At 66.8% G+C, this 56,030-nt stretch carries 57 protein-coding genes and 1 riboswitch (1 of these 58 running past the window's edge); of the genes, 24 read left to right on the forward strand and 33 right to left on the reverse strand.

Features of this window, described 5'->3' with window-relative positions; translation table 11 throughout:
* The 4 genes from coxB to HUU99_RS10520 form a co-directional block, all read left to right on the forward strand.
* On the forward strand, positions 1-1,036 hold a 1,036-nt coding region (gene coxB / locus HUU99_RS10505), incomplete at its 5' end, for a cytochrome c oxidase subunit II (protein ID WP_174286535.1).
* 4 nt (positions 1,037-1,040) lie between these two features.
* Positions 1,041-2,717 (forward strand): cytochrome c oxidase subunit I, encoded by a 1,677-nt coding sequence (gene ctaD / locus HUU99_RS10510; protein WP_174286536.1) that lies wholly within the window; start codon positions 1,041-1,043, stop codon positions 2,715-2,717.
* 189 nt (positions 2,718-2,906) lie between these two features.
* The gene (locus tag HUU99_RS10515; protein ID WP_174286537.1) at positions 2,907-3,428 is read left to right on the forward strand and encodes a YciE/YciF ferroxidase family protein; all 522 of its coding nucleotides are present in this window, start codon (positions 2,907-2,909) and stop codon (positions 3,426-3,428) included.
* Between the two features lie 84 nt (positions 3,429-3,512).
* Complete coding sequence (locus HUU99_RS10520; protein ID WP_174286538.1) at positions 3,513-4,493, forward strand: YihY/virulence factor BrkB family protein; 981 nt, start codon at positions 3,513-3,515, stop codon at positions 4,491-4,493.
* Between the two features lie 46 nt (positions 4,494-4,539).
* Here HUU99_RS10520 and HUU99_RS10525 read toward each other — a convergent pair whose 3' ends face one another.
* Entirely contained in the window at positions 4,540-5,139 is a 600-nt protein-coding gene (locus tag HUU99_RS10525; protein ID WP_174286539.1) for an ankyrin repeat domain-containing protein, read from the reverse strand.
* 88 nt (positions 5,140-5,227) lie between these two features.
* Between HUU99_RS10525 and HUU99_RS10530 the strand changes: the two genes are divergently transcribed.
* The 3 genes from HUU99_RS10530 to HUU99_RS10540 are packed head-to-tail and all read left to right on the forward strand — an operon-like array spanning position 5,228 to position 6,929.
* On the forward strand, positions 5,228-5,812 hold the full coding sequence (locus tag HUU99_RS10530) for an SCO family protein (RefSeq protein ID WP_174286540.1): 585 nt from the start codon (positions 5,228-5,230) through the stop codon (positions 5,810-5,812).
* Positions 5,809-6,243 carry a YcgN family cysteine cluster protein gene (locus HUU99_RS10535; RefSeq protein ID WP_174286541.1) on the forward strand — a complete coding sequence of 145 codons (435 nt, stop codon included), beginning with the start codon at positions 5,809-5,811 and terminating at the stop codon, positions 6,241-6,243. The genes HUU99_RS10530 and HUU99_RS10535 overlap by 4 nt, the downstream gene beginning before the upstream one ends.
* 14 nt (positions 6,244-6,257) lie before the next feature.
* The gene (locus HUU99_RS10540; RefSeq protein ID WP_174286589.1) at positions 6,258-6,929 is read left to right on the forward strand and encodes a M48 family metallopeptidase; all 672 of its coding nucleotides are present in this window, start codon (positions 6,258-6,260) and stop codon (positions 6,927-6,929) included.
* Here the strand turns inward: HUU99_RS10540 and HUU99_RS10545 are convergent.
* Genes HUU99_RS10545 through HUU99_RS10565 form a run of 5 tightly spaced genes read right to left on the reverse strand, consistent with a single transcriptional unit; the run spans position 6,905 to position 12,211 of the window.
* Entirely contained in the window at positions 6,905-9,025 is a 2,121-nt protein-coding gene (locus tag HUU99_RS10545; RefSeq protein WP_174286542.1) for a transglycosylase domain-containing protein, read from the reverse strand. The two genes, HUU99_RS10540 and HUU99_RS10545, sit on opposite strands and share 25 nt — an antisense overlap.
* Before the next feature lie 54 nt (positions 9,026-9,079).
* Positions 9,080-9,472, reverse strand: a complete 393-nt coding sequence (gene msrB, locus HUU99_RS10550; RefSeq protein WP_174286590.1) for a peptide-methionine (R)-S-oxide reductase MsrB — start codon at positions 9,470-9,472, stop codon at positions 9,080-9,082.
* A 38-nt stretch (positions 9,473-9,510) separates the two neighbouring features.
* Positions 9,511-10,584: an NAD(P)/FAD-dependent oxidoreductase gene (locus tag HUU99_RS10555; protein ID WP_368039947.1), complete on the reverse strand. Its 1,074-nt coding sequence runs from the start codon at positions 10,582-10,584 to the stop codon at positions 9,511-9,513.
* Positions 10,581-11,267: a methyltransferase domain-containing protein gene (locus HUU99_RS10560; RefSeq protein ID WP_217430816.1), complete on the reverse strand. Its 687-nt coding sequence runs from the start codon at positions 11,265-11,267 to the stop codon at positions 10,581-10,583. Before HUU99_RS10560 ends, HUU99_RS10555 begins: the two co-directional genes overlap by 4 nt.
* Entirely contained in the window at positions 11,264-12,211 is a 948-nt protein-coding gene (locus HUU99_RS10565; protein ID WP_254603127.1) for a type III polyketide synthase, read from the reverse strand. Before HUU99_RS10565 ends, HUU99_RS10560 begins: the two co-directional genes overlap by 4 nt.
* Positions 12,212-12,505: 294 nt before the next feature.
* On the opposite strand from HUU99_RS10565, the gene HUU99_RS10570 reads away from it, so the two are divergent.
* The 7 genes from HUU99_RS10570 (at position 12,506) to HUU99_RS10600 (ending at position 22,005) form a co-directional block, all read left to right on the forward strand.
* Positions 12,506-13,003 (forward strand): hypothetical protein, encoded by a 498-nt coding sequence (locus tag HUU99_RS10570; RefSeq protein ID WP_174286545.1) that lies wholly within the window; start codon positions 12,506-12,508, stop codon positions 13,001-13,003.
* A 295-nt stretch (positions 13,004-13,298) separates the two neighbouring features.
* Complete coding sequence (locus HUU99_RS10575; protein ID WP_174286546.1) at positions 13,299-14,273, forward strand: hypothetical protein; 975 nt, start codon at positions 13,299-13,301, stop codon at positions 14,271-14,273.
* Between the two features lie 11 nt (positions 14,274-14,284).
* Positions 14,285-14,773 (forward strand): DUF11 domain-containing protein, encoded by a 489-nt coding sequence (locus HUU99_RS10580; protein ID WP_174286547.1) that lies wholly within the window; start codon positions 14,285-14,287, stop codon positions 14,771-14,773.
* A 41-nt stretch (positions 14,774-14,814) separates the two neighbouring features.
* Positions 14,815-15,927 (forward strand): hypothetical protein, encoded by a 1,113-nt coding sequence (locus HUU99_RS10585; protein WP_254603122.1) that lies wholly within the window; start codon positions 14,815-14,817, stop codon positions 15,925-15,927.
* A gap of 100 nt (positions 15,928-16,027) precedes the next feature.
* Positions 16,028-21,043, forward strand: a complete 5,016-nt coding sequence (locus HUU99_RS10590) for a DUF11 domain-containing protein (protein ID WP_174286548.1) — start codon at positions 16,028-16,030, stop codon at positions 21,041-21,043.
* A gap of 40 nt (positions 21,044-21,083) precedes the next feature.
* Positions 21,084-21,389: a hypothetical protein gene (locus HUU99_RS10595; RefSeq protein WP_174286549.1), complete on the forward strand. Its 306-nt coding sequence runs from the start codon at positions 21,084-21,086 to the stop codon at positions 21,387-21,389.
* Positions 21,370-22,005 (forward strand): PilZ domain-containing protein, encoded by a 636-nt coding sequence (locus tag HUU99_RS10600; protein ID WP_174286550.1) that lies wholly within the window; start codon positions 21,370-21,372, stop codon positions 22,003-22,005. The genes HUU99_RS10595 and HUU99_RS10600 overlap by 20 nt, the downstream gene beginning before the upstream one ends.
* 17 nt (positions 22,006-22,022) lie before the next feature.
* Here the strand turns inward: HUU99_RS10600 and HUU99_RS10605 are convergent, their stop codons facing one another.
* The 5 genes from HUU99_RS10605 to rpmF form a co-directional block, all read right to left on the reverse strand.
* Complete coding sequence (locus tag HUU99_RS10605) at positions 22,023-22,400, reverse strand: MerR family transcriptional regulator (RefSeq protein WP_254603123.1); 378 nt, start codon at positions 22,398-22,400, stop codon at positions 22,023-22,025.
* Positions 22,401-22,408: 8 nt separating this feature from the next.
* Entirely contained in the window at positions 22,409-22,714 is a 306-nt protein-coding gene (locus tag HUU99_RS10610; protein WP_174286594.1) for an integration host factor subunit alpha, read from the reverse strand.
* Positions 22,715-22,829: 115 nt separating this feature from the next.
* The gene (locus tag HUU99_RS10615) at positions 22,830-23,798 is read right to left on the reverse strand and encodes a beta-ketoacyl-ACP synthase III (RefSeq protein ID WP_302479985.1); all 969 of its coding nucleotides are present in this window, start codon (positions 23,796-23,798) and stop codon (positions 22,830-22,832) included.
* Positions 23,795-24,838, reverse strand: a complete 1,044-nt coding sequence (gene plsX, locus HUU99_RS10620) for a phosphate acyltransferase PlsX (protein WP_174286551.1) — start codon at positions 24,836-24,838, stop codon at positions 23,795-23,797. Before plsX ends, HUU99_RS10615 begins: the two co-directional genes overlap by 4 nt.
* Positions 24,839-24,862: 24 nt before the next feature.
* Entirely contained in the window at positions 24,863-25,042 is a 180-nt protein-coding gene (gene rpmF / locus HUU99_RS10625; protein ID WP_174286552.1) for a 50S ribosomal protein L32, read from the reverse strand.
* A gap of 191 nt (positions 25,043-25,233) precedes the next feature.
* On the opposite strand from rpmF, the gene HUU99_RS10630 reads away from it, so the two are divergent.
* Positions 25,234-25,674: an MAPEG family protein gene (locus tag HUU99_RS10630; protein WP_174286553.1), complete on the forward strand. Its 441-nt coding sequence runs from the start codon at positions 25,234-25,236 to the stop codon at positions 25,672-25,674.
* Positions 25,674-27,305, forward strand: coding sequence for a M28 family metallopeptidase (locus HUU99_RS10635; RefSeq protein WP_174286554.1), 1,632 nt, complete (start codon positions 25,674-25,676; stop codon positions 27,303-27,305). The genes HUU99_RS10630 and HUU99_RS10635 overlap by 1 nt, the downstream gene beginning before the upstream one ends.
* A 3-nt stretch (positions 27,306-27,308) precedes the next feature.
* Here the strand turns inward: HUU99_RS10635 and HUU99_RS10640 are convergent, their stop codons facing one another.
* On the reverse strand, positions 27,309-27,977 hold the full coding sequence (locus HUU99_RS10640; RefSeq protein WP_174286555.1) for an MBL fold metallo-hydrolase: 669 nt from the start codon (positions 27,975-27,977) through the stop codon (positions 27,309-27,311).
* 80 nt (positions 27,978-28,057) lie between these two features.
* Between HUU99_RS10640 and HUU99_RS10645 the strand changes: the two genes are divergently transcribed.
* Complete coding sequence (locus HUU99_RS10645) at positions 28,058-29,455, forward strand: phospholipase D-like domain-containing protein (RefSeq protein ID WP_174286556.1); 1,398 nt, start codon at positions 28,058-28,060, stop codon at positions 29,453-29,455.
* A 3-nt stretch (positions 29,456-29,458) separates the two neighbouring features.
* Here HUU99_RS10645 and HUU99_RS10650 read toward each other — a convergent pair whose 3' ends face one another.
* The 10 genes from HUU99_RS10650 to rpmI all read right to left on the reverse strand — a co-directional run bounded on the left by HUU99_RS10650 (position 29,459) and on the right by rpmI (position 40,272).
* Positions 29,459-29,605, reverse strand: coding sequence for a hypothetical protein (locus HUU99_RS10650; RefSeq protein WP_174286557.1), 147 nt, complete (start codon positions 29,603-29,605; stop codon positions 29,459-29,461).
* Between the two features lie 138 nt (positions 29,606-29,743).
* Positions 29,744-30,943, reverse strand: a complete 1,200-nt coding sequence (locus HUU99_RS10655; protein ID WP_174286558.1) for a pyridoxal phosphate-dependent aminotransferase — start codon at positions 30,941-30,943, stop codon at positions 29,744-29,746.
* 46 nt (positions 30,944-30,989) lie between these two features.
* Positions 30,990-32,813, reverse strand: a complete 1,824-nt coding sequence (pabB, locus tag HUU99_RS10660) for an aminodeoxychorismate synthase component I (protein ID WP_254603124.1) — start codon at positions 32,811-32,813, stop codon at positions 30,990-30,992.
* Positions 32,810-34,336 (reverse strand): peptide chain release factor 3, encoded by a 1,527-nt coding sequence (locus HUU99_RS10665; protein WP_174286560.1) that lies wholly within the window; start codon positions 34,334-34,336, stop codon positions 32,810-32,812. Before HUU99_RS10665 ends, pabB begins: the two co-directional genes overlap by 4 nt.
* A gap of 161 nt (positions 34,337-34,497) precedes the next feature.
* Positions 34,498-35,373, reverse strand: coding sequence for an aldose 1-epimerase family protein (locus HUU99_RS10670; protein ID WP_174286561.1), 876 nt, complete (start codon positions 35,371-35,373; stop codon positions 34,498-34,500).
* A gap of 100 nt (positions 35,374-35,473) precedes the next feature.
* Positions 35,474-37,852 (reverse strand): phenylalanine--tRNA ligase subunit beta, encoded by a 2,379-nt coding sequence (gene pheT, locus HUU99_RS10675; protein ID WP_174286562.1) that lies wholly within the window; start codon positions 37,850-37,852, stop codon positions 35,474-35,476.
* The gene (gene pheS, locus HUU99_RS10680; RefSeq protein WP_174286563.1) at positions 37,849-38,961 is read right to left on the reverse strand and encodes a phenylalanine--tRNA ligase subunit alpha; all 1,113 of its coding nucleotides are present in this window, start codon (positions 38,959-38,961) and stop codon (positions 37,849-37,851) included. Before pheS ends, pheT begins: the two co-directional genes overlap by 4 nt.
* Positions 38,962-38,965: 4 nt before the next feature.
* Complete coding sequence (locus tag HUU99_RS10685) at positions 38,966-39,463, reverse strand: GNAT family N-acetyltransferase (protein WP_174286564.1); 498 nt, start codon at positions 39,461-39,463, stop codon at positions 38,966-38,968.
* A gap of 222 nt (positions 39,464-39,685) precedes the next feature.
* On the reverse strand, positions 39,686-40,051 hold the full coding sequence (gene rplT, locus HUU99_RS10690; protein ID WP_174286565.1) for a 50S ribosomal protein L20: 366 nt from the start codon (positions 40,049-40,051) through the stop codon (positions 39,686-39,688).
* A 17-nt stretch (positions 40,052-40,068) separates the two neighbouring features.
* Positions 40,069-40,272 (reverse strand): 50S ribosomal protein L35, encoded by a 204-nt coding sequence (rpmI, locus tag HUU99_RS10695; RefSeq protein WP_174286566.1) that lies wholly within the window; start codon positions 40,270-40,272, stop codon positions 40,069-40,071.
* 172 nt (positions 40,273-40,444) lie between these two features.
* Here rpmI and HUU99_RS10700 point away from each other — a divergent pair, with 172 nt between their 5' ends.
* Complete coding sequence (locus HUU99_RS10700; protein WP_174286567.1) at positions 40,445-42,550, forward strand: AsmA family protein; 2,106 nt, start codon at positions 40,445-40,447, stop codon at positions 42,548-42,550.
* 121 nt (positions 42,551-42,671) lie between these two features.
* Here HUU99_RS10700 and HUU99_RS10705 read toward each other — a convergent pair whose 3' ends face one another.
* On the reverse strand, positions 42,672-43,487 hold the full coding sequence (locus HUU99_RS10705) for an inositol monophosphatase family protein (protein WP_174286568.1): 816 nt from the start codon (positions 43,485-43,487) through the stop codon (positions 42,672-42,674).
* Between the two features lie 71 nt (positions 43,488-43,558).
* On the opposite strand from HUU99_RS10705, the gene HUU99_RS10710 reads away from it, so the two are divergent.
* Complete coding sequence (locus HUU99_RS10710; RefSeq protein WP_174286569.1) at positions 43,559-44,095, forward strand: peroxiredoxin; 537 nt, start codon at positions 43,559-43,561, stop codon at positions 44,093-44,095.
* 99 nt (positions 44,096-44,194) lie between these two features.
* Positions 44,195-45,229: a GGDEF domain-containing protein gene (locus tag HUU99_RS10715; protein ID WP_174286570.1), complete on the forward strand. Its 1,035-nt coding sequence runs from the start codon at positions 44,195-44,197 to the stop codon at positions 45,227-45,229.
* A 355-nt stretch (positions 45,230-45,584) separates the two neighbouring features.
* On the opposite strand, the gene HUU99_RS10720 is transcribed toward HUU99_RS10715, so the two are convergent.
* Positions 45,585-46,208 (reverse strand): YbhB/YbcL family Raf kinase inhibitor-like protein, encoded by a 624-nt coding sequence (locus tag HUU99_RS10720; RefSeq protein ID WP_174286571.1) that lies wholly within the window; start codon positions 46,206-46,208, stop codon positions 45,585-45,587.
* A complete protein-coding gene (locus HUU99_RS10725; RefSeq protein WP_174286572.1) occupies positions 46,208-46,831 on the reverse strand; it encodes a hypothetical protein in 624 nt (207 codons plus the stop codon). Before HUU99_RS10725 ends, HUU99_RS10720 begins: the two co-directional genes overlap by 1 nt.
* A gap of 109 nt (positions 46,832-46,940) precedes the next feature.
* Here HUU99_RS10725 and HUU99_RS10730 point away from each other — a divergent pair, with 109 nt between their 5' ends.
* Positions 46,941-47,360, forward strand: a complete 420-nt coding sequence (locus HUU99_RS10730; protein ID WP_174286573.1) for a DUF1810 domain-containing protein — start codon at positions 46,941-46,943, stop codon at positions 47,358-47,360.
* On the opposite strand, the gene HUU99_RS10735 is transcribed toward HUU99_RS10730, so the two are convergent.
* Positions 47,303-48,112 carry a hypothetical protein gene (locus HUU99_RS10735; RefSeq protein WP_174286574.1) on the reverse strand — a complete coding sequence of 270 codons (810 nt, stop codon included), beginning with the start codon at positions 48,110-48,112 and terminating at the stop codon, positions 47,303-47,305. The genes HUU99_RS10730 and HUU99_RS10735 overlap by 58 nt on opposite strands.
* A gap of 290 nt (positions 48,113-48,402) precedes the next feature.
* Between HUU99_RS10735 and HUU99_RS10740 the strand changes: the two genes are divergently transcribed.
* From HUU99_RS10740 to HUU99_RS10750, 3 genes are read left to right on the forward strand one after another with little or no spacing between them, the layout of a single operon-like run.
* A complete protein-coding gene (locus HUU99_RS10740) occupies positions 48,403-48,657 on the forward strand; it encodes a DUF3253 domain-containing protein (protein ID WP_254603125.1) in 255 nt (84 codons plus the stop codon).
* A gap of 59 nt (positions 48,658-48,716) precedes the next feature.
* A complete protein-coding gene (locus HUU99_RS10745) occupies positions 48,717-48,971 on the forward strand; it encodes a type II toxin-antitoxin system Phd/YefM family antitoxin (protein WP_174286575.1) in 255 nt (84 codons plus the stop codon).
* Positions 48,968-49,234 (forward strand): Txe/YoeB family addiction module toxin, encoded by a 267-nt coding sequence (locus tag HUU99_RS10750; RefSeq protein WP_174286576.1) that lies wholly within the window; start codon positions 48,968-48,970, stop codon positions 49,232-49,234. The genes HUU99_RS10745 and HUU99_RS10750 overlap by 4 nt, the downstream gene beginning before the upstream one ends.
* A gap of 100 nt (positions 49,235-49,334) precedes the next feature.
* On the opposite strand, the gene HUU99_RS10755 is transcribed toward HUU99_RS10750, so the two are convergent.
* From HUU99_RS10755 to HUU99_RS10785, 7 genes are all read right to left on the reverse strand, one after another.
* A complete protein-coding gene (locus HUU99_RS10755) occupies positions 49,335-49,931 on the reverse strand; it encodes a Fic family protein (RefSeq protein WP_174286577.1) in 597 nt (198 codons plus the stop codon).
* A 30-nt stretch (positions 49,932-49,961) separates the two neighbouring features.
* On the reverse strand, positions 49,962-50,168 hold the full coding sequence (locus tag HUU99_RS10760) for a hypothetical protein (protein ID WP_174286578.1): 207 nt from the start codon (positions 50,166-50,168) through the stop codon (positions 49,962-49,964).
* Between the two features lie 151 nt (positions 50,169-50,319).
* Positions 50,320-52,206 (reverse strand): phosphomethylpyrimidine synthase ThiC, encoded by a 1,887-nt coding sequence (gene thiC, locus HUU99_RS10765; protein WP_174286579.1) that lies wholly within the window; start codon positions 52,204-52,206, stop codon positions 50,320-50,322.
* Between the two features lie 32 nt (positions 52,207-52,238).
* Positions 52,239-52,343: riboswitch (TPP riboswitch) on the reverse strand.
* An 87-nt stretch (positions 52,344-52,430) separates the two neighbouring features.
* Entirely contained in the window at positions 52,431-53,465 is a 1,035-nt protein-coding gene (locus HUU99_RS10770) for a ferritin-like domain-containing protein (protein WP_174286580.1), read from the reverse strand.
* Between the two features lie 32 nt (positions 53,466-53,497).
* On the reverse strand, positions 53,498-54,610 hold the full coding sequence (locus HUU99_RS10775) for a ferritin-like domain-containing protein (protein WP_174286581.1): 1,113 nt from the start codon (positions 54,608-54,610) through the stop codon (positions 53,498-53,500).
* Between the two features lie 246 nt (positions 54,611-54,856).
* Complete coding sequence (locus HUU99_RS10780; protein ID WP_368039949.1) at positions 54,857-55,723, reverse strand: MipA/OmpV family protein; 867 nt, start codon at positions 55,721-55,723, stop codon at positions 54,857-54,859.
* A 124-nt stretch (positions 55,724-55,847) separates the two neighbouring features.
* Positions 55,848-56,030 carry the 3' end of a sterol desaturase family protein gene (locus HUU99_RS10785; protein ID WP_254603126.1) on the reverse strand. The gene runs 582 nt beyond the window's last position, so the window shows 183 of its 765 coding nt (coding positions 583-765); its start codon lies off the right edge, out of view; it ends in the stop codon at positions 55,848-55,850.

Raw genomic sequence — 56,030 nt, forward strand, 5'->3', positions numbered from 1 at the left:
CACCGCCACCGCGCCGACGACCGCCGCCGCGCCCAAGACCGCGCAGCCCGCCAGCCCGCTGCTCGCGATGGACGGTGCCCCGGCGATGACGGTGCAGCCCGGCATCGGACAGCCGACCGCCAGGCTGTTCGGCCTCCAGCCGCAGGTGACCAGCAACGGCCGCTTCGCGCACTGGATGCACGATACCATCCTGGTGCCGACGATCACGATCATCTCGCTGTTCGTGCTGCTGCTGCTGGTCTGGGTGGTCTTCCGCTTCCGCAAGTCGGCGAACCCCACGCCGTCGCGCACCTCGCACAACACCGTGCTCGAGGTGGCGTGGACGCTGATCCCGGTCCTCATCCTCGTCCTGATCGCGGTGCCGTCGATCGGGCTGCTCCAGGCGCAGTACAAGCCTGCGCCTGCGGGTGCGATCACGCTGAAGGCGACGGGCAACCAATGGTATTGGACTTACAGCTATCCCGATAACGGCGGGTTCGAGATCACCGCCAACATGCTGAAGGAAAAGACCGATGTGACGGCGGGCGAGCGCTATCGCACCGACGCCGACGGTCCCAAGCTGCTGGCGACGGACAACCGCGTGGTCCTGCCGGTCGGCGTGCCGATCCGCCTCATCACCACGGGCGCGGATGTCATTCACAGCTGGGCGGTGCCGGCCTTCTGGATCAAGCTGGACGCGGTGCCGGGTCGCCTGAACGAGACGAGCTTCACGATCGAGAAGCCGGGCCTGTATTTCGGGCAATGTTCCGAACTGTGCGGCGCGCGCCACGGCTTCATGCCGATCGCGGTCGAGGCGGTGCCCCCGGCGCAGTTCGCCGCCTGGGTGAAGGCCAAGGGCGGCACGATGCCGACCCCCGGCAAGCCCTCGTCGGCGCTGATCCCGCAGGCAGGTGCCGCCGAATCCGCGCCAAAGGCGACCGAAGGCAATGCCGCCGCCGCGGTCTCCGGGCCCACGGTTCCCGCGACCACGACCGCCCCCGTCATCACTCAAGGCGCGACCGGCAATCCGGCCGGCGCCGGCCAAGCCGGACACTGACATCATGACCGATACCGCGCTCCATCCGTCGGGTTCCTTCGCGCCGTTCCAGGCCTATCGGCCGGACGAGCACGCGCACGACGCCGATCACAAGCCGGGCTTCTTCGCCCGCTGGTTCATGTCGACCAACCACAAGGATATCGGCACGCTGTACCTGATCTTCGCGATCTGCGCGGGGATCATCGGCGGCGGCATCTCGGGTTTGATGCGCGCCGAGCTGGCGCATCCCGGGATCCAATATCTGGGCACCTGGGCGTCGATGCTGCACGGCGGGCCGCAGAGCCTGGACCAGTCGCTCCATCTCTGGAACGTCCTCATCACCGCGCACGGCCTCATCATGGTGTTCTTCATGGTGATGCCCGCGATGATCGGCGGGTTCGGCAACTGGTTCGTGCCGATCATGATCGGCGCGCCCGACATGGCGTTTCCGCGGATGAACAACGTGTCGTTCTGGCTGCTCATCCCCGCCTTCACGCTGCTGCTGGCATCGCCCTTCTTCGGCGGCGCGGGTAACGGCTGGACGCTGTACGCGCCGCTGTCGACCTATGGCGAACCGGGGCCGTCGACCGACATGGCGATCCTCGCGCTGCACCTCGCGGGCGCATCCTCGATCCTTGGCGCGATCAATTTCATCACGACGATCTTCAACATGCGCGCGCCGGGCATGACGCTGCACAAGATGCCGCTGTTCGTATGGTCGGTGCTGGTGACCGCATTCCTGCTGCTGCTGGCACTCCCCGTGCTGGCCGCGGCGATTACGATGCTGCTGACCGACCGTAATTTCGGGACGACCTTCTTCGATCCGGCGGGCGGTGGCGATCCGATCCTGTACCAGCATCTGTTCTGGTTCTTCGGCCATCCCGAAGTGTACATCATGATCCTGCCCGGCTTCGGCATCGTCAGCCAGGTGATCGCGACGTTCAGCCGCAAGCCCGTCTTCGGCTATCTCGGCATGGCCTATGCCATGGTCGCGATCGGCGTGGTCGGCTTCGTAGTGTGGGCGCACCACATGTTCACGACCGGGCTCAGCGTCGATACCAAGATGTATTTCACCGCCGCGACGATGGTGATCGCGGTGCCGACGGGTATCAAGATCTTCAGCTGGATCGCGACGATGTGGGGCGGTTCGCTCACGTTCGAGACGCCGATGCTGTGGGCGATCGGGTTCATCTTCATGTTTACGGTCGGCGGCGTGACCGGGGTCGTGCTGGCGAACGGCGGCATCGACGATTACATGCAGGACACCTATTACGTCGTCGCGCATTTCCATTACGTGCTGTCGCTGGGTGCGGTATTCTCGCTGTTCGCGGGTTTTTATTACTGGTTCCCGAAAATGTCGGGGCGGATGTACAACGAGCTGCTCGGCAAGGCGCATTTCTATGTGTTCTTCGTCGGCGTGAACGTGATGTTCTTCCCGATGCACTTCCTCGGGCTGCAGGGCATGCCGCGGCGCATTCCGGACTATAACGGGGCGTACGAATACTGGAACAGCATCGCGACCCACGGGTACGAGATCATGGCGGTCGGCATGGCGATCTTCTTCGTCAATCTCGTCTATTCGCTGCTCGCCGGACCCAAGGCACCGGATAACCCCTGGGGCGACGGCGCGACGACGCTGGAATGGACGCTGTCCTCGCCGCCGCCGTACCACCAGTTCGAGACCCTGCCCGTCATCGAGTAGACGGGAGCGAAGACGGATCGCGCGAGCGATCCGCCGATGCGGCGCAGCCGCACGCGAACGGCCCCGGTGGAAACACCGGGGTTTTTTGTTCTGATCTTTATCAATCCATGGACCGCGGCAACGAGAGGCGCGTTGACCATGGTGCTGCCTCTGGCGCGCATTCTTAACGCAGATCGATAGGAACCAATCATGGGATTGTTCACGAAAGACATCGCGACGTTCGAAGACCTGTTCCTGCATCAGCTTCAGGACGTCTATTACGCCGAAAACCAGATCACCAAGGCGCTGCCGAAGATGATAGACAAGGCCACTGCTCCCGCGCTGAAGGCCGGGTTCCAGACCCATCTTACCGAGACGGAAGGTCAGATCGCACGGCTTGAGCGCATCTTCGAACTGCTCGGCGAGAATGTGAAGGCCGCGACCTGCCCGGCGATCGACGGCATCATCAAGGAAGCGAACGAAGTGGCGGGCGAGATTGCGGACAAGTCCGTCCTCGACGCAGCGCTGATCGCCGCCGCCCAGGCGGTCGAGCATTACGAGATCGCGCGTTACGGCACGTTGATCGCCTGGTCGGAACAGCTGGGCCGCAACGAGATCGCCGCGATCTTCAAGGAAACGCTCGACGAGGAATATGCGACCGACGACAAGCTGACGACCATGGCGAAATCCTCCGTCAACGCAAAGGCGGGTGCGGTCGTCGAACCGGCCTGACGCGCCTGTCTGACAGGCGGCCGAACGACCCGTCCGCCGATCGCGGTATCGGCGGACGGGCAAGGATCAAATTGGGGGGCGGCGATGGGCGGCGATATCAGCGAAGCGGACCGTGCGATCCGGCGTGCCGACAATCCCTGGACCATCCTGCGACATGACGGCTGGTCGGTCTTGAAGGCGACATGGGCGGATGCGGGAACCAACAACCTCAGTCTGATCGCGGCGGGTACCGCATTTTGGGGATTCGCCGCGATCGTTCCGCTGCTCGCCGCGACCGTGCTGACCTATGGGCTGATCGCGACGCCGACGAGCGTCGCCGCCAATATCCATGGGCTGTTCGGCGTCCTGCCGCGCGATGCCGCGACCTTGATCGGCGATCAGCTGACCAATATCGTCAAGACATCGGGCAACAAGAAAGGCTGGGGTCTCGCACTGGCGTTGCTGCTGGCGGTCTATGGCGGCACGCAGGGAGCGACCGCGCTCATCACCGCGCTCAATGTCGCCTATCAGGAACGTGAAACGCGCGGTTTCATCAAATTATATCTGGTGGCATTCGCGATCACCGGCGCGGCCGTGATCCTCGCGCTCGGCGCGGCGGCCTCGACGACCGCGACGGCGTTCCTCGACAGCCTGATGCCATGGGCCCCCGACATCGCCCTGACCGCGATCCGCATCCTCAGCTATGCGGTGCTCGGCGCTATGGCGGTGACCGCGGCCGGGATGCTGTACCGGTTCGGACCCGACCGATCGCACGCGCGCTGGATCTGGCTGACCCCGGGATCGCTGATCGCCACGCTGCTGTGGCTCGCGGTGACCGGGGCCTTCGCCTTCTACGCCGCGCATCTGGGGAATTACAGCGCGACCTACGGATCGCTCGGCGCGGTCATCGTCCTGCAATTCTGGCTCTGGCTGTCGGGTTTTGTCTTCCTCCTGGGTGCCGAACTGAATTCGCAGTTGGAACGACGGACCGCGAAGGACACGACGACCGGTCCGCCGGCACCGCCGGGCGAGCGCGGCGCGGCGGTCGCGGATGCGGTCGGCCGCGACGTACCGCCGCCACGATAATCCGGGATAGCGGTGACCAGATTAGGCGGACGGATCGCGACGTCGATCAGAATTTCGGCCCGGCGACCGCCCGCTTCGCCTTTTTCGGTGTGTCCGCCAAAATCCGCGCGACCGCGGTGTTGCGCGGATCGCGCGTCGCATAATCGCGCGCGGACTGGCCGGCGATGACGTCGGTCTGATCGGGATCGGCTCCCACCGAAAGCAGCGCGCGCACCATCGTCACGTCGCGGCGCTGTACCGCGCGGATCAGCGGAGTCTCGCCGGCGCTGTTGCCGATATTGGGGTTGGCCCTGGCATCGGTCAGGATCGGGATCAGATCGACCTCGCCCTGCGTCACCGCCAACAATAGCGGCGTCGTTCCCTTGTCGTCGCGCAGATTAGGGTCGGCCCCCATCTGCAGCAGGTACCGGAGGTAGGTGGCGTCGCCACGCTTCACGACGATGTGAAGCGCGCCCTCCCCAGTGGTGCCGTCGCGCGTGTTGATGATCGTCGCGCCGGGTTTGGCGAGCGTCGCGATCACCTCGTCGCCCTTCGCGCCGCGCACCGCCTCGAGGAATTTATACCCCGGCGATCCTGATAGCTGCGCCAGCGCTGGCGTGGCGGCGACGAGAAAGGCGGCGATCAGGAGCGGGCGGCGAAGCGACATGATAAGGCGTCTTCCTCAGTATCTGACCGGCGCGCCGGGCGCGCGATGCTTGCGCTGCACGCGCTAACAGATCAAGGCTGGCGACGTTATGAACATGTTTCGGCTCATACCCCTGACGGCGGTCGCACTGGCCGCCTGTCATGCCGCGCCGCCACCGCACAGGCCGCCGCTGGCGGGGGCACGGATCGGCGGCCCCTTCGCGTTGACCGATCAGGACGGCCGGCCCTTCACCGACCGGAACCTCGCCGGTCGCTACCGGATCATGTATTTCGGCTATACCAATTGCCCCGATGTCTGCCCGATCGACATGCAGAATGTCGGTGGCGCGATGCGGTTGCTCGACGCGAGCGATCCGGGACTGTCGGCGCGAATCGTGCCGGTGTTCGTGACCGTCGATCCCGCGCGCGACACGCCTGCGGTGCTGAAGCAGTTCGTCTCCGCCTTCTATCCGCGCATGATCGGGCTGACCGGCGGTACGGACGCCATCGCGCGGACGGCGAAGGACTATGCGGTCTATTTCCAGAAGGGCGCGGCATCGGCAGGGGGCGGCTATCTCTTGAGTCACAGCCGTCAGGCCTATCTGATGGACCCTGCGGGAAAGCCGCTGGCGCTGCTGCCGTCCGACGAATCGCCGCAGGCGGTCGCCGACGAGATCAAGCGTTGGGCGTCATGAGCACGCCGTTCTGGGAAGCGCCGATCGAGACGCTGGACCGCGGCCAGTGGGAGGCGCTGTGCGACGGCTGCGGCAAATGCTGCATCCACAAGCTGGAGGACGAGGATACGGGCGAGCTGGTTCCGACCAACGTCGCCTGCCGCCTGCTCGACCGGCGCAGCGGACAATGTTCGGATTATCGCAACCGCCGCGCCTATGTGGCCGAATGCGTACGGCTGACGATCCGCAACGTCCGCGACATCGACTGGCTGCCATCGACCTGCGCCTACCGCCTGCGCGCGGCGGATCAGCCGTTGCTGTCATGGCATTATCTGGTTTGCGGCGACCGCGAGGCGGTCCACCGCGCGGGTCAGTCGGTGCGCGGCTGGACGATCAGCGAGGACGATGTCGGCGACGATCTCGAGGATTTCGTCGTCGATCGCATTCTGTGAACGGTCCCGACGCGATGGGGGACCTGGAGATCGTCCGCCACCCGCGTGCGCGACGTTCGCGACTTTCGATCGATCCCGCCACCGGCCGCGCCCGCCTAGTGGTGCCGACCCGCGCCGCGCTGAAACCCGCGCTCGCCTGGGCGGCGGGCAAGGCGGAATGGCTGGCCGCACAGCGCGCCGCACTGCCGCAGCCGCGGCCGTTCGTACCCGGCGCCGTGCTGCCCGTGGCGGACGAGAGCCTGACGATCGCCTGGCGCGAAGGTCCGCGCCGCGCGGTGCAGCGCGAAGGCGACCGGATCGATTGCGAAGGTCCGGTCGAAACGCTGCCGCGGCGAATCGAGGCCTGGCTGAAGCGACGCGCGCTCGATTTGCTGACGCACGAGACCGGCGAATTCGCTGCCAAGGCTGGCGTCGCGGTGGCGAAGGTGGCGATCGGCGATGCCAAGGGGCGTTGGGGCAGCTGCGCGTCCACCGGCGTCATCCGCTATAGCTGGCGGCTGATCCTCGCCCCCGGCTTCGTCCGCCGCGCGACCGTCGCGCACGAGGTCGCGCACCGCGTCCATATGAACCACGGCGCGGCGTTCCATGCGCTCGTCGCCCGGTTGCTGGGCGACGATCCGGCACCGGCGCACGCCTGGCTGCGCACCCACGGCGCGGCGCTTCACTGGTTCGGGCGATCGTCCTGATCGGGTCGCGACGGCGGCAGGCTTCGCGCAGGCGCATCGGACCGCGGCTGGCCGTCGCGGCCGGTCACGTGATCGATCCAGGCCTGGTTGAGTTCTTGGCCCGCGCGCGGCGGCGGTGCGGGATCGGGTGCCCGATCGATCAGCGACTGGACCTGATCGCCGCCGTCGCCCGTCCCCGGCTGGCTGCGCGGCGCAGGCGTCACGGGATTGCCGTCGGGATCGACCTGCATCCCCTCGTCGGGTTGCCCGAAATACGCGTCCTCCTGATTGCCCATCTGCCAGTCGGGCAGGACGACCTGCGTATCGAACTGCTCGATCGGGCGGTCCGCGGTCGCCGGTTTCATCATCGCCGCAAACGCCTGCGCCGGCGCGGCACCACCGTGCAGCCCGCCGACCGGCCGCGCATCGTCGCGTCCCATCCACACACCCGTCGTCAGCCCGCTGGAAAAGCCAAGGAACCAGCCGTCCTTGGTCGAGGTGGTCGTGCCCGTCTTGCCGGCGACCGGGCGCCCGATCTGCGCGGCGCGACCGGTGCCGGTGTTGACCGCGGTCTGCAGAAGGTCGGTCATCTCGGCCGCGACATAGGGCGCGACCAGGACATGGCTTCGGTCGACCTCATGCGTGTAGATCACCTGCCCATTGGTAGTGACGCGGGTGATGCCGTAGGGCGTGACCGCGATCCCCTTCGATCCGACGCTGGCGAACGCGCGAGTCATGTCGATCAGGCGGACGTCGGAACTGCCGAGCACCATCGACGGATGCGTATTTACGGGGGTGGTGATCCCGAAGCGCCGCGCCATGTCGGCGACGGTCGAAAATCCCACCTCTTGTCCCAGCTTCGCCGCCACGGTGTTGATCGAAAAGGCGAAGGCGGTACGCAAGGTCACCTGTCCGTTGAAGCGCCGGGAATCGTTGCGCGGGCTCCAGCCGTCGATCGTCACGGGTTCGTCGACGATCATGTCCTCGGGCTTCTTTCCCGCCTCGAGCGCCGCCAGATAGACGAACAGCTTGAATGCCGATCCCGGCTGCCGAATGGCCTGAGTCGCGCGGTTGTAGTTGGATGTGACGTAATCGGTCCCGCCGACCATCGCGCGCACCCCGCCATCGCGGTCGAGGGTAACCAGTGCGCCCTGCGTGCCGGGCGGCACGTTCTGCCGGATCGCGGCGTCGGCCACGCGCTGCATGTTGAGATCGAGCGTCGTCCAGACCTCGAGCGGGGCCTGCGTTTCGTCGATCAGCGTATCGAGCTGCGGCAGCGCCCAGTCGGTGAAATACCGCGCGCTGTTCTGCTTGGATTCGGGCGCGAGCTTAAGCCCGGCGACATCGGCGTCCGCGCCCTGTTCCGGCGTGATGACGCCCGTTTCCTCCATCGTCTTGATGACGACGCCGGCACGGCCGATCGCGGCCTGGACGTCCGCGGTCGGCGAATAATTGGACGGCGCCTTGACCAGGCCGGCGATCACCGCCGCCTCCGCCAGGCTCAGATGGTCCGCGCCATGCCCGAAGAATTTGCGCGATGCCGCGTCGATGCCGTAGGCGCCGCCGCCATAATAGACCTTGTTCAGGTACAGCTCGAGGATCTCGTCCTTCGAGAATTTACGCTCGATCGCGAGCGCCAGGACCCATTCGCGGACCTTGCGCCCGAATTTCTTCTGGCTCGACAGGAATACGTTGCGCGCCAGCTGCTGCGTGATCGTCGAGCCGCCCTGCACCCAGCGCCCGCGTTGCAGCCGAACCTCGACCGAGCGCGCGACGCCGATCGGATCGACGCCGGGATGCGAGCGGAAGCGGCGGTCCTCGACCGAGATCGTCGCGGCGCGCATGATGTCGGGAATCTGGCCATAGGACAGCCATTCGCCGTAACTCGGTCCGAGCGAAACGATGACGGTGCCGTCGGCGGCATGAACACGGATCATCTGGCCGTTCGGCGAGGACTTCAGCTGCTCGAAACTCGGCAGCTGATCCTCCGCGATATAGACCGCGACGCCGAGCGCGATCGCTCCTACGACCGCGAGCCCGAGCAGCACCTGCAAAAGGATGACGAACCGGCGACGCCAGGGCGAACGGGGTTTACGGGGGGAACGCGCACGAGCCATCTGGACGCCCGCGGATACGCGTTAAAAAGGGGCCCTACAAGCCGTTCGACCCGCCTATCGCGGCTCGAACGCAAGCGCGATCGAGTTCATGCAGTAACGAAGCCCCGTGGGCGGCGGGCCGTCGGGAAAGACGTGCCCCATATGGCTGTCGCAGCGGGCGCAGCGCGTCTCGACCCGGGTCATGCCGTGGCTGCGGTCCTTGTGATCGGCGACGCGGTGGGGCGCGATCGGCTGGGTGAAGCTGGGCCAGCCCGATCCGGAATCATATTTGTCCGCGCTGTCGAACAATTCGTTGCCGCAGGCTGCGCATCGGTAGAGGCCGTCCGCCTTGTTGTCGGTCAGCACACCGGCAAACGCGCGCTCCGTCCCGGCTTCGCGCAGGACATGGTATTGCTCGCGCGTCAGCTTTTCGCGCCAGTCGGCTTCGGAGAGGGTGATGTGATCCATACCCGCCGATGTCGGTCGCCGAGGGGCGGTCGTCAAGGTCATCCGACCCGCGTCGCGCGCGCAACCAGATCGATCAGCCCGCGGGGCGCGAAACCGATCACGGGCGCAAACCGGCCTTCGCCCAGCACCCGGACCAGCGATGCAACCCCGATCGGTTGCACGATCCGACGTGCGAAGGACCGCTGCCACGCCGCCGCGCTCGCCGCGCCGCCGGCCCCATATGCGCTGGCCGCGGCGATCCCGCTGGCGATCGCGATCCCCATGCCCTCACCGGCGAGCGACGGGATGACGCCGGCTTGGTCGCCAAGCCGGAACAATCCCGCCTCGCCATGCCGCACCCGCCAGCCATAGGGGACGTTGGCGACCGCATCGATGACCGGGGACGGTGCCGCATAGGCCAGCCGGTCGGCCAGCGCGGGAGCCTCGGCCGCCAGCGCGGCGAGCAATCGTTCCGGACTGCGCGCCGCGGTCAGACGGGAAAGATGGATGGCCATGCACAGGTTCGCGCTGCCATCTTCCTGGATCGCCAGCCCGGCATAGCCGCGGTCGACCAGATGCAGTTCGACCGCGTCGCCCACGAGCGCGGTCAGACCGGGTGCAGGCCCCATCCGCAGCCGCAGCCCCATCGTCGGATCGCGCCCGCGCGCCTCCTCCGGCCGTGCCAACCCCCGCACGTCATGCTTGCCGCTGGCGAGGAACAGCGCGTCCGCCGCGATCGTCGCGCCGTCCGCGGTTCGCGCCACCAAACCGTCGATGCCGCGCACCGCGACGCCGCGCTCCACCGCCGCGCCTGCCGCGATCGCCCGGGCCAGCATCACCGTATCAAGCCGGTGGCGCGACACGGACACCGCAGGCCGCGGCAACGGAGCCTCGACGATGCGCTTGCCGGCGAACAGGCGGACGCGCCGCGTCGGATCGGGATTGAGCGCGGTCGCCGCGATCCCGAGCGTTTCCAGCGACCGGAGTGTCCGCCAAGACAGGAAACCGCCGCACAGCGCGTCACCGGTCTCGCGCGTGCGCTCCAGCAGCAGATGCGGCAAGCCCGCGCGCGCGAGCAGCGTCGCCGTCGCCGCACCGGCCGGCCCGCCGCCGACGATCAGCGCCGGGATCACCGCAGGCGTTCGACGCATAGCCGGAACGGGAAAGCGCGGAATATGCGGGCATCGTCGATCCCCGCCGCCGCCAAGAAGGGACACCATTCGCCCGGCCGGTACGACCGCGCGATCGACAGCGTGCCGTCGTTGCGGACGATCGGGTGCCAGCGCGCGATGGTGGCGAGCAGCGGAAAGCCCCAATAGGCGAAGGCGTGACGGTGAAGATCGTTCACGAACCATCCCGCGCGCGCCTGCATCTCCATGAACCGAAGGAACGCAACCAGTTGCGCGGCGGTCATGTGGTGCGCGACCAGGCTGCTGACGATCACGTCCCACGGCTCGGCCGCGAGATCGGCATAATCACCGGTGCGGTAATCGATCGCCATCCCGGTCGGCGTATGCGCGCGCGCCGCTTGCTCGCTTCGCGGGTTGAGGTCGATCCCGACCAGGTCCCAAGCGATCCCTCGTTTGGCCGCCCAGCGCGCGATCCGCCGCAGCATGTCGCCATCGCCATAGCCGACATCGAGCAATCGCAACCTTTTGCCCCGTACCGCGCGATCCAGGAACGCCAGCGTCGGCCGCGCCGCCATCGTCACGACGTTGACTTTGGCCAGATCGGCGACGACCTCGGCATAGACCGCCGGATCGAGATCGTCCGCGTCCATCAATTCCTCGGCATCGGCACGGATCGAAAGCGTCACGGCACGGTCCTGAAGCCGAAGCCTTCCGCGGCCAATCCGGGACCGAATGCCAGCGCGACGCCCTGTTCGACCGGCGGCCCCGCCAGGATACGGGCGAGAACGAACATCAGCGTCGCGGACGACATGTTGCCGTTTTCCACGAGCACCGCACGCGATGCCGCGAGGGCCGCCGGCGGCAGGGCAAGTGCGTTCTCGACCGAATCGAGGATCGAACGCCCCCCTGCGTGCACTGCCCAGCCATCGATCGAAGCGATATCCCGACCACCTGTCAGCGTGGCGACGAAACCGGCATCCGCCAGCGCGGTACCGATCCGCCCCGGCACTTCCCCCGACAGATGCATCGCAAAGCCACGATCGGTGATCGCCCATTGGATCAGGTCGTCCGATGCCGGCAAGGTCGTCGCGAACGGCGCATCGATCGCGAGCCCGGCGGGGTCCGCGGTGACCAGCGCCGCCGCGGCACCGTCGCCAAATTGCAGCATCGCCAGCAGCGGCTCGATCCCGACCGCTGGTTGCAGATGCAGCGTCGATAGTTCGACCGCGATCACCAGCACCCGCGCCGATGGATCCGATCGGACGATATGTCGCGCGCTGCGCAGCGCGGCGACCGCCGCATAACAACCCATGAAGCCGACGAGCAACCGTTCGACGTGCGGCGACAGGCCGACGCGGCGCGCGATGATCTGGTCGATACCGGGCGCGACGAAGCCCGTGCAGCTGGCGACGACCAGATGCGTGACCCCGTCCAGCGACAACATGGTCGATAATCGATCTATGGCGGTGATGGCGAGCGTCGGCGCGGCGTCGGCATAGATCGCCATCCGTTCGCCCGTTCCGGGATGTGGATCGTCCGCATAGAAGCCGCCGGCCGCGACAGGCGATCCGTTATCGGGGCCGACCGGCAGCACCGACCAGCGATGGTCGATGCCGGCACGCCGCACCATCCGGTCGAACACCCCGGCCGACCGTTTTTCGATCCGCGCACGCGCCCAAGCAATAAAGGCATCATGGACGTCATGATCGGGAACCGCGGTCGCGACCGCGTTGAGATGGGCGGACAATCTATAACTCTCCGAAACGACTCATGAACGTACGAACCGCCGATCCAGACGCATCGCACCGAATTCCGTCCACTCGGTACCTCGCCTGCCATGATACTTGACATGGAACAGGACTGGGGAGACGTTCCTTATCAGCGACACGCCGAAGACGCGTGTGGGCTCGAGGAGAGCGCCAAAATGCAACAGGAATCAGTCATCGCGCTGATCCGTGATCTGACGTCGCGACTTTCCGCCGTCGCGACCGAGTTTGGAGATCGGGCGGAGCGCGCCGTGATCGCGGAGACGGGCACGGCTCCAGGTTCGCCGACGGGGCTGTCCTTTGGCCAGGCCGGCGACGTCGACGCGACGCGACGCGCGACGGCGGAACGGCTGATCGCCGAACGACGCGCGCGCCGGGCCTATTTCGCGCCCGAACTCTTTCATGAGCCCGCGTGGGACATGCTGCTGTCGCTGTTCCTGGCGAACGACGAGGCGCGAATCCTGAACGTGAAGGCGCTCGTCGCCTCCAGCGATGCGCCTGTCACCACATCGCAACGCTGGATCGACCATCTCCATAAGCTGAGACTCATCGACCGCATCGGCGATCCCGACGATCGGAGGCGTGTCGAGATATCGCTGAGCGACACGGGCCTGACCGCGATCGAGCGGTATCTGGACGCGATCGCCGCCGCCTAATTACCCTCCGAATATCCTGAAGGTCGATTCGCAAACCGGGCAGCCGGTTGCGACCGGCGGCGCGCGTTGGTGATCGCCCGGATAGACCAGGATCGGATCGAACATCTAGCCGAAATGGGGTTTGTTTAGCCATTATGGTCTATATTTTGTCGATAGAAGCAAGTTTTTCGATAGATGGGTGTCGTTAGACTATAAATGGGAGCAGTTTGACAAATAATATGCCCGATCTGAATTTGTAGCCTTTGCTTAAGCACGCACCGCCGAAGATATCGTCCGATCATCGAAAGACGGTATTGTGGCATTGGCGGCGAAAGGGCAGGAAAGGATAAGCGGCTGGCGACGCGGCGCGTTCCGGCAGGCCCGCGCGCTGTGCGGCGTCGGTGTGGTTGCCCTCGTTCCCGCCCCCGTCTTCGCGGCCGATCCGGGAACGCATATCGACAATGTCGCGATGCTGCGCTTCGCCGTCGGCGGGGTGGATCGGAGCATCCCGTCGAACACCGCGAGCATCGTCGTCGCCGAACGGCTCGACCTGACGCTGGTCCGCACCGGGTCGGGCTCGGTCGCGCACGATCCCCATACCGTAATCGCCACGACGCTGACGAACACCGGCTCGGGTCATGAAGCTTTCGACGTCACCGCCACGGTCGGTGCAGCGGCAGCGACCGGCGCGATCGTGGCGATCGATGTCGACGGCAACGGCCGATACGACCCGGCGCATGATACGCTGCTGACGAACGGCCGGACGCCGACGCTTGCACCCGGCGCGTCGGTCGCGCTGTTGGTGGTCGCAGATACCAGCGCGCCAGACACCACGTCGCTGACGATCGCTGCGAAGGCGGCGACCGCATCGGGCACGCCCGGCACCGTCGCGGCGGGTGCGGGCGACGGCGGCGGCGATGCGATCGTCGGTACGACGGGTGCGACGGCATCGGTAACGATCGGGATCGCGGATGCGAACACGCCGCCCACCCTGACCAAGACGCAAGCGGTTCATGCGCCCGATGGCAGCGACAAGCCGGTGAGCGGCGCGGTCGTCACCTACACGCTCGATGCGACTTTCGGCGGCGCGACGGCCGGCGTCCGGATCGCCGATCCCGTGCCGGCCGGCACCCGCTATGTCGCCGGCAGCCTGACGCTGGACGGCGCAGCGTTGTCGGACGCCGCGGATGCCGATGCCGGCCAGTCGGACGGCACGACCGTCGCGGTCACGATCGGCGCGATCCCGTCAGCATCCACCCACCGCGTCCAGTTCCAGGTCCAAATCCAATGAGGAGCCAATCCATGACTATTTCGACATCCACGATCCGTCGCAGCGTCGCTGTCGGCCTGGTTGCAGTCACCATGCCCGCCATCGCCGCGGCGGGGCCGTTGCAGGTCACCAGCAGCGTGATGGTCGAACATCGCGCGGCAGCGGCGGACGGCACGACGCACGTCGCGCTGGCCAAGGCGACGAAAGTCGCGCCCGGCGACCGCGTTATTTTCGTCACGACGTACACGAACACCGGCAAGCAGCCGATCGCCGATCTGGTGCTGGCCGATCCGATTCCCGCATCGATCGCGTACCGCGCGCCCAATCCGGGATCGCCCGCCCCCGAAGTGTCGGTCGACGGTCGGACGTACGGCACGCTGGCGACCTTGCGGGTCGCGCTGCCCGCGGGTGGCGCCCGCGCCGCGACCGCCGACGACGTCACCGCGGTGCGGTGGCGGCTGTCCGACGCGCTGGCACCCGGCGCGCACGGCGAACGCGCCTTTCGCGCGATCCTGAAGTGACCACGACCAACCGCAACCAGAAAACAGGAGGAGTAACCACCATGTCCAGATACACCCTGCGCCTGCTGCTCACCGGGACGGCTATCGCCGCCTCCGTCGGCAGCGCATATGCCCAGACTACGGGATCCGGCACCGCTGCTGGCACCGTCGTCACCAATACCGCACAAGCCAGCTATACGGTCAACGGTGCCGCGCAGACGGTGTCGTCGAATGCTGCGACGTTCGTCGTCGATCGCAAGGTCAATCTGACCGTCGCCGCGGTGCAGACCAGCAACACCCAGGTCAGTCTGGGACAGAACAGCGCAGTTTTGACGTTTAAAGTCACCAATACGACCAACGGTACGCAGGATTTCAATCTGGCGGCCGATCAGATCGTATCGACCGGCGTACTGCCGGGGGCCGACAATTTCGATGCGACCAATTTGCGCGTGTTCGTCGATTCGAACGGCAACGGCGTCTATGATCCCGGGGTCGACACCGCGACCTATATCGACGAACTGCCCGAGGATGGGTCCGCGACGGTATTCGTCGTCGGCGACATCCCCAATACGGCGGGAGACACTCTGGCGTTCGTGTCGTTGAAAGCGACGGTCGCCGCCGGCGGCACGCCGGGAACGCAGGGCGCGGCCCTGGTCCCGACCGATCCGGCCCTGCCCGATACGCAAGGGTCGGTCGACATCGTCTTCGCCGACAACGATTCGGATGGCATCGGCCCCGATATCGCGCGCAACGGGTCGGGCCGTGCGTATGCCGCGTATGAAGTCAGCGTCCACAATGTCGCGCTCAGCGTCGTGAAATCGTCGCAGGTGCTGTCCGACGGGATCAGCGGCGTCAATCCCAAGGCGCTGCCGGGCGCGGTCGTGCAATATTGCCTGACCGTCAACAACGCGACGATCGGCACGGCGGCCAATGGCGTCACGCTGACCGACGTCATCCCCGCGAACACCACCTATGTTCCCGGATCGATCCAGGTCGGGGCGCTCGGCGGGGCGGGCGTCTGCCTGACCGGCGGCGTGCCGATCGCCGATGACGGATCCACGGTCGGACTTTATGGCGGGTCGTTCAACACGACCAGCAAGACGGTCACCGCGACGATACCGACGCTGCTCGGCGGTACGTCGCTCGCGGCGAGCTTCCGCGTGACGATCAACTGACGCCCCGTTGTCCGCGTCGCGCCCCCGGCGCGGCGCGGACCTGAACAGGAGACCGTGGTTCCGAGCCGCGCAGGTCGCGCGGTTCGGAGCGCGACCAGCCATGTCCATTTTCCGTACCCTTGCGCGCGCGAGCGCTTTCCTGTCGGTCCTGGCCAGCGCGCTGACGCTCGCGCAGAGCCAGACGGTGCGCGTGTCGAACACCGCCAGCCTGACCTATGGATCGGGTCAGCCGGGCGGCGAACGGACCATATCGTCCAATACCGTGTCGCTGGACGTCGTCCCCGGCAAGCGGCCGACATCATTCACCTTCCATCTGCTGCCGCCGGGTTACGAACTGACCGGTCTGAATTGCCAGCCGAGCGCCGATGGCACTTCCAACGTCTTCACGCCGGCCAGGATCGACGCCGCGACGCTGGCGGCCGCGCCGCTCCTGCAGGCGATCGACGTCCACACCCCCTACATCATCGCGCTGGACGATCAGGGCGACAATCGCGATCCCAACGTGCGTGAGCGCGTGCAGATCCTCGTCAAGTTCAACGGCAGGACGGACACGTCGTCGCTGCTCGAAACCGCGCCCAACAGCGGCGTCTTCGCTAGCGGCATCCCGGCCGGCGGGACGCATCCCGAATTGGCTGCGTGCGATCCGACGCTGCTCCGCGGCGCGACGGTGTCGGTCAGCTTCGTCGAGAACGAATATAGCTACGCATCGACGCTGTCGCTGCTGACCGACCCCGCGGGCTTCGTGTTCGATTCGCAGACCGCAGCGCTCGTCGACGGCGCGAAGGTGACCCTGCTCGATGCGGGCGGACAGCCGGCGGCGGTGTTCGGCGACGATGGCGTCAGCCGCTATCCGTCGACCGTCGTCTCGGGCGGCGCCGTCACCGATGCCAGCGGTCGCGTCTATCCCGCGATTACCGGCCGCTATCGCTTCCCGCTCGCGCCGCCCGGCGTCTACACGCTGAAGATCGAGCCGCCGGGCGATTATACCGCGCCGTCGACGCGCGATCCGGCGCAGGTCGCGGCGCTCAAGGATGCGAGCGGCCAGCCCTTCATGCTGAACGCGGCGAGCTTCGGCGGCCAATTGACGCTGGCCGGCACCAAGCCCTTCTATGCGGACATTCCGATCGACCGCACCGCGGCGACCAATGTGCTGCTGACCAAGCTGGCGTCGGTGCGCGAAGCGTCGCCGGGCGATTTCGTCCAATATCATGTGACCGCGATCAACCGCGGGACCAGTGCCACCGCAGCGGCGCATATCACCGACAATCTGCCGACCGGGCTTCGTTACGAGAAGGGCTCGACACGCGGCATCGCCGAACCCGCCGTCGCGACGGACGGCCGGACGCTCGACTTCACGCTGCCGCCGATCGCGCCGGGCGGAACGGTAGACTTAACCTATGTGGTTATGGTTGCACCGGGTGCGCCGGTCGGTGAAGCGCTTAACCGTGCGCAGATGGCCGGCGCGGGTGGCACGGTGAGCAACCAGGCGATGGCCTCGGTCCGGCTGCGCGCGCTGTTGTTCACCGACGCGATGACGGTCATCGGCCGCGTGACCGAAGGCGATTGCGGCGATCCCGTCGCGCACCGGCGCGGCGTGCCGGGCGTTCGAGTCCTGCTGGAGGACGGGACCTTCGTCGTCACCGACCGCGACGGCTTGTATCATTTCGAGGGCGTCCGTCCCGGTCGTCATGTCGTCCAGATCGATACCGCCAGCATGCCCGCCAGCCATGTCCCGGTCGCGTGCGATACCGATACCCGCCAAGCCGGCAGCGCGATCTCGCGCTTCGTCGAGGGCGATGGCGGCTTGCTGAAACGGGTCGACTTCCAGTTGAAACCGACCGGCAAAACCGCGGCCACGGTCGATGCGTTGCCGATCGCGGTGCCCGACGACGGTGCCGCCGCCGGCAATCGCGACTGGCTGACGGGACAGACCGCCGGCGTCGAATGGCTGTTTCCAACGATCGACCACAACCCACGCGCGCCGGTCGTCCGTGTCGCGATCAAGCACCGGCCGGGCCAGCGCGTCGCCTTGTCGGCAAACGGCGTACAGGTCGATCCGCTGAGCTTCGACACCACCGACACCGACGAGGCGCATGGGCTCGCGGTTTCGAAATGGACGGGCATCCCGCTCGTTGCCGGCAACAATCGGCTGAGCGCGCGCGTGCTCGACGCATCGGGTACGGTCGTCCAGACGCTCGAGCGAATCGTCCATGTCTCGGGCGCGCCGGCCCGCGCGGCGTTCGACCCGACCCACAGCCGCCTGATCGCCGATGGCCTGACCCGCCCGCTGATCGCGGTGCGCGTAACCGACAAGGACGGGCATCCCGCAACCTCCGGCAGCATGGTGCCGTTCACCGTCGACGCCCCCTACACGCCCGCGCGCGACGTCGCGCTGGAACAGCGCCGCCGCGACGGCCAGGACCGTTCCGCGGCGACCATCGCCACTGCCAACGCGCGCGTCGTCGGTGACGACGGCGTCGCGTTCATCGCGCTGCAGCCGACGACGCAGGCGGGCGCGGTGCACGTGCTGGTATCGATGAGGGAAGAAAAGCAAGTTCGAACCAGTGAGGTTCGTGCTTGGCTCGCAGCCGGACAGAAGGACTGGGTCGTCGTCGGCTTCGGTTCGGGCACGCTCGGCTACGACATGCTGAGGACGCATTCGGCCGCGCTGCCGGCGACCGAACGGGATGGCGTCGTTACCGACGGCCAGCTCGCTTTCTATGCCAAGGGCCGGGTCAAGGGATCCTGGCTGCTGACGATCGCCTATGACAGCAAGCGCACCTACGATCCCGATCGGGGGATGCTCGGCACGATCGATCCCGATCGCTATTATACCGTCTATGGCGACGGTTCGCAGCAGGGGTATGATGCCCCGACCCGCCGCAAGCTGTATCTGCGGCTGGAGCGTCGCCAATTCTACGCGCTGTTCGGCGATTTCGAGACCGGCTTCACCGAGACGCAGCTGACCCGCTACGACCGCACGCTGAACGGCGTGAAGGCGGCCTATGAGGGCAGCCACATCCGCGCTAACGGCTTCGCTGCACATACCGACACCTTGTACCAGCGCGATGAGATCCAGGGGAACGGCCTGTCCGGTCCCTACCGGCTGACCGCGCGCGGTATCGTCCCTAACAGCGACAAGCTGACGATCGAGACGCGCGACCGCTACCGGTCCGAACTGATCCTGTCGACGCAGACGATGACGCGGCACATCGACTACGACATCGACACCGACCTGGGCACGATCCGTTTCCGCCAGCCCATCCTCAGCCGCGACGCGAACGGCAATCCCAATTTCGTCGTCGTCGATTACGAGGTCGAAAGCGGCCAGTCCGCCAAGCTCGCCGCCGCGGGCCGCGTCGCCGCCAAGCTTGCGAAGGGCCGTGTCGAGATCGGCGTCAGCGGCATCCGCGACGAAACCGTCGGCATCCGCACCATCGCCGGCATCGACTTGAAGGCGCACATCACCCGCGACACGGTGATCCGCGCCGAAGCGGCGACCGGCGGCATCGACGGGTTCGGCCACGATCTCGCCTATTTGGTCGAGGTGGAACATCACGACGCACGGGTCGACCTGCTTGCCTATGTCCGCGACCAGGATGCGGGCTTCGGCGTCGGGCAACAGAACCTCGTCGAATCGGGCACGCGCAAGATCGGGTTGGACGGCCGGGTGAAGCTGACCGACCGGCTGACCTTGACCGCCACCGCCTGGAATCAGCAGCAGCTGGTCGGCGCGGGCTCGCGCACCGCCGCCGAGGCGCGGCTGGACTATCGCACGACGCAAGGGACCGTCTTCGTCGGCGGGCAGTTCGCGAACGACCAGGGGCTGGACGGCGGCGACCGCGACTCCCGGCTCCTGACGCTTGGCGGCAGCAAGACGTTCTTCGACAATGCGCTGACCCTGACCGGCCAGACCCAGTTCGCGCCCGGCGGCGACAAGGACAGCGTCGATTTTCCGGTCCGCCACCAGATCAGCGCATCGTGGCGGGTGAAGCCCGGCATCCGCCTGATCGGCGGATACGAGATCGCGGACGGCGCCGATTTCGTCGCACGCACCGCCCAGATCGGGTTCGACATAGCACCGTGGCACGGCGCGAAGCTGATGAGCACGCTGAACGAACAGGCCGCGGGCGAGAATGGTGCGCGGACCTATGCGCAATATGGCATGAGCCAGTCGCTGCCGATCGGTCGACACTGGACGGTCGACGCGACGGTGGATTCGACCGCGACGATCAGCGGCCATATCAACAGCGCCGCGCAGGTGAACGCGTTCCAGCCGGTCGCGTCCGGTGGCTTCATCGGCCAGGACCAGACCAATGGCAGCTTCACCGCGGTCACGCTTGGCACCGCCTACCGCGCGACGCATTGGTCGTGGAATGGCCGGATCGAACGCCGCGTCGCGGATACCGAGGATCGCTGGGGGCTGACGAGCAATTTCCTTCGCGCGCTGGGTGAGGGCAAGACACTGGCCGCTAGCATCAAGGCGTATACGCTGAAGGACCATGCCGGCGTCTCGGGCACCTATGCCGCGGGCGACGTCGCACTGGCGCTGCGCCCGCTCGACAGCCGCTGGTCGGTGCTCGAACGCTTCGAACTGCGCCACGAACAGGCGGGTGCGGGGCTGACCGACAGCAATCTGCTTGGCGTGCCGGCGTATGGTGCCGGCGAACAGATCACGACTCGGGTCATCAACAACCTGGCGGTCAACTACCGCACCGGGGCGGAGGGCGCGGGTCACGGGTTCGAGGCGACGGTCTATTACGGCGCGAAATATGTCGACGGCCAGTTCGGCGACGACGTCTATACCGGGTTCATCGACGTCGTCGGGTTCGAGCTACGCCGCGATATCGGCCGCCGTTTCGACATCGGCGTGCAAGGGTCCGTCCAGCATGCATGGAGCGCGGACGCGGTCAGCTTCAGCGGCGGGCCGTCGGCGGGGATCAGCCCGGCGAAGAATGTCTGGATCAGCGCGGGCTACAACATCGCAGGCTACCGCGACCGCGACTTCGCCGAGGATCGCTACACCCGGCAGGGGCCGTACATCACGATGCGGCTGAAATTCGATCAGCAGACGATCGGCGGAGCGGCGCATGCGCTGTTCGGGGGCGGCCGATAGTGTGCGGCATAAGACACGAGGATGACAGGGGGGACGAATGATGGCTATCTCGATCAATACGCACCAGATCGCGCATGTCGCAAAACCCGTCGCATTGGACGATGCGGCCAAACGGTTCGCCGATCTCGATCCGGTCGAGGCGGAAACGACGATCGATGCCTTCGTCGCGGGCGCGATCGCGGCATGGCGGCTGGACGACGCGACCTATTGGCAGCGCGTGAAATTCCGCGCGCGACTGATCCGGACGATGCGGCGAACCGAAGCGCGTACGGCGCTGTCGGAAGCGAAATATTTACCGCCCGCTGCGAAGACGAAGGGAGGAGATGATGAACCTGTCCGATCGTGAAACGCCCATCATTGCACCTGCCGCGGCTGGACCGGAACGCCGTACGGGCAAGCGCCATTCGCTGGTGCTGCTTGTCGGCAAGGTGCTGGATCCCGCGGGCGCGCACGCATGTCTGGTCCATGACGTTTCGCCGACCGGGCTGATGGCGCGGTTCATCAAATTGCCCGTCGCGGGTCAGCGGACCTGCATCGAGATACGCGGGCTGCCGCCGATCGACGCCATCGTCCGCTGGGTCGAGGGGTTCAAAGCGGGGATCGAGTTCGACACGCGTCAGGACGTGGAGTGCGTGTTCAAGGTGAAGCGCGACGACGGCCTCGTCGCCCGCGCGCCGCGTTTCCCGATCAGTGCGCCGGCCCAGCTTCGCATCGGGGCACAGCGGATCAAAGCGGAGGCGCTCGACATTTCGCCCGGTGGCACGAAGCTGACCGCGAACATCGGCGTACAGCGCGGGCAGACGGGACAGGTTCTCCTGACCGAAACCGGCACCGCGTTGTTCGGCACGATCTGTTGGGCCTATGACGGGCGCCTGGGGTTCAAATTCGTCGTTCCGATGCCGCTCGCGACCTTGTCCGCGATCCTGGCGAACCAGCAGACGCACCGCGCCGCTGCGGAATAAGGCCCTACCCCAGGACGTCAGCCGCGTTGCGAAGCCTCGTCGTCCGCCAGCGCACCGACGAGCACCGCGCGGATGGCGCGGATCTCCGCCCTATCGAAACCGACCGGCGGATCGCCGGGTAGGTTGCCCGCCTCCCCTGCCAGCAACTGCTGCACGCCGCGCACCGTATAGCCGTCGCGGTTGAGGAGCTGATCGATCCGCCGGACGAGCGCGGTATCTTCGGGCCGGTAATACCGCCGATTGCCTGCACGCTGCACCGGGCGCAACTGGAAGAACCGCGTCTCCCAATAGCGCAGGATATGCTGGGGCAGTCCGGTGTCGCGCGACACCTCGCCGATCGTCCTGAACGCCCCCGCCGCTTTTGCCGCCGCCTTGTCCGGCATGTCGCGCGGCATCGATTACGCTATCCGGCACCGACGATGCGGTCGCGCATCATCTGGCTGGCACGGAAGGTCAGCACGCGGCGCGGCGCGATCGGCACTTCGACGCCGGTCTTCGGGTTGCGCCCGACACGTTCGCCCTTGTCGCGCAGGACGAAGGTGCCGAAACCCGAAATCTTGACGTTTTCGCCACGCGAAAGTGCCGCGCACATGTCGTGAAGGATATGTTCCACGATCTTCCCCGAGTCGGTGCGCGACAGACCGACCTGACGGTGGAGCATCTCGGCCAGATCGGCGCGGGTCAGCGTCCCCACGGGCATTACACTCATATCCATCGGCAACAGCCCTCCCCGGCTCGGAAGCGCAGCGTATCACACCGACCAAAGCCGGGAAAAGGATTAAATCACCGGATGCGTAACGACAATCCCGTGGATTTTCAACGCGTCAGAAACGCACCACGGCGGCACCCCAGGTGAAGCCCCCGCCCATCGCTTCGAGGACGATGATTTGTCCCTTCCGGACACGTCCGTCGCGCACCGCTACATCGAGCGCAAGCGGGACCGATGCGGCGGAGGTGTTGGCATGGCGGTCCACGGTCACCACGACCTTCGCCGCCGGCAAGCCGAGCTTGCGCGCGGTCGCATCGAGGATCCGCGCGTTCGCCTGATGCGGTACGACCCAATCGACTGCCTCCGCGGTCAGCCCAGCGATCGCGAGCGCTTCTCCCATCACCGATGCCAGGTTGTTCACCGCGTGACGAAAGACCTCGCGGCCCTTCATCCTGAGCTTGCCGACGGTGCCCGTCGTGGACGGCCCGCCATCGACATAAAGCAGCGCGTTGTGGCGACCATCGGCATGCAGCTTGGCGGCCAGGATGCCGCGGCCTTCGCGCTCGTCGCTCTCACGCGCCTCGAGCACGATCGCACCCGCGCCGTCGCCGAACAGCACGCAGGTGGTGCGGTCTTCCCAGTCGAGGATGCGGCTGAACGTCTCCGCGCCGATAACGAGCGCACGTTTCGCCGCACCGGATCGCAGCATGCTGTCGGCGACTTGCAGGGCATAGAGAAAACCCGAACACACCGCAGCGACGTCGAACGCGACGCAATCATCGATGCCGAGCATCGTCTGCACCTTCGTTGCCGACGCGGGGAAGGTCTGGTCCGGGGTGGCGGTCGCGAGCACGATCAGGTCGATATCCTGCGCCGGAACGCCCGCCGCCGAAAGCGCGGCGCGGCAGGCATCCGCGGCGAGCGACGCGGTCGTTTCCCCGGGCCCCGCGATGTGGCGGAAGCGGATGCCGGTGCGCTCGACGATCCAGTCGTCGGTGGTGTCGACCGTGACCGCGAGTTCCGCATTGGAGACGCGCCGGACAGGCAAGGCGGAACCGGTGCCGGTAATGACCGAACGGATCACGCCGCCTGCTCCATATGACCCAGATCGTCGCCGATCCGGCGGCACAGGTCGTTGCGCACCATCTTGACCGCATTGCCGATCGCGGTGGCGACGCCGACTTCGTTTGCGCCGCCATGGCTCTTAACGACGATGCCGTTCAGCCCCAGGAAGACCGCGCCGTTGTGGTTGTTGGGATCGAGGTGATCGCGCAGCAATTCCGTGGCCGGCCGCGAGATGAGAAAACCGATCCTGGAGCGCATCGAACTGCTGAAGGCACGGCGCAGCAGATCCGCGACGAAGCGTGCCGTGCCCTCCGCAGTCTTCAGCGCGATATTGCCGGAGAACCCGTCGCAGACGATCACATCGACTTCGCCGCGCGACAGCCGATCGCCCTCGATGAAGCCTTCGAATTGCATCGGCAGATGGGTCGCGGCGCGCAGCCGTGCGGCGGCGTCGCGGATCTCGCCGGTACCCTTCTGATCCTCGCTGCCGATGTTCAGCAGCGCGACGCGCGGACAGGCGAGGTCCAGCGTGGTGCGCGCATAGGCGGCCCCCATGACCGCGAACTGCATGAGGTTGCGCGCATCGCATTCGGTGTTCGCGCCGAGATCGAGCATGACCATGTCGGTCGCGCCCAGCGTCGGCAGCAGCGCGGCCAGCGCCGGGCGATCGATACCCGGCAACATCCGGAGGCTGAGCTTTGCCATCGCCATCATCGCACCGGTGTTGCCGCTCGACACCGCCGCCGCCGCGCGGCCCTGCTTCACCAGGTCGATCGCGATCCCCATCGATGTCGTCCGGGCGCGACGGATCGCCTGGGTCGGCTTCTCGCTGGAACCGACGACTTCGGGTGCGTGGACGATCTGGGCGTGCTGCGCGAGGTTGGGATGGTTCGCCAACCCGTCGCCGATCGCGCGTTCGTCGCCGACCAACAGGAACCGCGTCCCCTCGAACCGGCGCCGCGCACGCGCGACCCCCGCCAGCATCACGGCCAGCCCGTCATCCCCGCCCATCGCATCGACCGCGATCAGCGCGCGATCGGACGGGAATTGATCGGACATGCGTTCAGGCCTCGCTTAGGTCGATCAGCCCTCGACCGAGACGATCTCGCGGCCGTTATAATGACCGCAAGAGCCGCATAGGTGGTGCGGCCGCTTCAGTTCACCGCAATTGGGGCATTCCTGAAACGAGGCGACGACCAGCGAGTCGTGACCACGGCGCATGCCGCGCTTGGAGGGCGAAGTCTTTCTTTTGGGGACGGCCATTTCGGCACCTTGTTCATCTGGACCAGGATCGACCGACCGGACCGAAACACATACGGCCGACGGCATGACCGGCGGCCGCGTGGGCTGACGGCCGGACGCATCGCGAAGCGTGGCGCTATAGCGATTCCCGCCCGCGTTGCAAGCATCGCGCGTCGGTGGCAGGGCGGTGCATAACGATAAGGGGAGCCACCATGATCTTGCCGGTAACGCTCACGATCGCCGCCGCCGCTGCGGTGATCAATCTGTGGCTCGCCTTCCGAATCGTGCCGACCCGGCTGAAGGACAAGGTGCTGGTCGGCGACAACGATGATCTCCGGCTGCGGTCGCGGATGCGTGCGCATGCCAACTTTACCGAATATGCGCCGTTCGTGCTGATCCTGATGGGACTGATCGAGTTGGCGGGCGCATCGCCTTTCTGGCTTTGGATCGCCGGAATCGCGTTCGTACTGGCGCGCGTGGCGCACGGTCTCGGCATGGACCGGACGACAACCAATATGCTGCGTGGCGGCGGCGCGGTGGCGACCTGGCTGATCCTCGCCCTGCTCGCGGGCTGGGCGATCGCGATCGCCTATCGGGCGGGGCCGGTACATATGCTCGGCACCATCGGCGTCGTGCCGGCGGCACGCGGTTGATGCGCGCCCTGCCGGCCATTGCCGCCGCCCTGCTGACGACCGCCGCGGCGGCACAGGACAAGGGGCCGATCGCGCCCGATCGTCTGTCCGCCGACGTCAAGACGCTCGCGTCCGCCGCATTCGAGGGCCGCGCGCCCGGTACCCCCGGCGAAGCGCGGACGGTCGATTGGCTGATCGGCCAATTCAAGTCGATGGGATTGGAGCCCGGTGGTCCCGGCGGCGCATGGACGCAAGCCGTGCCGCTGATCCATACTCGCACCGGTGCCGGGACGATCCGCGCGGGCGACCTGCCGCTGGTGCAGGGCCGCGACATCTATGTCGGCACCGACCGCGCGGTGGACCGCGTGGCGATCGCCGCCGCGCCGATGGTGTTCGTCGGCTACGGCGTCGACGCGCCAGAACGCGGTTGGGACGATTTCAAGGGCGTCGACCTTAAGGGCAAAATCGCGGTCTTCCTGGTCAACGATCCCGATTTCGAAGCGGCGGCGGGCGACGATTCGATCGGCAAGTTCGGCGGGCGGCGGATGACCTATTACGGCCGCTGGACGTATAAATATGAAGAGGCCGCGCGGCGCGGTGCGGTCGGTGCATTGATCGTCCACGACACGCCGGGTGCCGGCTATGGCTGGTCTACGGTGACCGCGCCCGCTGGCGAGAATTACGATATCGTCCGCGCCGACCCGACATCGGTGGTGCTGCTGCAAGGCTGGCTCCAGGGCGATGCCGCGGCGAAGCTGTTCGCGGCGTCGGGACTCGATCTCGCCAAATTGCGTACGTCGGCGCGGCGGAGCGCATTCCGCCCGGTTACCTTGAAGACGCGTCTCTCCGTGGATTTGCCCGTCACCCAGGAACATATCGAAAGCCGCAACGTGCTGGCGAAGATCACCGGTACGCGCCATCCGGGCGAAGTCGTCATGCTGGGCGCGCACTGGGACGCCTATGGGCTCGGCAAACCCGACGCACGGGGCCGGACGATGCGCCCCGGCGCGAATGACGACGGGCTTGGCGTTGCTGGGGTGCTGGAGATGGCACGTGCGTTCAAGGCCGCGCCGCAAACCGACCGCTCGGTCGTCTTCGCGCTTTGGACCGGGGAAGAACGCGGGCTGCTCGGGTCGGAAACCTATGCGGTCGCACCGGTCTATCCGGCGGCAAAGACGGTCGCAAACCTGACGCTCGACATCCTCCAGACCGCGGGGCCGTCGCATGACGTGCTGCTGGTCGGCGCGGGGCAGGATTCGATCGAGGGAATGCTGGGCGATGCGGCAACCGCGCAGGGTCGAGTGGTGACGCCCGAGGCATTGCCCCAGCGCGGTCTGTTCTACCGCGCGGACCATTTCTCGCTGGCGAAACGCGGCGTGCCGACGCTGCTGCTGATGGCGATCAGCGGTGCACCCGATCTCGTTACGGGCGGGCGTCCGGCGGGGCAGGCCTGGCTCGACGGTTACATGAAATGCTACCACCAGACCTGCGACGCCTGGGACGCTGACTGGAAACTGCGCGGCGCGGCGGACGATGTCGATCTGGTATATTCGGTCGCACGACGGCTGGCCGACGGACGCGACTGGCCGATATGGAGCGCCGGGTCGGAGTTCAAAGCTGTGCGCGACGCGACGGCGGCAGCGCGGCGTTGATTGTCAAGCCGACAGCGCGCGGTCGCTGACGAACATGTTGGTTGCGCGTTCGTGGCAGAAATTGCTGGCGGGGCCGTGGCCCGGGATGAACGCGGTCTCCGCCCCCATCGGCCATAATTTGTCGACGATCGACGCGATCAGCTGTGGATGGTTACCACGCGCAAAGTCGGTGCGGCCGACCGATCCCTGGAACAGCACGTCGCCGACGAGCGCCAGTTTCGATGGCGCATGGTGGAACACGACATGTCCAGGCGTGTGTCCCGGCGTTTCGTACACGTCGAGCACCAGATCGCCGATCGTGACGGTATCGCCCTCGACCAGCCAACGATCGGGAACGAACGGCACGCCGCGGATGCCGTATTTGGCGCCGTCTTCGGCCAGCGTATCGAGCAGCCAGCGGTCCGCCGCATGCGGTCCCTCGATCGCGACGCCGAGCATGTCCGCCAGCGGCTTCGCTTCGCCGGCATGATCGATATGCCCGTGCGTCAGCAGGACCTTCTCCACCGTCACGCCCTGCGCCGCGACCGCCGCGCGGATACGGTCGATGTCGCCGCCGGGATCCACCACCGCCGCCTTCATCGTCGCCGTGCACCAGACCACCGTGCAATTCTGCCGGAGCGGCGTGACCGGCACGATGACGGCGCGGAGCGGTGGTTGGGACGGCCTGGACATGCCTGCCAGATAGGCTGTGCAGTCCGTGTGGGCAAATCCCCCCTCGTCGGCAGCCCATCGGTCGGTCTAGGATCACGCCCGTGACTCTCCCCGACCCCCGCACCGCCTGGTATGCCGCCGAATGGATCATCCGCATCGGCGCACTCGCCGTCGTGCCGCTGCGGCGCAGCCCGGCGGCGACCGCGAGCTGGCTGTTGCTGATCTTCTTCCTGCCGGTACCGGGACTGGTGCTGTTCCTGATGATCGGGCGGCCGCATTTCCCGGTGTGGCGGCAGCAAAGGTCGAAGGCGTTGCACCCCTATTTCGCCGATATCGCCGCGCGGATCGAGGCGGATGCGCCGCCCGGCGAATGCAGCGAGATCGGTGGGTTCGCGCATCGGCTGGGTCGGCTGCCGGCGTGCGGCGGCAACATGGTCGAACTGATCGACGATTATGACGGGATGATCGACCGGCTGGTCGGCGATATCGACGGCGCGGCGGAGCGGGTCGATATCCTGGTCTACATCTTCGCCAACGACATGGTCGGACGGCGGATCGCGGCGGCGCTCGGTCGGGCGAGGAGTCGCGGCGTCGCGGTTCGCGTCATGTTCGATCCGGTCGGGTCGCATCATTGGCGGCGGGGCACGTTGAAGCTGTTGCGCGGCGTCGATGTCGATGTCCGCGAGGCGTTGCCCGTCCGGTGGCTGTGGCGGCGGACGCGGAGCGACATGCGCAACCATCGCAAGCTGTTCGTGATCGACGGGCGCGTCGGCTATGCCGGCTCGCAGAACCTGGTCGCAAAGGATTTCCGCCCGGGCGTCGTCAATCGCGAACTGGTGGCGCGGGTGACGGGCCCGGCGGTGGCGTCCTTGATGGCGGTCGTCGCCGGCGACTGGAGTCTCGAAACCGAAGACCGGCCCGACGCGGTCAAGATACCCGATGCCGTCGGTCATGCCCGCGTCCAGTTGCTGCCGAGCGGCGCGGATTATCCGCTGGAGGGATTCGAGACGTTGCTGGTCTGGCAGTTGCACCGCGCCTGCGACCGGGTGGTGCTGGTCACCCCCTATTTCATCCCCGACGAGGCGGTGCTTGCAGCGATGCGAAGCGCGGCGGCACGCGGTGTCACGGTCGATCTGATCGTATCGGCGGTCGTCGATCAGCATATCGTCCATCTGGCGCAATGTTCCTATTATGATGCGCTGCTCAGCGCCGGCATCCGCATCCACCTGTTCCGCGACTTCCTTCTGCACGCCAAGAATGTGTCCGTCGATTCGCGGCTCGGCATCGTCGGATCGAGCAACGTCGACCTCCGTTCGTTTCAGCTCAACGAGGAGGCAAGCCTGCTGCTCTACGACAGCGATACCATCGGCGGGCTGGAACGGATCCAGGAGGCTTATCTGGACGGCAGCGACTGCGTGGATCTGATGACCTGGCGTGCGCGCCCGAAGGTCCGGCGGCTGATCGAGAATATCGCCCGGATCATGAGCCCGCTGCTCTGATCCTCAACGCTGGTGATGGACGATCGCGCCGATCCGCTGCGCGAAGCCTTGCGTCGCATCGGCCGGCTGCATCGCGAACAGGCCGATCGTGCCGAGCACGAATCCGCCGGCGAACGGCAGGAAGAAATCCGGTTTGACGATGCCCCGCATATCCCACTTTCGAAAACCGCTGGTCGTCCCAGCTACGTGCCTGGCCATCGAACGGATGCGATCGTTGGACAATCGCCTATTGCGAAACACACGATTAACGCCCGCTTACGGATATCCCCTAACGCCGCGTTACGACGATCAACCGAGTGCCGCGCACGCCGACTGGATCCGGCGACCCGCCTCGGCGAGCAACTCGTCCGACGTGGCATAGCTGATCCGCATCGCCGGGCTCAGCCCGAACGCCGATCCCTGCACCGCCGCCACCTTCGCCTCATCGAGCAGATAGGCGACGAAGGCATCGTCGCTGTCGAGGATCTTGCCAGCCGGCGTCGTCTTCCCGATCAGCCCGGCGATCGACGGATAGACATAGAACGCGCCCTCCGGCGTCGGGCAATGCACGCCGGGGATCGCGTTCAGCATCCCGACGATCAGGTCGCGCCGGACCTTGAACGCGGCGTTGCGCTCGGCGAGGAAGGACTGGTCGCCGTTCAGCGCGGCGACCGCGGCGGCCTGCGCGATCGAGCAAGGATTGGACGTCGATTGCGATTGCAGCTTCGCCATCGCCGCGATCAGCCACGCCGGGCCGCCGGCATAGCCGATCCGCCAGCCGGTCATCGCATAGGCCTTGGAGCAGCCGTTCACCGTCAGCGTGCGCTCGTACAATTGCGGGCAGGCATCCGCCATCGTCGCGAACTGGAAGCCGTCATAGACGATGTGTTCGTACATATCGTCCGCGAACACCCAGACATGCGGGTGGCGGTCGAGCACCGCGCCGAGCGCCGCCATCTCGGCCTTCGTATAGGCGGCCCCCGTCGGGTTCGAGGGCGAGTTGATGACGACCCATTTGGTGCGCGGCGTGATGGCCGCCTCCAGCGCCTCGGGGGACAATTTGTAGCCGACCTCGGGCCCGCAGGGAACGACGACCGGCACACCGCCCGCGAACTGGACGACATCGGGGTAGCTGACCCAATAGGGTGCCGGGATCACGACCTCGTCGCCCGCATCCACCGTGGAGACCACCGCGTTGAACAATGTATGCTTGCCGCCGACGTTCACGCTGATCTGGTTCGTGCCATAGGCCAGGCGATTGTCGCGCGCGAATTTGTCGACGATCGCGGATTTCAGTTCGGGCGTACCGTCGACATTGGTGTATTTCGTCTTGCCGTCGCGGATCGCCTTGATCGCGGCGTCCTTCACGAAATCGGGCGTATCGAAATCGGGCTCGCCGGCACCGAGCCCGATCACGTCGACCCCGGCGCGCTTCAATTCCCCGACCCGCGTCGTGATCGCGAGCGTCGGCGAAGGGCTGATCCGGTCGAGCGCGGCGGAGGGATGCATGGCGGGCCTTTGCAAAAGCGACGCGTGCGCTATGCCGTGGTACATCCTATGGCGCAACCGCGGGCACCGCGGGCACCAGCCCCCGCAGCGCATTGCCGACGAACAGACCGCCGGGGACGAGATCGGCGCGCGTCAACGACCCCTCGACCGCACGACCGCCGACGATCAGGTCGGCGCGAAGCACGCCCGGCAGCAGGCCGTCCGCGAGCGGCGGAGTGACCAGGATGCCGTCGCCCCGGGCCACGAACAGCGAGGTGAAACTACCCTCGGTCAGACGACCGTCGGGGCGTTCGAATATCACTTCGTCGGTTGCCGCCACCCGCCTCGCAGCGTCGTAGAATCCGCGGTCGCTGGTCTTGTGCCGCAACCGGAAATCCCCCGCAGCCACGGGCAAGGGTACGACCGCGATCGTCATCGCCGCCACCGGCTCCGGCATCGCGCCGACCTGAACCACGATCGCCCCCGACCGCGCCAGCAACAGCCGAATCCGCCGCGGCGTCCGCAGACGGAAGGTCGCGGCCTGCAGTTCGTTGCGCGCCGCATGCCGGTCGAACGCGAAGCCGAACGCCGCGGCGCTCGCATCCAGCCGCGCAAGGTGGAGGTCGAGCCGCTGCAACCCGGATTGCGGATCGAACGCCATCGTCTCGATCAGGTCGAAGCCGCGGTGCGTGCCGGCGGTCAGGAACGCGCCTTTCGCCAGGCATTCATCCCATTCGTCCGCCGCGACCGAGTCCGCGACCACGCCCGATCCGAGCCCCATCGTTGCCGTGCCGTTTCGAACCGTCAGCGTCCGGATCGCAACGTTGAACATCGCGTCGCCACTCGCAGCATCGATGGCTGCGTCGATCCGGCCGATCGCGCCGCAATAGACGCCGCGTGCGCGGTCCTCGACGTCGGCGATGATCGCCATCGCGCGACTTTTCGGTGCGCCGGTGATCGATCCGCACGGAAACAACGCGGCGACCACGTCGACCGCGTCGCGGCCGGGGGCGATCGTCGCGGTGACGGTCGACGTCATCTGGTGCACGGTCGGATAATGTTCGACCGCGAACAATGCGGGCACCGCGACGCTGCCCGGCACCGCGACACGCGACAGATCGTTGCGCATCAGGTCGACGATCATCAGGTTTTCCGCCCGCTGCTTCGGGTCCGCCCCCAGCGCCGCCGCCGCGGCGGCATCCGCTGCGGGATCGGGCAGGCGTGCCGCGGTGCCCTTCATCGGCCGGCAGATGAGCCCGTCGCCGTCTAGCGCGAAGAACAGTTCGGGGGACAGCGACAGAATCACACGGTCGCCGGTGTCGATCAGCGCGCCATAACCTGCCCCCGACGCGGCACGCAGCCGCGCGAACAGCGCCGCGGGATCGCCGGCCATGGGGACGGTCGCGGCGAAGGTGAGGTTCGCCTGATAGATGTCGCCCGCTGCGATCAGACCCAGGATGCGGGCGATTTGTGCGTCATACGTTGCCCGGTCGATCGCGGGTTGTGCCGCGCCGATCCACGCGCCCGCGGGATCGGGGAGGAGCGCGGCGACATCGTCGACCGTGTCGTAGCGGTCGAACAGGCCGAACCAGAGAAGTGGCTCGTGTTCCTGCGACCGCAGGAACCCGGGATCACGAGCGTCGTCCTCGGAACCCTGGGCTCTTGCTGAGGGCACGAACGCCGCCCCAGCCTCATACGCCAGATACCCAGCCGCGTGCAGGCCGGTCTCGACGGCGGCGCGGATGCGGTCGAGCGCAGGCTGCACGTCCTCTACATCGACGGCGGTCACGACCGCCACCGGCCCCCGGTACAACCGCGCCGCCGCGCCGCCCGGCCGCGCATCGTCGAGCAGCACGTACGGCGCAGCGCCCAGCCCCCCGGCCCCGCTCACCGCTCGCGAGTCGCCGCGAAGCGGACCTTGGGGTAGCGATCGGCGACATAGCCGATCTCCCATGCGCTCTTCGCCAGGAACACCGGGTTGCCGTCGCGGTCCTTCGCCATCGCCGACCGGTTGATGTCGGTGAACGCCTTCAGGTCCGCCGGGTCACCTGCCGATACCCAGCGTGCGGTGTCGAACGGTGCCGGTTCCAGCCCGGCGGCAACCTTGTACTCCGCGTCGAGGCGGCTCAGCAGCACCTCCAGTTGCAATTGTCCGACGACGCCGATGATCCAGTTCGACCCGATCTCGGGGTAGAAGACCTGAGTCACGCCCTCCTCGGCCATGTCGTCCAGGGCTTTACGCAACTGCTTCGTCTTGGTCGGGTCCTTCAGGACGACGCGGCGCAGGATTTCGGGTGCGAAATTGGGCAGGCCGGTGAAACGCACGTCGGCGCGTTCGCTCAGCGTGTCGCCCACCCGTAGCGTGCCGTGGTTGGGGATGCCGATGATGTCGCCGGGAAACGCCTCGTCCGCCAGTTCGCGGTCTCTCGCGAAGAACAGGATCGGCGAATGTACCGCGATCGGCTTGCCGGTGCCCGACGGAATCAGCTTCATGCCGCGCTTGAAGGTTCCCGAACACAGCCGCATGAACGCGATCCGGTCGCGGTGGTTGGGGTCCATGTTCGCCTGCACCTTGAAGACGAAGCCGGTGACTTCCGTCTCGTCGGGGGACACCGGCGCTGGCTCGGCGGGCTGGGCGCGCGGTGGCGGCGCATAGTCGGCGAGCGCGCCGATCAGTTCGGCGACGCCGAAATCCTTCAGCGCGGACCCGAAATACACCGGGGTCAGGTCGCCGTTGCGATACGCCTCGACGTCGAACGCGGGATAGCCGATCTGCGCCAGCTCGACCTCTTCGGCGAAGCGTTCGGGCAGAGTCACATCGGTATCGATCTTCCCGTGGAAACCGCGGCTGTCGCTCTCGGGCCGGCTGACGCCGCCGGTGACGAGGTCGAGCACGCCCTCGAACTCGCCGCCCATCCCGATCGGCCAGCTCATGGGCGCAACGTCGAGCGCGAGCATGTCGGCGATCTCGTCGAGCAGTTCGAACACCGGCCGGCCCTCGCGGTCGACCTTGTTGACGAAGGTGATGATCGGCACGCTGCGAAGGCGGCAGACCTCGAACAATTTGCGCGTCTGCGGCTCGATGCCCTTGGCCGCGTCGATCACCATCACCGCGCTGTCGACCGCGGTCAGCGTGCGGTAGGTGTCCTCGCTGAAATCCTCGTGGCCCGGCGTGTCGAGCAGGTTGAAGGTGATGCCCTTGCGTTCGAACGTCATCACCGACGAGGTGACCGAGATACCGCGCTGCTGCTCGATCTTCATCCAGTCGGAGCGCGCACGCCGGTTCTGTCCCCGCGCCTTTACTTCCCCGGCCAAGTGGATCGCGCCGCCGAAATAGAGCAGCTTTTCGGTCAGCGTCGTCTTGCCCGCATCGGGATGCGAGATGATCGCGAAGGTGCGGCGGGGGGAGCTCATCGGGGCGGTCGATTCGGGCAAGACGGGGTCGGAAGTGGACGAACCACACGGCACGTACGCATCGGAATCGCCCCGCCGCGAAATTGGCGGCTGGTGGGCGTGGAAAGGGCGCGCGACGTCATGCCCGCGCCTTGGCAGAGATTGCGCGTGTAGGACAGATGTCAGGGTTTCAGTGTGATAGTCATGCGGATCGTGGTCGTGCCATCGGCGGGGACTTCGAACACGCCGGGCTTGGCGCGGAAGTCGCCGGTAAAGCCTTCGGGATCGGCGATGCCGTGCCAGGGTTCGATGCAGACGAAACGCGCGCCCGGCTTGGTCCAGATGCCGAGCCGCGGGGTGTCGGGGAATGCGACGTGCAGTTGCGGGCCGTTCGCCGCGCCATAGGTCACCGCCTGCGACTGCACAGGGTCCCATACCAGCGCATCGTCGACGAACAGGTCGTCGCGCAGGTGCAGGACGCGGCCCTCGAGCGGGCTGGCGCGCCGATCCGCGGCAATCAACCCTTCTGGGGCGATCTTGCGTAGCATGCCCGGCTCTTCCGCGGTGAAGGTGACGCGGTGGTCGGCGCGCGGTTCCCCGTACGGCAGCGGCCAGGCGAAGGCGGGGTGGAAGCCGAACTGCGCGGGCATCGGCGCGTCGCCGCGGTTGACGACGCGCGCCTCGACCGACAGCGTCGCGCCGTCGATCCGGAACGCGATCTCCAGCACGAAATCGAACGGGTAGCTCTTGCGGGTCTTGTCGGAGGCGGACAGCCGGAACGTCGCATGGGACGCGCCATGATCGACGACGTCGAACGTCGAATGCCGTGCGAAACCGTGCTTCGCCATCGGATACGCGGTGCCGTCCAGCCGGATGACGCCGCCATTGGTGACGCCGATGACGGGGAACAGGATCGGCGCGTGGCCGATCCAGAATTGGGGATCGGCATCGGTCATCAACGCGCGGCCGTCGGCGTCGGTCAGGTGGGTGAGTTCCGCACCGTAAGGGTTGATGGCGGCGGTGAGCTGGTCGCTGGCGATGGTGATCAGGTCGGTCATGTCGTTCCTCCAGTTCCCCCGCGAAAGCGGGGGCCCAGTGTCAAGCAATGCATCGCTCGTGGCCCTGGCCCCGCTTCGCGGGGGAACAGCGAGGCGGATTTCAACCCCGAAGCGTCGCCCCCAGTTTCCCCGCCGCCGCGACGACCCTGTCCGCCATCGCCTTAAGTTCCTCGTCGGTGAAGCTCTTCGCGCCCGGTTGCAGGACGATCTCGACGCCCATCGAGGTCTCCCCTTCCCGCGTGAAGACATCGAACACGCGCGCGCCGACGATCGCGGCCTTGTCCGCGCCGCGCACCGCTCGCACCAACACGTCCGCCGCCAACCCTTGCGGCACCACGAACGCGAAGTCGCGTCGCACCGGCTGGAGCGCGGGCGGGGTGAAGGCGGGCCGTGCGAAACCGGTGTCGCGTTTTGCGGGCAGCGCGTCGAGATACAGCTCGACCGCGGCGACGGGGCCGTCGAGGTCGAACGCCTTCGCGACCGAGGGATGCACGATCCCGAACGCCGCCAGCACCGTCTTCGGCCCGAGCCGAAGCGTGCCCGAACGGCCCGGATGCCAGGCCTCGCCCGCTTCCCCCATCACCTGCAAGTTGTCGACCGGCGCGCCCACCGCAGCGAGCAGCGCGATCGCCTCCGCCTTGGCGTCGTACGCATCGAACGGCGCAGCCTTACCCTCACGCCAGCCGCGCGGCCGCTTGTCGCCGGCCAGCACCAGGCCGAGCGTCGGACGTTCGGCGTCGGCCAGATAGCGCCGGCCGATCTCGAACAACCGCACGCTCGTCTGCCCCCGCTTCACGTTGCGCGCGGTCGCGGACAGCAGCCCGGGCAGCAGCGACGGGCGCATGACCTTCAGATCCTCGCTGATCGGATTGGCGAGCGTCCACGCCCCGCCGCCGAAGGGCTGAGCCTCCGCTTCGGACAGGAAACTCCACGTCACCGCCTCGTCGGCCCCCCGCGCCGCCGCCGCACGGCGGACGCGGCGTTCGATCTTCTGTTCGGCGGTCGCGGTCGGCTTCGCGACGCCGGGGCTGCGCGGCAAAGGGACCGCGGCGACCTTGTCGATCCCCTCGATCCGGATGACCTCCTCGACCAGGTCGGCGGCACCATCCACATCGCGCCGCCAGCTTGGGACGGTCACCTGCCAGTCGTCGCCCACATCGAAACCGAGGCTTTCGAGGATGGCGCGCTGACGATCGTGCGGGACCTTCAGCCCGCCAAGCGTCTCGGCGAGCGCGGGTTGGTAAGCCACGATACGCCCGGCGAGCGGCGGCGTGCCGCTGCGCGTGACCGCGCTCGCGGTGCCGCCGCCATGATCGAGCACGAGCTTCATCGCGATCGCCAGCCCGTCGTCGAGGAACGCGGGATCGACGCCGCGCTCGAAGCGGCTGCGCGCGTCGCTGGTCAGCGTCAGCGCCTGGCCGGTGCGTGCGATGTGATCGGGGTCGAAATACGCGCATTCGATCAGGACGTCGGTCGTATCGGCCGACACCCCCGACTGCGCCCCGCCCATGATGCCGCCGATGTCGTGCACCCCCGCATCGTCGGCGATGACGGTCATCGCGTCGGTCAGCGTGTAGGTCCGGCCGTTGAGCGCCTCGACCTGCTCCCCCGCGGCCGCCCTGCGCGCGACGAGCGAGCCCGACAGTTTGGCGCGGTCGTAGACGTGAAGCGGACGGCCGAGGTCGAACATCACGAAATTGGTGATGTCGACCAGCAGCGAGATCGGCTTCTGTCCGATCGCCCGAAGCCGCCGCGTCATCCATTCGGGCGAATCGCCGTTGGTCACGCCGCCGACGGATTGCGCGTAGAAGGCGGGACACCCGTCCGGATCGTCGGTACGCACGTCGGGGCCTGCGCCTTCGCCTGCGATCGGCGCGATCGGCGCGATCGGCCAGCGATAGGCGGTGGCGAGCGGAACGAGCGTCCCCAGCCCCGCCGCCGCCAGATCGCGCGCGATCCCGCGCACGCCCATACAGTCCTGCCGATTGGGGGTGACGCTGACGTCGATCACCGGATCGCTCAGCCCGGCGTAATCGGAGTAGGACGTGCCGACCGGCGCATCGGCGGGGAGTTCGATGATCCCGTCATGATCCTCGCCCAGTTCCAGCTCACGGGTCGAACACATCATGCCGTTCGATTCGACGCCGCGGATGCTCGCCACCTTCAGCGTCATGTCGAGGCCGGGCACATAGGCACCCGGCGCACCGAACACCCCGACCAGCCCGGCGCGGGCATTGGGCGCGCCGCAGACGACCTGGAGCGCGCCGTCGCCGGCGTCGACCGACAGGATTTGCAGCTTGTCCGCCTGCGGGTGGCGCTCGGCGCTCAGCACCTTCGCGACCCGGAACGCCGATAGCTTATCACCCGGATTTTCGACGCCTTCGACCTCCAGGCCGATGCGAGTCAGCGTATCGACGACATCGTCCAGCGATGCGTCGGTGTCGAGATGCTCTTTCAGCCAGGACAAGGTGAATTTCATGCGCCCACTCCCCCGCTCAGCGTGGGCACGTCGAGCGCGGAAAAGCCGTAATGCTTCAGCCAGCGGATATCGCCGTCGAAGAAGGCGCGCAGGTCGTCCATGCCGTATTTCAGCATCGCCAGCCGATCGATCCCGCAGCCGAACGCGAAGCCCTGCCACACGTCCGGATCGAGCCCGCACGCCGCGATCACCTTGCGGTGGACCATGCCCGACCCGAGGATCTCCAGCCAGCCGTCGGGCTGCGCACCGCCGACGACGCGCTTGCCCTTGACCAGCGTGTAGCCGACATCGATCTCGACCGAGGGCTCGGTGAAGGGGAAATAGCTCGGGCGCTGACGCAGGACGATGTCGTCGCGTTCGAAGAAGGCGCGGACGAACGTCTCCAGCGTCCATTTCAGATGGCCGAGCGTGATGCCCTTGTCGATCACCAATCCCTCGACCTGGTGGAACATCGGCGTGTGGGTCGCGTCGCTGTCGCTGCGATAGGTGCGGCCCGGCGCGATGATGCGGATCGGGGGTTTCTGGCCGAGCATCGTGCGGATCTGGACGGGGCTGGTGTGAGTGCGCAGCAGCGAGAAGGTCGTCTGCTCGTCGAAGATCCCCAGGTGCTTCGCGGCGATTCCTTCCTGAAGATAGAAGGTGTCGTGCATCGCGCGCGCCGGATGCGTCTCGGGGATGTTGAGCGCGGAGAAATTGTGCCAGTCGGTCTCGATCTCGGGCCCGGTCGCGACCGCAAATCCCAGATCGGCGAAGATTTCCGCCAGTTCGTCCATCACCTGGCTGACCGGGTGGATCGTCCCGGCGGGCGGCACATCGGCGGGCAGCGTCATGTCGAGCATCTCGCCCGCCAGCTGCGCATCGAGCGCGGCGCGTTCCAGCACCGCCTTGCGCGCGGCGATCGCCGCCGTCACCGCTTCGCGCAGGCCGTGGATCGCCGGACCCTGGATCTGGCGTTCCTCCGGCGACAGGCCGCCCATCGTCTTCAGCAATTGCGTCACGCGGCCGTGCTTGCCGAGCGCCTCGACGCGCACCGCCTCCAGCGCGTCGAGCCCCGAGGCGGCGTCGATCGCGGTCAGCAGATGCGCGCGCAGGGTATCGGTATCGGTCATCGCGTCAATTTCCTGCCGGTGCCGTAGCGCCCAGATCATGGGACCATTTGAAGATCGCGCCGTCGTCCGGATCGAACCGCGTGCCCGCACGGACGAAGCCGTTCTTCTCCAGCACGCGCTGCGACCCCGGATTGTCGGGCGCGGTTTCCGCAGTCAACCCGGCAAGCCCCTGCGCGCGCGCGATATCGATAACATGGCCCACCGCCGCGGTAGTGTGGCCGCGCCCCTCCCGCGATGCCGCGACGCCGTAGCCGACCTCGAACCGGTGGCGCCCCGCGGGTTTCGTCGCGGCGATCATGCCGACCACCTCGTCGCCTTGGGCGATCATCCACGCCAGGTCGCGGCTGGTGAATTCGGACGCCTCGGCGGCGGTATCGCGCACTAGCTGGGTTACCCAGGGCTCGCCGATCCCGCCCTGGGCGATCGTCAGCCCCTCGCGCCCCGCTTGCTCGCCCAGCAGCCAGCCGAAATCGGCGTCGGTCATGGTGAGGAGGTAGGTCATGGGGGGTTCCTATAGACCGATGCAGCCGAACTCTACCGTCTCCGTCACCCCGGCCTTGCGCCGGGGTCCATCGTGCCGCGAACCAAAGACGTGAGAATACGCGGCACGGTGGATGCCGGGACGAGCCCGGCATGACGGAGGAAGTGGACCGCCACAAAGCAAAAGGGGCGCGAGCGGCCTCAAGCCACCCGCGCCCCTTTTCGGGTCGCAACAGGCGCAGGTTTACGCCACCGCTGGCAGCGCCGCTTTCGCCTGCGCGATGATGGCGCTGAACGCCGCCTCCTCGTGCATCGCGATATCGGCCAGGACCTTCCGGTCGAGTTCGATCCCCGCCAGCTTCAGGCCGTGCATGAACTGCGAATAGGTCAGACCCTCGGCGCGGACACCGGCGTTGATTCGCTGGATCCACAGACCGCGGAACGTCCGCTTCTTCACCTTGCGATCGCGATACGCGTACTGCCCGGCCTTTTCGACCGCCTGCCGCGCGATGCGGATCGTGTTCTTGCGACGGCCGTAGAAGCCCTTCGCCTGTTCGAGGATATTCTTGTGCTTGGCGCGGGTGGTAACACCCCGTTTGACGCGTGCCATGTGCTATTCCTTTCCGCTCAGCTAAGGCCGTAGGGGGCCCAGGCCTTCACCGCCGCGGTGTCGGCCTTCGCCAGCACCTTGGTGCCGCGATTCTGGCGGATATATTTGCCGTTGTGGTGCAACAGGCGGTGGCGCTTGCCGGCGACGCCGTGCTTGAGCAGACCGGTGGCGGTGAGCTTGAAGCGTTTCTTGACGCCACTCTTCGTCTTGAGCTTGGGCATTTTGGTCCTTTCAGCTAGCGAAGCAACGGACAGCCGCGGCAGCCCTTGATGGCCGGGCGATCCTTTTGCACCTCGCATTGGAGCCGCGCGCCTTAGCCGCGCCGTGCCATGAATGCAACCGCATGGGACAGGATCGACTGGAATCGGTGCCGATGCCGTGCGATGGATGGGCATGAGCCTTCCGCCTACCGACGAACCGGCCCCTGCGGTCGCCGATGCCGATGCACAACCGGCAGGACGCCAGCGATGGTCGATCATGCGGCGGGTGGTCGGCGGGATCGTCCTGCTGCTCGTCGTCCTGTGGCTCGTGCTCTACATCACCAAGGGCCGCTTCCTGAAGCACCCGTTCGAGCGAACCGTGGGTGCCCTGACCAACCGTCAAGTCAGCGTCGCGGGCGATTTCCAGCTCTTTTTCGATCCGGTCGCGATCAAATTCTACGCCGAGGGGATCCGTATCGCGAATCCCTCCTGGGCGACGAAGCCGATGCTGTTCGCCGCGGACCGGATCGATACGCGCATCTCGCCCTGGTCGCTGATCTTCGGCAAGCGCAGGCTCTACTGGCTCGACCTGACGAACGGCGCGGTCGATCTGGAATGGAATGCCGCGCACACCACGAACAGCTGGACGTTCGACGACAAGAAGGGCGGCAAACCGCTCGACTTCCCGTCGATCGACCGCGCGACCGTGACCGGTACGACGGTGCGCTATCTCGATTCGCGGCTAAAGCTGCTGGCGGACCTGAAGATCGACGACATCCAGTCGGCCGACGCGACGATCGGGCACGCGGTCGGGCTGACCGGCGAGGGGATCGTGCGCTCGACGCCGTTCACGCTGACCGCCAAGCTGCTCTCCCCCGATGCGACGGTGGCGCGCGGTCAGAACAAGCTGACGCTGACCGCCTATGCCGCGCACAACCGGATCGACGTGGCGGGCACGTTGCCGACGATCGCCGATATCGAGAACGTGCCGCTGCAGGTGCGCGCCACCGGCCGCAACCTGGCCGAACTGCTGCGCATCATCGGCGTCGTCATCCCGCAGACGCGGACCTATGCGCTCCATGCACAGCTGGTGCAGTCGGGCACCGACTACCGCTTCACACGCATGGCGGGGACGTTCGGCGACAGCGACCTGTCGGGCAAGTTCACCGTGTCGAACATCGAACCGCGTACCCACGTCGCCGCCGAACTGGCGACGCGGACGCTCGATATCGTCGATGTGGCCCCCTTCATCGGCTATAACCCCGATATCGTGGCGGCGCAGGGCACCGTGGCGGCCGCCGCGGCGACGGGGGCGGCACCCGCACGGTTGCTGCCCGATACCGCGCTGCCGGTCGACGACATGGGCAATTTCGATGCGAACGTCCACTGGACGGTCGGCACGGTGCGGTCGCGCAACGTACCGATCTCGAACATCGACGTGACCGTCGCGCTGAAGGACCGCGAACTCCAGATCTCGCCGCTGACCTTCGCGATGTCGCGGGGCAATGTCGCCGCCGATATCATGATCGATGCGCAGCGGCGGCCGGCGCACAATGATTACGACATCCGCCTCGCGCCGACGCCGATGGGGCGGCTGCTGGCAGGCTTCGGCGTGGTGGAATCGGGGACGACCGGGACGATCCACGGTCGCATCCGGTTGTCGGGCGACGGCGACTCGATGCATGCCTGGCTGGCGAACGCGAACGGACGGATGGCCTTCGTGATGCCCGCAGGCAGCCTGTCGGCGCGCAATGTCCAGTTGTCCGAACTGGATATCGGCGTCTTCGCGCAGCGGATGTTCCAGCACCAGCTGAAGGAGCCGGTCGCGCTCAATTGCGGGCTGGTCGCGTTCACGGCGCGTAACGGGGCGGCGGCGGCCGACCCGATCATCATCGATACGGCAAAGAACGTCATTACCGGGCGCGGTGGTTTCAATCTGGGTACCGAGGCGATGGACCTGGCGTTCCGGGCGGACGGCAAGAAGTTCAGCCTGTTCTCGGGCCAGTCGCCGGTCGGGTTGAAGGGGTATTTCGCCAAGCCTTCGCTCGACGTGCTCAGCCCGCAGCTGGTGGCCCGCGCCGGTTCCGCGCTCGGCCTGGCGCTGATCGCGACACCGCCGGCCGCGATCCTCGCCTTCGTCGATGTCGGCGACGCCAAGGCGGCGGCCTGCGGTCCGATCCTCTCCGCCGCGACCGCCGGTGCGCAGCGGACGACCAAGGGCAAGCCGCGCGACGATGTGGGGAACGGCACGCCCTCGACGACGGGGGGCAAGCGGAAGAAATTCCTGGGGATTTTCTAATGCCTTCATGCGACCTGACGCCCTTCTCCTGCGAAAGCAGGAGCCCAGAGTCGATGGCGTCTCGCTCGGTTACCCTGGGGCTCGTGCGTTCGCAGGAGGACGGAAATATGATCGCCCAAGGTCAGTCGCCTTCGGCCCCGCCCGGCACCGCGCGCAGCGCCTCAAGCACGTCGTCGACCCGCGCCGGATCGCCGATCGCCAGGACATGGCCGTCGCTGTCCGCGGTCAGCGGGTCGCCGTTCCAGTCGCACATCCGCCCGCCCGCCCCCTCGACCACCGGGACCAGCGCCGCGAAATCGTAGAGCTGCAGCCCGCTTTCGCACACGATGTCGAGATGACCGGCCGCCAGCAGGCCGTAATTATAGCAGTCGCCGCCATAGACCGGCCCCTGCCGCGGTGCCCCGCCGCTCGCCGCCGCGACCAGCGCCAGGAAGGCGGGGACGTCCTCGTCCGGGAACAGATGCGGGCTCGACGTCGCGACGATCGCCCCTTCCAGCGCGGCGCAGGTCCGGGTCCGGCACGCCGCGCCGTCGAACATCGTCGGCCGCCCCGCGACCCCGAGCCAGCGTTCGCGCTGCACCGGCTGGTCGATGACCCCGAGCACCGGCCAGCCATTCTCGACCAAAGCGATCAGCGTACCGAAGATCGCACGGCCGACGGTGAAGCTGCGCGTGCCGTCGATCGGGTCGAGCACCCAGGTCCGCCCGGTGATCCCCGGTTTCGTCCCATATTCCTCGCCGACGATGCCGTCGCCAGATCGTTCCGCCTCGATCAGCCGGCGCATCGCGGCCTCCGCGGCGCGGTCGGCCAGCGTGACGGGGGATTTGTCGGCCTTGATCTCCAGCCCCAGATCGCCGCGGAAATAGGGACGGATCGCCGCCCCGGCGGCGTCGGCGAGCGCCTGGGCAAGCGCGATGTCGGAAGCGGTCACTGGCATGGCCGCTGCGCCTATCGCAGCCGACGCCGGCACGCTAGAAGCATGGCAACGACCCACAGCGAGGAAATCTCATGCGCCTGCTCCCCCTTCTCGCCGCCGCGACCGCCCTGATCGCCGCGCCGGCCGTCGCGACATTGCCCGTCGGCGCGAAAGCCCCCGACTTCACGACCCGCGGCGCGATCGCCGGGCAAGTCATGTCGGTCCATCTTGCGGACCTGCTGAAGAAGGGTCCGGTCGTGCTGTACTTCTTCCCCGCCGCCTTTACCGGCGGCTGCAACGCCGAAGCGCATGCCTTTGCCGAGGCGATCCCCCAATTCACGAAGGCGGGTGCCACCGTCATCGGCATGTCCGCCGACACGGTCGATACGCTCGCCAAATTCTCGAACGAAAAATGCGCCGGCAAATTCGCGGTCGCGAGCGCCGGGCCGGCGGTCGTCAAGGGGTATGACGTCGCCTATCCGAAGGAGATCATGGGCCACGCCATCACGTCGCGCACCAGCTATGTCATTGCGCCGGACGGCAAGATCACCTTCGTCCATGACGACATGAACCCCGCCGAACACGTGTCGCTGACCTTGGCGGCGGTCGGCAAGATCACCGGCAAGTGATAGGTCCGTTCCGGCGGTAGCTGACCGGTCGTTACGCGTTGATAACGCTTTTGTCCTAAGGGTACCGCGACAGGATACCGGGGCAAAGGGATGATTGGGATGCGGGAGCGGGGCGCGGCGCGCCAGTCGGTGAGGGGCGACGATCTGTTCGAACAGATCGGGGCCTTTCTCGGCGCGCAAGGCCTCAGTCCCGAGCCCGCGCATTACGGCTTCGCCTTCGCCGCACTGGCCGATCCCGATACGCCGATCGCGCGCCGCGTCGCGGAGCTGACCGATGGCGGCGTTCGGCTGAACCGCAAGGATATCGAACGGCTGGGACACCAGGTGCTGGAGGGCGGCGCGCCGCTGGCACCACGCGACCCCCGGCCGAGCGCCGATTCGCAGGCCGAACAGCTCGTCGCGGAAACGCGCGCGACGGTCGACGGGTTTTCGACGATGATGCGCACGATCACGAACGAAACGCGTGATTTCGGGGCCGATCTGGCCGCCAGCGCCGCCGCCATCGAACGCGCATCGCCGATCGCCGGGATCGACGAGATCGCGCGGATCACGACCATGATGATGAACCGGGTGCGCGATGCCGAGCGTCGACTGGCGCGCGCCGACGAGGAAACCGAGGCGTTGCGCGCCAAGCTGGCCGAGGCGCACCAGACCGCGCGCATCGACGCGCTGACCGGGCTCGCCAATCGCCGCGCCTTCGACGAAGCCTTCGTCGCGCGCGACGCGGTCGCCGGACCCTGGTGCGTGGTGGTCGTCGACATCGACCGGTTCAAGCAGGTCAACGACGACAATGGCCATGCGGTCGGCGACCGCGTGCTGGCGGCGATCGCCCGGCTGCTGGCGGACTGTTTTCCCGGCCAGATCGTCGCGCGTCATGGCGGCGAGGAGTTCGCGATCCTGATCGGCGGCGTCGGCCTGGCGGAGGCGGCGCGGCAGGTCGACGCGGCGCGGCAGGCGGTGTCGGTCAAGCGGTTCCGGACGCGCGACACCGACCAGCGACTGGGTCGGATCACATTGTCCGCCGGCGTCACCGCGGTCCAGCCGGGCGACGATGGCGAACGCGCGATGGCGCGTGCCGACCGGCTGCTCTACGCCGCAAAGGCGGGCGGGCGCGACCAGGTCTGCGCCGCCTGACGATCCGCCACGGTTTGGCGCGATATCGGCGCACTTTGTGGCGGATTGCGCCATATTCATAAAGCGCCCATCGGCAAGTCGTTGCTTTCCAATATGTTAACGAATTGGCACGCCGCCTGCAAAGCCCGGGGTATCGGCTGGTCGGATCGTCCGGCGCCGACAATAGGGAGACTTCTCATGACCAAATTCGCCGCCACCCGTATCGTCTGCTCGCTCGTCGGTGCGTTCGTCTTCGCCGCCATCGCGGTCGGCTCCGCCGTCCCCATCCTGCCGATCGCATGACCGGGTGCCCGGCAATCGCTGCCCGGTTCCCACCCCGGTCGCGTGCCGAATCGCCCGGCGGGGGCCGTGCCGTTCATGCCACCGCCGCCCGCCCCGCCGGCGCGACCGTCGCCTTTTCCCCGCGCGAATAGGTGCCGACCAGCAATCCGGCGGCGAGGACATGACCGGTCATCGCCGCGACCACCTCCCCCCGGCGCGGCGTCTGCCCGGGATCGCCCGCGCCATCCGAAAGCGCGAACAACTGGAACACGTAACGATGTTCGCCGTGCCCGGTCGGCGGGTCGGGCGGCAGCCAGCCTTCGCGAAAGAGCGAATTGCGCCCGACGTCGCGGCCGTCCGCACCGCCATCGCCGTCGCGCATGATCGCACCTTCCGCCAGCCGCCCCGCCTCGGGCGCGATACCCCAGACGACCGCATGCACCAGCGGTTGCGGGGTCGGCGCATCGGCGTCCTCGACCAGCAGGACCATCCGTACGGTACCCGGCGGGGGACCGCCCCATACGAGCGGCGGCGAGACCCCGTCGCCGTCCGCGGTGAAGCGCGGCGGCAGGCGGCCGCCGTTCGCGAAGGCGGGGCTGGACAGCGCGATCGAGGTCCCGCCATCGCCGAGCGCGATGCTCGCGATCGCCAGCTTGTCCGCGCCGGCGCGCATCCCCGCCAGCGCGCGGCCGAGCCAGCCGGGGACATGTTCCAGCATCAGCCGGCATTCCCCGGTACCGCGGCACCGCTACCGCTATCGGCATCCGCGCCGGGCACCGCCGGATCGGTCGCCGCCGCGCCGTCGCCGGACGGACAGCCCCCCGGCTTCGTCACCGGGGCGGCCGCCGCATACCAATGCGACCGATCGCCCATCGCGGCGTCGTGATAGCAGGCGGTGCCCTTCTTCGTCACCGGGTCGACGAACAGGGTCCAGTTGTGATCGCTGCAGTCATGCGCCTCGCATCCCCAGGCGGCGACGGTCTTGCCGCGCGCGAAGATCGGGGTCTGCGGGCCGTGGCCGTTCACGATCGCACGGCGGACCACCGGGTCGATCACCGCCTCGTTCAGCGCGGTCGCGACCTCGGTCCGATCGAAGAAGCCGACGCCGTCGACTGCGTCGCCGGGGTAATGACCGACATAGGCGGTCAGCGGCGTCGTCTGCACCTGCCCCGGCAGCGGCGTCGCGGACCGCGTCTCGGGCGGGTGGAAGCCGTGCGCGACCGCATCGTTCCCGATCCCCGCATCGCTCTGGTCCTTGTGGCAACCGCTCGCCAGCACCGCGGCCAGCAGAGCGGCACCCATCGCCAGCGGCCGGACCGCCATTCCCTCCAGTCGAATCATTCGTTCGTCCCCATTCGCGGCATCGTGGGCCCGCGGCTTGCGTCCCGTAACGACCGAACCAGCGAGCCATGGTTGCGGTTGCACGCCGCCGCCGCCACCTGACCCTTCCATGAGCCTCGATCGCTTCGTCACCGCGCAGGACGCCGTCCACACCGCCATGCTGGCCGAGCTTCGCGCCGGGCGCAAACGCACGCACTGGATGTGGTTCGTCTTTCCGCAACTGGCGGGGCTCGGCACCAGTCCGACCGCGCGGTTCTATGCGCTGGCCGACGCGGCGGAGGCGCGCGCGTTCCTGGCGCATCCGGTGCTGGCGCAGCGCTTGTTCGAGGCGACCGCGACCATGCTCGCCGCCCCCGGCCGCGCGGAGGCGATCCTGGGCGAGATCGACGCGGTGAAGCTCAGATCGTCGATGACGCTGTTCGCGGCGGTGGCGGACGATCCGACCCCGTTCGCGGCGGTGCTGGCGCGCTTCTATGGCGGCGCATCCGACCCGGCGACGCTTCGCCTGTTGGGATATTCGGGCCACTGAATGCGATCGGAAGTGGACGAACCACACGCCACGTCCGCGCCGGAATCGCTCTCCCGCGGGCGCACCGCACGAAGCAACTTCAGGAGCGCGGCGTCGGTTTCCTCAGGCGTCGAACGATATCCTCTGTGCGCCGCCTGCTGACGTTCCGCCTCCGCACTCTGCGCCGCCACGGCTTGTTCCTGCGGCGATATGTAGCGTGTCGTCGGTTCGACCGACCGCTTGGGCACCCGCCCGCCCGCTGCAGCCGCGCGTGCGTCCTTCGCCACCCATGCGGTCCCGGTCGCCAGCGCGACCGCCGCACCGTCGGGCGCGCGTTCGGCGCGGCAGCCGTCGATCCACGCGCCGTAGCGGGTCGGATCGCGGTAGCGCAGCAGGAACATCGTCAGCCGCTCGTCATGGCGCACCCGCTCGCCGACCTGTTCGCCCTTGTAGAAGACGGGGGTCGCGACGCCGTGCAGCGCCCGCGCGAAGGCGGCATCGGACAGGCGTTCGACCGCGACATCGATCGCCGCGTCCCAGGCCGCGCGGAAACTGCGCGCATCGCCGCGCCGCCGGAGCGCATAGGCGGAGCTGGTTCCCATGCCGACGCGTTTGCACGCCTCGTCCACGCATCCGCATTCGGCCAAGGCCTCGATGAAGCCGGTCTGGCGGTCGGGGGTCCATCCGTCCTGCCGCTGGCGGGCGGCGACGGGGTCGAAGGTCGGGCGAACGGCGGGGGTCGCCGGGGTGGCGGGGGTGCGGTGCTTTCTCATCCGAGAGGATGGAGCAGAAGGCGCGCGTGTAGGACAGCGGTGTTGGACGGTTTGCACGGGAGTGTGGCGCGGGGGCCTCCATCCGGGGTTGCGGTTGGCGACCGTGTGGATCACATAGCGCTACATGCCGGGGTTGAGTCGGCAGGCGTTTGCCATCCCCTACGGCATCCCCCTCGCCAGCATCCGCCAATAAGAGATCGGCCGCCACATGCCCCCACCCGCGGTCCGCGCGTATCGGAAGGTGATCGCGGCGGAAACGGCCGTGCGGGCGGTGGTGGCATAGAACGGCCGTGCCGGGCGATGCCGACAGACTGGGCGATGCGCGCGCCGCAACGCTGGCGTTGCTCGACCGCCGTACACCCGGCGCGACCGTCTGCCCGAGCGAAGTCGCGCGGGCGCTGGCCACCGACTGGCGCGGCGCGATGCCGATCGTCCATGCCGCGATCGACGATATGCTGGCCGACGGCGTGGTCCGGCTGAGCTGGAAGGGCGTGGTGCTGGCGACACGGGACGGGCCGTATCGGATCGGGCGGGTGGAGGATTAGGCCTGCGGACCAAGCATCACGCCGTTGACGTTGGACAAGACTTTGACCATATCGGTCCGATGCAAGCCGTATCCTATTCCGAAGCGCGCGAGAACCTGAAGGCGATGATCGACAAGGTCGTCGCCGATCGGGCTCCTTTGGCCATCACGCGCCAGCGCGGCGAGGGGGCGGTGCTGATCTCGGCGAGCGAATGGGCGTCGATCGAGGAGACGCTGTATTTGCTGTCCTCACCCGCCAGTGCGAAGCATCTGCTGGACGGTATCGCGCAACTCGACGCCGGCAAGGGTGAGGAACACGCGCTAATCCAACCGTGAAGGTCGTCTTCACGGCGGAGGCATGGCGCGACTATGCACAGTGGCTGGTCGATGATCCGCTGCTGCTGGCGCGTATCAATCTGCTGATCGGCGAAAGTCTGCGCCAGCCGTTCACGGGCACTGGCAAGCCCGAACTCTTGAAACGCAACCTCGCCGGCTGGTGGTCGCGGCGGATCAATCGCGAGCATCGGTTGGTGTATCGGGTGAGTGGGTCGGGGGATGGGCAGATTCTGGAGGTGCTGTCTTGCCGGTATCATTATTGAGCATCGGCAGCGCCGTATGAATTAATGAATTAAGTAATTGCCGCCGCATTCAAATAGCGTTGCGGTTGTGGCAAGCCGGGGAGGAGCGCCAAAAAAGGCTTTAGATATCTTCCAGTTGGGCCTTAAGTAGGCCTTCTAGATATGCGGCAAGTTCGGAGACGTCGAAATCACCGTCTTCCCAATGACGGTCTGCCGCTCGAAGAGCGGCATAATAAGGTTCTCGATTTTCACGAATCCGCTCAGGTACGATCTTTCGTCCCGGCAATAAGCCCCCAGCTTTCATACAAATCAGGTAATAACACGCTGCTCTGGCAGTCCGACCATTGCCTTCTATAAACGGATGAATCCAATTCATGCGCCAAAGCGCATATGCTGGAAGCCATGTAGGATGATCGATCACATCCCAATTTTCATGAACAACTGAAATAAATTGATCCATCAAATTACCGACTTCACGGTAATGAGGCGGTCTATGGTTTCCAACGTAGATTGGCTGCTCCCGGAAACGGCCCCCAAATTGGGCAATATTCGCGACGGCCGCAGCATTCAAAGACCAAAGTGTGTATTTGTCGAAAGCGTCTATCCCCTTTTGCATTCCGATCTCAATGCAGTTTGCAAGAAGATCGTACTGACGAAGAAGATTATGCTCTTGAATTCGCGCATAAAATGCCGGGTCATCCGTTTTTCTAATCGACATAAAAAAGGCCCGCTTTCGCGGGCCATCTCCTCAACCGGCTATCAGAATGCTTCGCGATGACGCGCGCACCGAGTCTTTCGTTATGAAATCTGAAACTGGGGCATTACCAAACGCGAAACTGACACGCTGTTCGCTAAGCTCTGCTTCGGTAACCTTCTTTCCCTTCGCGGCATCCAGAAGCGCCTTCAGCGCGGGGTCGGTTGGCCGAACCTGCAGGAACTGCTTTCTTGCTGCCATATGACATCTCCATTCAAGCGGTATTTCAGGTGAATCTCACACTGAATCCTACGTCGCAATCACTAATTTTTCAGTTGGTCGGATTCAGCTATCAATTGCGCAGAGGCCTCGTTCGACAACGGTTAACGCTTTCGAGTATATATCGTGCCATTCACCCCTCCACCGCCAAATAGACCTCCCCACCCTTCTCCCGAAACATCTCGCTCATCTCCGCCATCCCCTTCAGGGCCGCGGCCTTGCTCGCGGCCGCGGTCTCCGCGCCCGTTGGGCCACCCGCGGCGATGAAGCCGTCCGCCGGCTGGTTCTGCTTCGCGGCGAACTCGCGCACCTCCGCGGTGATCTTCATCGAACAGAATTTCGGCCCGCACATCGAGCAGAAATGTGCGGTCTTGGCACCCTCGGCCGGGAGCGTCTGGTCGTGGTACGATTCCGCCGTGTCGGGATCGAGCGACAGGTTGAACTGATCCCGCCACCGGAACTCGAACCGCGCACGGCTCAGCGCGTCGTCGCGCATCTTCGCCGCCGGGTGGCCCTTCGCCAGATCGGCGGCATGGGCGGCCAGCTTGTACGTCACCACGCCCGTCTTCACGTCGTCGCGGGCGGGCAGGCCGAGATGCTCCTTGGGCGTGACGTAGCAGAGCATCGCGGTACCGTACCAGCCGATCATCGCGGCGCCGATGCCGCTGGTGATATGGTCGTAGCCCGGCGCGATGTCGGTCGTCAGCGGCCCCAATGTGTAGAAGGGCGCCTCGCCGCAGACCTGGAGCTGCTTGTCCATATTCTCCTTGATCTTGTGCATCGGCACGTGGCCGGGGCCCTCGATCATGACCTGCACGTCGCTCTTCCACGCGCGGTGGGTGAGTTCGCCGAGCGTGTAGAGCTCGCTAAACTGCGCCTCGTCGTTGGCGTCGGCGATCGAACCGGGGCGGAGGCCGTCGCCCAGCGAATAGGCGATGTCGTACGCCTTCATAATCTCGGTGATCTCGTCGAAGCGTTCGTACAGGAACGACTCGCGGTGGTGGCTGAGGCACCATTTCGCCATGATCGAGCCGCCGCGCGAGACGATGCCGGTCACGCGCTTGGCCGTCATCGGGATATAAGCGAGGCGGACGCCCGCATGGATCGTGAAGTAATCGACGCCCTGTTCGGCCTGTTCGATCAGCGTATCGCGGAAGATCTCCCAGGTCAGGTCCTCGGCGACGCCGCCGACCTTCTCCAGCGCCTGGTAGATCGGGACGGTGCCGATCGGGACCGGCGAGTTGCGGATGATCCATTCGCGCGTGTCGTGGATGTTGCGGCCGGTCGACAGGTCCATGACGGTGTCCGCGCCCCAGCGGATCGACCAGACGAGCTTGTCGACCTCGGCGGCGACGTTGCTGGCGACCGCGCTGTTGCCGATGTTGGCGTTGATCTTCACCAGGAAATTGCGCCCGATTGCCATCGGCTCACTCTCGGGGTGGTTGATGTTGTTGGGGATGATCGCGCGGCCCCGCGCCACTTCGTCGCGGACGAATTCGGGGGTGACGAAATCGGGGATGCTCGCGCCGAAGCTTTCGCCGTCGCGGACATGATCCATCATCTGCGCACGGCCGAGATTTTCGCGGGTGGCGACATATTCCATCTCGGGCGTGATGATGCCCCGGCGCGCATAATGCATCTGGCTGACGTTCGCGCCCGCCTTTGCGCGCAACGGGCGGCGGATGACATTGGGGAAGGGTTGGACGCCGCCGGAGCGATCGGGGCCGAGCTGGCCGTTGTCCTCGGGCTTCAGGTGGCGCGCGTCATAGCTCCCGACGTCGCCGCGGGCCTCGATCCACGAGCGGCGGAGCGCGGGCAGGCCTGCCATGATGTCGATATGCGCGTTGGGATCGGTGTAGGGCCCGCTGGTGTCGTAGACATTGAGCGGCGGTTCGATGCAGGACGGATCGAGATCGATCGCGCGCATCGCCACCTTCAGCGGGCCGACATGGATTTTGCGGCTGCCGCGAATCGGGCCGGTGGTGACGCCTATTTCAGTACGGGCAGGAAAATCGGCCATGCGTGTCGCTCCATCTCTACCGGGAGCAAAGAGGTCGGACACCGCTCCACTCCCTCCGCCGGCGCTAACCGGATCAGGTTCGGCGGGTTCAGGCGACATGCGCCTATCTCAGCCTTGCGGCTCCCCGGGGAAGCGGCGACCATAGGCGCAAGCACCAGGCCGTCCAACGAAAAAAGGGCCGCGCGATCGCTCGCACGGCCCGCTTTTCATGACGACGATCGCGATTATGCCGCGGTGTAGGCCGCCGGGTTGGCGTTCGCGATCTTGATATTGCCGTTCGCGCCGGCCGGAAGGAACCCGCCCGACGCCGCACCGGTCGTCCCGTTCAGATACACGATGTGCAGGACCTGATCGGTGTTGCGGCTATAGGCGATGGCGTTGCCATTGACCGGCACGATGTTCGATACGGTCGTATCGATGGTGGTCGTCCCGGCAATGGTGCGCGTGATACCCTGATCGTCGTCATACGCCCCGTCGAGACTGTCGCGCGCATCGGAAATCTGACCGGCGATCGTGCGGAGCGCAGGCACGGAGACACCCTTGCGGTACAGAACCGTTCGCAGCAGGCCAGCATGATAGGCCTCCGTCGCCAGGATGCCCGCGGCCGCCTCCAGATAGGTCTTGTTGACCAGCAGCGGCGATGCGCCCTTGTAGGCGGTCACGCCGACATCCTCGAAGATGAACCCGCCGAGCAGGAAGGCCTCGTCCGATGCGTAAGGGTCGAAGGTACCGCCCTTGGGAACGACCCCCGCCGCCGCCGCGGCCTGGCTGAACGCACCCGTCGCCGCGCTGCCGTCGATGTTGATCGCCGGCATCGCCACCGCCGCCGAGCCGAGCACGGTGCGGAGGAAATTGACGTGTGCGGACTCGTCCGCCGCGATCTCGAGCGCATATTGCTTCACGATCGGATCGGTGAAATTGACCTGGCGACCGCCCGTCACCGTGCCCTGCGTACCCGTGCCGGTGAGAATCGCGGGCGACAGCCCCGATCCGAACGCGGCGAAGGAATAGAATTGCGCCTCGACATATTCGAGGTTCAACGCGAAATTCAGCACGTCGAGATCGATCTGCGCCTGTGCCGGGGGCGGCGTGGTGGTCGGCGTCGGCAACGGGGCCGGAGCGTCGTCGCCGCAGGCCGCGAGCAGCGACAGGCCGCCGGCCGCCGCTGTCGCCGCGCCGGCATATTTCAGGAACTTGCGGCGTTCGGTGCGACGGCGTTCCACCGCATCCAGGACTTCGAGATAGTTGGTATCGGACATCTTATGTCTCCCCGTGCGGGTTATTGCTGGCGTCAGACTTGCTGCGTGCTGGTTTTGATGTTGCCGTTCACGCCGGCCGGGAAGAACCCGCCCATGCTGACCGCATTGGCGTTCAGGTACACGATGTTGAGCACCGCGTTCGCTGTCCGGCTGTAGGCGAGGCCGTTCAGGTTCAGCGGCGCGACGTTGGCACGCACGCCCGCACCGGTCGTGACCGGGGCGATACCCTGGTCGTCGCTGGTATCCTTGCCGGTGACCGGATCGACCGTGATCCGGTTCGCCGCCGGGGTCGCCGACGTGCCGTCCAGGCTGTCGCGCGCCGCCGAGATCAGCCCCGCATTGGTGATCAGCGCGGGGTTCGGGGTGGTCGCGGGGTAGGTGCCGCCACCAAAGGCCGCGGGGATCGGGGTGCCGCCGACGCTCATGCCCTTGCCGTACAGCACGGTCCGGACGATCGACGCGTGATAGGCCTCGACCGCCAGGATGCCGGCCGCGGCCTCCAGATAGGTCTTGTTGACCAGCAGCGGGGACGCGCCCTTGTAGGCGGTCACGCCGACGTCTTCGAAGATGAACGCGCCGAGCAGGAAATTCTCGTCCGACGCATAGGGGTCGAAGAAGGTCGGTGCGGCGGCGGTCGTCGGCCCGATGATCCCGGCGGCGCGGGCGGCGGTGCTGAAGGCGCCGGTCGGCGAGGTGCCGACGTCGAGCTGCGGCTGCGCGACGGCAAGCGAGCCGAGTGTCGAGCGCAGGAAATTGACGTGAGCGATCTCGTCCTGCGCGATCTCCTTGGCATATTGCGACACCACGGGGTCGGTGAAATTGACCGCGTGCGCGCCCGCCGACGTCGTCGCCGATGCGGCGAAGCCGTTGGTGCCGGTGCCGGTCGTCATCGTCGCGGCGAGCGGCGTGCCGAACGACGCATAGGAATAGAAGGTCGCTTCGAGATATTCGAGGTTCAACGCGAAGTTGAGGACGTCGATATCGATCTGCGCAGGCGCTGCGGCTTGGGCCGCGGCGGCGTTGGCATAGACGAATGCGCCGCCGACCGCGGCAACGCTAAGCGCGTTGGTGAAGAAGGCGCGACGATTTTCCCGACGTTCGACGCGGGCGTCGAACGTCTCGATCAATTTCTGGCTGTCGGTCATCTTTCAGGATCCCCTATCGTTCGGAAGCTGGGCTAGAATGCCCGGAACCATTCATGGCGCGTCGCCGACATGACGAAACACCGGCATTGATCGTCTCGGGACACCAACCATCTCGCGCAAGGCGATAATGTCCCCGAACATTCGATACGGAGGAGATACGCTCCGTCAAGAAAAACGGACGCGGCGACCGGCAGAAAATTTTCGCTTGTCCATTGATCCCGGGCGGCCGACCGGAATGCATCCGGTTCAGAAAGTATACGCGACGCCGAGCGCGCCGATCCATTGGTCGCGCGATCCGGCGATGCTGACGACCGGGCTGTCGGCGAAGCCGTTCATCAGGCGGGTATAGGTGCCGCCGCCGACGAGCTTGAACCCGTGAAGCAGATCGCCGGTGATCGACACCGTCGCCACCGCACCGACCGAGACGTCCTTCCAGCCGGCGTCCGCGTAATAGACGGGCAGGCCGCTCGCCGCGCTTTGCGCCGGGCTGACCGTGTAATAGGAGGTCGCATAGCCGCGCCCGGCATGTTCGGCCGATGCGAACAGGCCCACCGCCAACTTGCGGCTGAGCGGTGCCAGATAGTTGATGCTCGGCTGCAGGATGCCGCTATTGTGGACGTTGCTGACGTCGTAGCGGTAGCTGAGCGAGGCGGTCAGCTTGTCGTACGGGCTGGTGATGACGCCGGTCTTGCCGATCCCGGCATAGCCGCCCAGTTCGATCGCGGTGCCGACCTTGCCGAGCGCACGGACGCGGGCGTCGGTGAAATGGCTGTTGTCGCGGTTGAAGTCGACGACCCCGATCGGGCCGAGCTGAAAGTCGTATTTCGAGTCCTTCGGATCGCGGATCAGATCGATGCTCAGCCGGTTGCCGATCAGCGCGAAGGCGAACCCCTTGACCGCACCGATCGCGAGCGGCGCTGGCTCGACCCGGTAATTGTTCGAGCCTTCATAGTCCGGCAGATAGACGGCCCCGACGCCGATCGTGGTGTGATCGCCGAAATCGGTCGCCTGGCCACCCGCCATGGACGGCGGCGTGTTCGCATCCTGCGCCAGGGCGGGGCTTGCGGCGGCGGCGAGCGCGGCGGCGAAGGTCATCAGGGTCGATCGGCGCACGGGCAGGCTCCAGGAGAATTGATTGCGAGCGCGTAACGCCTTATCCCGCGGATCGGTCCCTCATCCGGCCCGTGTCCGCGCAAAGCTCGCAACGGTGTTGTATTCGGGCATCACGCCGGGGCGGTCACTCGGCGAGCGCGGGCACCCGGCGGCGGGCGGCACGGGCATGGTCGCGGGCGAAATCGCCGATCCCCCGGTCGGTGCCGCACCACCGGTCCCACCAGCGGAAATACAGCCCGTAATTGGCGTCGTAGCGTTCGTGATGGCGCTGGTGATGGCTGGCGGTGATGATCCAGTCGCCGATCCG

Source organism: Sphingomonas bacterium (assembly GCF_903642285.1).
Taxonomy (GTDB): domain Bacteria; phylum Pseudomonadota; class Alphaproteobacteria; order Sphingomonadales; family Sphingomonadaceae; genus Sphingomonas.

Bases quoted from the DNA above. Each gene is read 5' to 3' on its own strand.
- ctaD (WP_174286536.1), top strand. From the start codon at position 1,041: ATGACCGATACCGCGCTCCATCCGTCGGGTTCCTTCGCGCCGTTCCAG.
- HUU99_RS10515 (WP_174286537.1), top strand. From the start codon at position 2,907: ATGGGATTGTTCACGAAAGACATCGCGACGTTCGAAGACCTGTTCCTG.
- HUU99_RS10520 (WP_174286538.1), top strand. From the start codon at position 3,513: ATGGGCGGCGATATCAGCGAAGCGGACCGTGCGATCCGGCGTGCCGAC.
- HUU99_RS10525 (WP_174286539.1), bottom strand. From the start codon at position 5,139: ATGTCGCTTCGCCGCCCGCTCCTGATCGCCGCCTTTCTCGTCGCCGCC.
- HUU99_RS10530 (WP_174286540.1), top strand. From the start codon at position 5,228: ATGAACATGTTTCGGCTCATACCCCTGACGGCGGTCGCACTGGCCGCC.
- HUU99_RS10535 (WP_174286541.1), top strand. From the start codon at position 5,809: ATGAGCACGCCGTTCTGGGAAGCGCCGATCGAGACGCTGGACCGCGGC.
- HUU99_RS10540 (WP_174286589.1), top strand. From the start codon at position 6,258: ATGGGGGACCTGGAGATCGTCCGCCACCCGCGTGCGCGACGTTCGCGA.
- HUU99_RS10545 (WP_174286542.1), bottom strand. From the start codon at position 9,025: ATGGCTCGTGCGCGTTCCCCCCGTAAACCCCGTTCGCCCTGGCGTCGC.
- msrB (WP_174286590.1), bottom strand. From the start codon at position 9,472: ATGGATCACATCACCCTCTCCGAAGCCGACTGGCGCGAAAAGCTGACG.
- HUU99_RS10565 (WP_254603127.1), bottom strand. From the start codon at position 12,211: ATGGTGCGGCGTGCCGGCATCGACCATCGCTGGTCGGTGCTGCCGGTC.
- HUU99_RS10570 (WP_174286545.1), top strand. From the start codon at position 12,506: ATGCAACAGGAATCAGTCATCGCGCTGATCCGTGATCTGACGTCGCGA.
- HUU99_RS10580 (WP_174286547.1), top strand. From the start codon at position 14,285: ATGACTATTTCGACATCCACGATCCGTCGCAGCGTCGCTGTCGGCCTG.
- HUU99_RS10585 (WP_254603122.1), top strand. From the start codon at position 14,815: ATGTCCAGATACACCCTGCGCCTGCTGCTCACCGGGACGGCTATCGCC.
- HUU99_RS10590 (WP_174286548.1), top strand. From the start codon at position 16,028: ATGTCCATTTTCCGTACCCTTGCGCGCGCGAGCGCTTTCCTGTCGGTC.
- HUU99_RS10595 (WP_174286549.1), top strand. From the start codon at position 21,084: ATGGCTATCTCGATCAATACGCACCAGATCGCGCATGTCGCAAAACCC.
- HUU99_RS10600 (WP_174286550.1), top strand. From the start codon at position 21,370: ATGAACCTGTCCGATCGTGAAACGCCCATCATTGCACCTGCCGCGGCT.
- HUU99_RS10605 (WP_254603123.1), bottom strand. From the start codon at position 22,400: ATGCCGCGCGACATGCCGGACAAGGCGGCGGCAAAAGCGGCGGGGGCG.
- HUU99_RS10610 (WP_174286594.1), bottom strand. From the start codon at position 22,714: ATGAGTGTAATGCCCGTGGGGACGCTGACCCGCGCCGATCTGGCCGAG.
- plsX (WP_174286551.1), bottom strand. From the start codon at position 24,838: ATGTCCGATCAATTCCCGTCCGATCGCGCGCTGATCGCGGTCGATGCG.
- rpmF (WP_174286552.1), bottom strand. From the start codon at position 25,042: ATGGCCGTCCCCAAAAGAAAGACTTCGCCCTCCAAGCGCGGCATGCGC.
- HUU99_RS10630 (WP_174286553.1), top strand. From the start codon at position 25,234: ATGATCTTGCCGGTAACGCTCACGATCGCCGCCGCCGCTGCGGTGATC.
- HUU99_RS10635 (WP_174286554.1), top strand. From the start codon at position 25,674: ATGCGCGCCCTGCCGGCCATTGCCGCCGCCCTGCTGACGACCGCCGCG.
- HUU99_RS10640 (WP_174286555.1), bottom strand. From the start codon at position 27,977: ATGTCCAGGCCGTCCCAACCACCGCTCCGCGCCGTCATCGTGCCGGTC.
- HUU99_RS10650 (WP_174286557.1), bottom strand. From the start codon at position 29,605: ATGCGGGGCATCGTCAAACCGGATTTCTTCCTGCCGTTCGCCGGCGGA.
- HUU99_RS10655 (WP_174286558.1), bottom strand. From the start codon at position 30,943: ATGCATCCCTCCGCCGCGCTCGACCGGATCAGCCCTTCGCCGACGCTC.
- HUU99_RS10665 (WP_174286560.1), bottom strand. From the start codon at position 34,336: ATGAGCTCCCCCCGCCGCACCTTCGCGATCATCTCGCATCCCGATGCG.
- HUU99_RS10670 (WP_174286561.1), bottom strand. From the start codon at position 35,373: ATGACCGACCTGATCACCATCGCCAGCGACCAGCTCACCGCCGCCATC.
- pheT (WP_174286562.1), bottom strand. From the start codon at position 37,852: ATGAAATTCACCTTGTCCTGGCTGAAAGAGCATCTCGACACCGACGCA.
- pheS (WP_174286563.1), bottom strand. From the start codon at position 38,961: ATGACCGATACCGATACCCTGCGCGCGCATCTGCTGACCGCGATCGAC.
- HUU99_RS10685 (WP_174286564.1), bottom strand. From the start codon at position 39,463: ATGACCTACCTCCTCACCATGACCGACGCCGATTTCGGCTGGCTGCTG.
- rplT (WP_174286565.1), bottom strand. From the start codon at position 40,051: ATGGCACGCGTCAAACGGGGTGTTACCACCCGCGCCAAGCACAAGAAT.
- rpmI (WP_174286566.1), bottom strand. From the start codon at position 40,272: ATGCCCAAGCTCAAGACGAAGAGTGGCGTCAAGAAACGCTTCAAGCTC.
- HUU99_RS10700 (WP_174286567.1), top strand. From the start codon at position 40,445: ATGAGCCTTCCGCCTACCGACGAACCGGCCCCTGCGGTCGCCGATGCC.
- HUU99_RS10705 (WP_174286568.1), bottom strand. From the start codon at position 43,487: ATGCCAGTGACCGCTTCCGACATCGCGCTTGCCCAGGCGCTCGCCGAC.
- HUU99_RS10710 (WP_174286569.1), top strand. From the start codon at position 43,559: ATGCGCCTGCTCCCCCTTCTCGCCGCCGCGACCGCCCTGATCGCCGCG.
- HUU99_RS10715 (WP_174286570.1), top strand. From the start codon at position 44,195: ATGCGGGAGCGGGGCGCGGCGCGCCAGTCGGTGAGGGGCGACGATCTG.
- HUU99_RS10720 (WP_174286571.1), bottom strand. From the start codon at position 46,208: ATGCTGGAACATGTCCCCGGCTGGCTCGGCCGCGCGCTGGCGGGGATG.
- HUU99_RS10725 (WP_174286572.1), bottom strand. From the start codon at position 46,831: ATGATTCGACTGGAGGGAATGGCGGTCCGGCCGCTGGCGATGGGTGCC.
- HUU99_RS10730 (WP_174286573.1), top strand. From the start codon at position 46,941: ATGAGCCTCGATCGCTTCGTCACCGCGCAGGACGCCGTCCACACCGCC.
- HUU99_RS10735 (WP_174286574.1), bottom strand. From the start codon at position 48,112: ATGAGAAAGCACCGCACCCCCGCCACCCCGGCGACCCCCGCCGTTCGC.
- HUU99_RS10745 (WP_174286575.1), top strand. From the start codon at position 48,717: ATGCAAGCCGTATCCTATTCCGAAGCGCGCGAGAACCTGAAGGCGATG.
- HUU99_RS10755 (WP_174286577.1), bottom strand. From the start codon at position 49,931: ATGTCGATTAGAAAAACGGATGACCCGGCATTTTATGCGCGAATTCAA.
- HUU99_RS10760 (WP_174286578.1), bottom strand. From the start codon at position 50,168: ATGGCAGCAAGAAAGCAGTTCCTGCAGGTTCGGCCAACCGACCCCGCG.
- thiC (WP_174286579.1), bottom strand. From the start codon at position 52,206: ATGGCCGATTTTCCTGCCCGTACTGAAATAGGCGTCACCACCGGCCCG.
- HUU99_RS10770 (WP_174286580.1), bottom strand. From the start codon at position 53,465: ATGTCCGATACCAACTATCTCGAAGTCCTGGATGCGGTGGAACGCCGT.
- HUU99_RS10775 (WP_174286581.1), bottom strand. From the start codon at position 54,610: ATGACCGACAGCCAGAAATTGATCGAGACGTTCGACGCCCGCGTCGAA.